Source organism: Streptomyces sp. NPDC051987 (genome assembly GCF_040680735.1).
GTDB lineage: Bacteria > Actinomycetota > Actinomycetes > Streptomycetales > Streptomycetaceae > Streptomyces.
Window position 1 is genome coordinate 55,960 of record NZ_JBFAXI010000021.1, and the last position, 53,873, is coordinate 109,832.

A 53,873-nucleotide genomic window follows, 5' to 3' on the forward strand; every position below is an offset into this window, starting at 1 on the left:
CCGCCGTCGATCCGGGCGTTGTGCCAGGTGTACGTGTCGGCGGCGACCGGGGCCACCGCGGTCCGATGGGCGGCGAGCGCGGGCGGGGTGCCCGCGAGCAGTCCGGCCGCGAGGGCCAGGACGGCGGTGAGGACACGGGTTCTTCGCACGGGGGTCCCTTCCGGGTATGGAGATGGAGAGGTGGGTGTAAGCGCTTTCTGGAGAGTGTGAGAGCCGCCGGGCCGTCCCCCGTGCGGGTGAGGACGACCCGGCAGGCGCGCCCCGGCAGGGGCGCGGAGAACTGCGCGACCGGCCACGGCGAACCCGCGGCCGGCCACCGCAGTCGGTCACCGCACCTACTCCAGCAACTCCGCGTACGACCCCATGGCCAACGCGATGTCGGCCTGGGCCCAGAACCGGTGATACGTGAAGACGGGCGCGGCCCCGCCCGCCAGATAGCTCTGGATCTTCGACCACGCGGGATCTGCCTGGTAGAAGCTCCGCAGCGACGCGAACGTCGACGACGAGTTGATCGCGTCCCCGTTCGGCATCTTCCCGCTCCACCCGCTCGGCACGGACACGCCGTCGTCGAAGCGGTTGTAGTCGGCCCGCGTCTCCGGCACCGCGATCCCCAGGCTGTCCTGGTAGTTGTTCCACATGCCGTCGAGCAGCGCCTTGGCCGTCGACTTCGCCGTCGCGTCACCCGACCTGGCGGCGTAGTACGTCAGCGTCTTGGCGTACGCGGCGGCGACACCCACGTCGTTCGTGTAGTCGGAGACCGTGACGTGCAGTCCGCTGTTGGACCCCGGATTCGCCGCGTTCCAGGTGTCGGGCTGCCCCGACCACTGGAGCGTCGACGGGATCAGGTAGGTGCCGTCCGGGTTGATCGTGGTCTTGGACAGCGCCCACGCCACCCACTTGTCGAGGATCGCCTTGGCGCTCGCGTTGCCGGTCTGCTGGTAGTACTCGGCGACCCGCTCCATCGACCAGGCCTGGAAACCGAACCACTGGTTGGACGGCGGGTCGTGGTACACCGGCTCCCAGTCGTAGTACATGCCGTAGAACGTCGACGTGCCGGACGGCGGGCTCGCGTACCGTCCCTGCCAGCTGTTCGTCGCACCACCGGCGATGGCTCCCTCGGACGACTGCAGCCAGCGGTAGAACTCCAGCTGCCGGGTGAGCGAGGTGCCCCAGTCCGAGGCCCCGGTCGCCGACTTGGGCTTCAGGTCGGCGTAGGAGCTCAGCGCGTAGGCCGCCAGCGGGTTCTGGTAGCCCCCGTGCACATGGCTCGACCCGATCCGCCATGCCCAGCCCGCGCTGGTGTCGGTCGCGCCGCCCCAGGCGTAGTACCAGGAGAGCAGGTAGTCCGAGGCGTCCTTGCCGGTGCCGGCCGGGCAGGTCGTCGGACCCACACAGTTGCCGATCTTCTTGAAGTACTTGTCGTACATGGCGTAGCGCAGATAGTCGCCCATCTTCGCCGCCTTGCTCACGGTGGCGGAGACGTCGGCGCCCTTGCCCTGCTGCTTGGCCCACACGTCCGCCCAGTACGCGGCCTGCACCGCACGCGCGTCGGCGTCCGGGGCGTCCGTGTACTTCCACTGCTTCGCGTAGGACGAGTCGCCGGTGAACAGGTCCAGGTAGCCGTTCTTCCCGCCGTACTTGAAGGCGTCGCAGGTCGGCTGCGGAACCGTCTCCCACACCGACTCCTGCGGACCGCGCTGGAAGGTGTTGATGTACGACGGCCCCTTCGCCGTCGGGCCGCCCTCACAGGTACCGCCCGGCGTGTCGCCGTAGCCGTAGACGTTGTCGACGTCCTCCAGCCAGTGCATGCCGTAGATGTCGTCCGTGCCGTACGCGCTCTTCAGCTCGGCGGCGATGGGGTCCGAGCCCACCGACACCGAGGTGTCCAGCTTCGCCGGGTACTGGTCGGGAGTGTCCAGCTCCGGGGCGTAGGTGGCCGGTTTGGACGCGTTGTAGAAGGAATTCGTCGGCTGGTCGGCGTGGGTGGGGATCATGTACTTCTCCATGAGCGCCCACGCGCCGTTGAACCTGGACCAGTCACCGGTGACCTTGCCGTACATGGCCTGCAGCCAGAGCAGGTAGCTGTACGCCTCCGACGTGGTCTCGTGGCCCTGGTCGGGGGCCTCGACGATCAGCGTCTCGACCGAGTGGTAGGGGATGCCGTCGGGGGAGAAGTAACCGTTCGCCGGGTTGGTGATCTTCCCGTACAGGTCCAGGAAACGCGCGTCGTACGCCTTCGACGCGGCCAGCTCCGTCACGGTGACCGTCGCGCCGGTGTACCCCGTCGCCGAGGCGGTGAAGGTCGCGGTGCCGGTGCCGGCGTTGTCCGCCGCCACGGTCACGTTCTGCGCGGTGTTCCAGTTGGACGGCGTGAACGTGAGCGACGATCCGGCGCTCACCGACAGCCCGGTGTTGCCGGCCGTGCGGGCCACGGACACCGTCACGTTGGCGCTCGGCTGCTTCGACAGGCTCACCCCGAACCGGCCCGTCGCGCCCTGCTGGACACCCAGCTGGGTCGGCGAGGCCACCACCGCGGGGCCCGAGGCGACCGTGATGCCCACCGGTGCCGAGGAGGCGGACGCGCCCAGGCTGTCGTACGCCTTCGCCACCAGCGAATGACTGCCCACGCTCAGACTGGAGACCGAGAGCGCGTACGGCGCCGAGGTGTCGGTGCCCAGCAGGGTGGTGTCGTCGTAGAACTCCACCTTGCTGACCGTCGCGCCGTCGGCCGCCGCCGCGGTCGCCGCCAGCGGAACCGCGTCGCCCTGCGTGTAGACCGCGCCCGACGCCGGGCTGGTCAGCACGGTGATGGGCGGCTGGTGGGCGCCGGTGCAGGTCGTACCGTTGATCGCGAAGCCGGTGGGCGCCGCGTTGCTGCCGGTGTACGAGAACTGGGCACCGGTCGAGACCGCCGCGCCGGCCGCGATCGTGCCGTTGTACGACGCGTTCTGCACGGTGACCGAGGCACCGGACTGGGACCAGGTGCCGTTCCAGCCGTTCACCAGCTTCTGGTTGCCGCTGTAGGCGTAGGTCAGCGTCCAGCCGTTGATCGCGTCGGTGCCGCGGTTGGTGAGGGTGAGGTCGGCGGTGAAGCCGGAGCCCCAGTCGTTGGTCTTGTAGTCCACGCTGCACTGGACGGTCGCCGCCTGAGCGGGAGTCGTGCCCGTGGCGAGCATGGACAGGGGCAGGGCGAGGGCAGCGACGACGGCGGTCCACAACCGCCGTACGGCTCTGCGTCCCCGCCCGGGGTGCAGGGCAGGTCCGGGGCGCATGTGCTGGTTCCTCCTTGCGCTTGCGGCTCGGGATGAAGTCAAGGCTTGAACCAGTGGGAGCGCTCCCATAGTGGAGACGTGGCATGGTGCGGTCAAGGCTGTCGAAGAGTCGAAATGATTCGACGGCCAGGCCTGAGGAAAAGTCAGGCGACTCCCCTGGCCCTCGACCGCAGTTGGCGCTACCTTCCTTCGCACCAGTGGGAGCGATTCCGTTCAGTCGGCGCGTCCGTCCTGACGTGCCCGAGCTGCAAGGAGTCGCTCATGCGACACCCCCCGCGTTCAGTTCTTTTAGCCGTCACCGGTGCGGTCGCCCTCGTCGGCGCCGCACTGGTGCCGGTGGTGTCGGCGTCCGGCGCCACACCCGCGTGCACGGTCGAGTACGCGGTCACCAGCCAGTGGGACACCGGCTTCCAGGGCTCCGTGACCATCACCAACCACATGGCCGCCCTGAGCAGTTGGAGCATGTCCTTCGACTTCGCGGGCGGTCAGAAGGTCACCCAGGGCTGGAACGCCAAGTGGTCCCAGTCCGGGACGACGGTCACCGCGGCCAACGAGAGCTGGAACGGCTCCCTCGCCACCGGCGCCGGCGTCACCGCCGGGTTCCTCGGCTCCTGGTCGGGGAGCAACCCGGTACCGACGGCGTTCAGGCTCAACGGCACGACCTGCAATGTCGACGCGCAGCCCACACCCACGCCCACCCCGACGCCGACCGAGCCGCCCACCGGCGGGGCGGCACCGGCCCTGCACGTCTCCGGCACCAGGCTCGTGGACGCCGGCGGCACGGCTCACCGCCTCCTCGGCGTGAACCGCTCCGGCGGCGAGTTCATGTGCGTGCAGGGCTACGGCATCTGGGACGGCCCGGTGGACGACGCGGCCGTCAAGGCGATCGCCGACTGGAAGGCCGACGCCGTCCGCATCCCGCTCAACGAGGAGTGCTGGCTCGGCCTGTCCGACGTCAAACCCGAGTACGCGGGGGCCAACTACATCAACGCCGTGAAGGAGCTGGTCGCCCGCGTCGAGTCGTACGGCCTGACGCCGGTCCTCGACCTGCACTGGTCCTACGGCCAGTACACCGGCAACTCGGCCGGCTGCTCCGACGTGCACGCCACCTGCCAGAAGCCGATGCCGGACGCGCAGTACTCCCCGTCGTTCTGGGCCTCGGTGGCCGGCACCTTCAAGGACGACCCGGCGGCCGTCTTCGACCTGTTCAACGAGCCCTACCCGGACCGGGCGACGCCGACGACCACCCAGGCCTGGCAGTGCTGGCGGGACGGCGGCACCTGCCCGGGGATCGGCTACCAGGTTGCCGGAATGCAGGCCCTGGTGGACAGCGTCCGGGGCGCCGGTGCGCGGAACGTCATCATGATCGGCGGGCTCGCCTACGCCAACGACCTCAGTCAGTGGCTGACGTACCGGCCCACCGACCCGGCCGGCAACCTCGTCGCCGCCTACCACGGCTACAACTTCAACTCCTGTGCCAGTGAGAGCTGCTGGAACTCCACCCTCGCCCCGGTCGCGGCCCAGGTCCCGCTGGTCGCCGGGGAGATCGGCGAGAACACCTGCTCGCACGCCTTCGTCGACCAGGCCATGAAGTGGTTCGACGACCGCGGGCTGTCCTACCTGGGCTGGACCTGGAACACCTGGGACTGCTCCTCCGGTCCCTCCCTGATCTCCGACTACAGCGGTACGCCCACGGCGTACGGCGTCGGACTGCGCGACCACCTGCGGGCCGTCAACCCATAGGGAACACCCGCCGAGGAAGCGCGCCCACGGAAGAAGCACGTCCACGGAAGAAGCACGTCCACCGAAGGACACATCCACCGAAGAAGCACATCCACCGAACAAGAAGGAACCCGCACTCATGAGTCGTACCAGAACAGCGGTGTTAGCCGCCCTGGCGCTCGTCGCCGGGGTGTCCGGGCCGGCGCTCGCCGTGGCCCCGGCCGCCCACGCGGCGGTCTCCGCGATTCCCTGCACCGTCGACTACAAGATCCAGAACGACTGGGGCACCGGCTTCACCGCCGCTGTCACCGTCACCAACAACTCGGCGGCGAAGTCGAGTTGGTCGGTGAAGTGGTCGTACGCGGGCAACCAGCAGGTGAGCAGCTACTGGAACGCCAAGCTCACCCAGAGCGGCACCGCCGTGACCGCCGGCAACGAGACCTACAACGGCTCCCTGGCGACCGGCGGTTCGGTCAGCTTCGGGTTCAACGGGTCCTACAGCGGCACCAACGCGGTCCCCACCTCCTTCACCCTCGACGGCGTCACCTGCAACGTCGACGACGGCACCGGCAGCGGTGGCGGTGGCGGCGGCGGGGGCAACGGCGGTGGCTCAGGAACCCGCGTCGACAACCCGTACTCCGGCGCCAAGGTCTACGTGAACCCGGAGTGGTCGGCGAAGGCCGCCGCCGAACCGGGCGGCACCCGCGTCTCCAACCAGCCCACCGGCGTCTGGCTCGACCGCATCGCCGCGATCAACGGCGTGAACGGCGGCATGGGTCTGCGCGACCACCTGGACGCGGCGCTGGCCCAGAAGGGCAGCGGCCAGGAAGTCGTCCAACTGGTCATCTACGACCTGCCCGGACGCGACTGCGCCGCCCTCGCCTCGAACGGCGAACTCGGCCCGACGGAGATCGACAAGTACAAGACGCAGTTCATCGACCCGATCGCGGCGATCCTCTCCGACAGCAAGTACGCCTCGCTGCGGATCGTCACCACCATCGAGCTCGACTCGCTGCCCAACCTGGTCACCAACACCGGCAGCCGGGCCACCGCCACGGCCAACTGCAACACCATGCTCGCCAACGGCAACTACGTGAAGGGCGTCGGCTACGCGCTCGCCAAGCTCGGCGCGATCCCCAACGTCTACAACTACCTGGACGCCGGGCACCACGGCTGGCTCGGCTGGGACGACAACTTCGCCCCGGCGGCCAACGTGTTCAAGCAGGCGGCCACCAGCGAGGGCGCGACCGTCGACGACGTCCAGGGCTTCATCACCAACACGGCCAACTACAGCGCCCTGAAGGAGAACAACTTCACCATCAACGACTCGGTGAACGGCACCTCCGTCCGCCAGTCCAAGTGGGTCGACTGGAACCGCTACGTCGACGAGCTGTCCTTCGCCCAGGCCTTCCGCACCGAACTGGTCTCGGTCGGCTTCAACTCGAACATCGGCATGCTGATCGACACCTCCCGCAACGGCTGGGGCGGCAGCGCGCGGCCGGCCGGCCCCGGCCCGACGACCAGCGTGGACGCGTACGTCGACGGTGGCCGCTACGACCGCCGGATCAACATCGGCAACTGGTGCAACCAGGCAGGTGCGGGCCTCGGCGAGCGCCCGCAGGCAAGCCCGGCGGCCGGGATCGACGCCTACGTCTGGATGAAGCCTCCGGGGGAGTCGGACGGCTCCAGCTCCGCCATCCCGAACGACGAGGGCAAGGGCTTCGACCGGATGTGCGACCCGACGTACACGGGCAACGCCCGCAACAACAACAACATGTCCGGCGCTCTGCCGAACGCGCCGCTGTCCGGGCACTGGTTCTCGGCGGAGTTCCAGCAGCTGATGGCGAACGCGTATCCGCCGTTGCCGTGACGGCCGGATGAGGCGAGATCGACGACTGCGGGCCGTGCGTGGCCGGTCGCGCGGTTCCTCCGCCGGCCTTCGGGGGTGCCCCAGCGCCCCTACAGGGCGAGGGACAGGCCCTGGCGGATGGCGGTCTCCACCGGTGAGTAGTCACCGTCCAGCCGCTCCAGCTCGTAGGGGGCGGCCGGCATCAGGGGCGGCTGGGCCATGAAGCGGGGGCGCGTGCCGTGGTGCGGCTGGGCCGCGTGGACCAGGAAGGGGTGGCACAGGTAGACGTCGCCGGGGCGGCCGGTGGCGTACGTGAGAGGGCGGTGCGCGGAGGCCTCGACCAGCCGCGGGGCGATCTTCAGACCGGACACGCCGTCCTCTCCGTACGGTTCGAGCAGCGGCGGCACGTCGAGGTGCGAGCCGACGCGGATCCGGGTCGGCGCGTCCGCCTCCGTCACCTCGGAGAACAGGAAGAGCATCAGCAGGGCCCGGTCCCGCGAGCGAAGATTGGTGAAGTACCAGCTCTCGCCGTCCGGGAGATAGCTCCCCTCCATGTGCCAGCCCGCGTCGTCCGGTTCCTCGGCGTGCGGGAACCGCAGCGGGAAGCTTCCCAGCGAGTACCGTGGCACCCACCGGCCCTCGCCCACCAGCAGGTCGAACGCCCGGTGCAGAACAGGGGAGTTGGCCGCCGCCGCGAACGGGCCCTGGGCCATGTCGCCCACCCACACCACCGGGTCCTGCCAGGTGCCCGGGTCCGCCGGGTCGTACCCCGTCTCGCGCCACAGCAGCCGCGCGCAGTCCTCGGCGACGCGCGGCGGGAACGCGCCCTCGATCCTCACGAAACCGTCGGCCAGGAAACGGTCAACCAACTCGTCGTCCACCCCGGCATCGTGACCCGTCCGCCTTGCCGTGCGCATCCGGTTTTTTGCCGTCCCGGCAACATGGCTGGCCTTCGGACGGTGCGCCGTCACACCCTGGCGGCACCCGGACGAGAGGCTGATCCCATGGCGCATCACCACCCCCATACGGACACCCACCAGCACACCCACCAGCACACCCATTCCGACACCGACATCGACTGGGCCGCAATGGTCGGCCATCTGGAGTCGCAGGCGGAGCTCTTCGCGCCGCTGTACGAGAGCGCGCTGGGCTGGCTCGGGAAGGAGATGACCGAGCCGGGCCTGATCGTCGACGCCGGCAGCGGGCCGGGGGTGGTGTCGTGCCTGTTCGCCGAGGTGTTCCCGGGCGCGCGGGTGCTGGCCGTGGACAGCAGCGAACCGCTCCTCGACCGGGCCAGGGCCCGTGCCGAGCGGCAGGGCGTGGCCGACCGGTTCGACGTGCTGGCCGGTGAACTCCCCGATGTACTGGACAGGTTGGACTATCCGGCGGACCTGCTGTGGGCCGGGCACAGCCTGCACCACCTCGGTGACCAGCGGGCCGCGCTCACCGCGTTCGGCGAGCGGCTGGCCCCCGGCGGGACCCTGGCCGTCCTCGAAGGCGGCCTGCCCAGCCGGTTCCTGCCCCGCGACATCGGCATCGGCCGCCCCGGACTCCAGGCCCGGCTGGACGCGCTGCAGGAGGAGTGGTTCGCGCGGATGCGCGCCGAACTGCCCGGTTCGGTCGCCGAGGCCGAGGACTGGCCGACGCTGCTGTCCGCCGCCGGCCTCAAGTACGCCCGCACCCGCAGTTTCCTGCTCGACCTGCCCGCTCCGGCCTCCGGCCGGGCCCGCGACCACGCCGTCGAGATCTTCTCCCGCTTCCGCGACACCCTCACCGACGAGCTGCCCGCCGACGACCGCGCCACCCTGGACCGGCTCCTCGACCCGGCCGACCCGGCGAGCCTGCACCGCAGGTCCGACCTGTTCGTCCTCGGTGTCCGCACGGTGCACACGGCGGTGCGCCCCGCCTGACCGAGAACGGCCCGGTGCCGTTGCCGGTACCGGGCCGCCCGCCCTCCCCGGGCCGGTGGCGGCGCGCAGGGCGCCTTGATCAGTTGTTGGCGAGGAACTGCTTGGCCAGCTGGTCGCCGAGGGTCACCGCCGCGCTGTGGCTCTCGATCGGGGACACCTTGGAGTTCTTGAACAGGATGTAGGTCACGCCGGAGTCGGCGCCGCCGGTCGCCGGGTCGGGGTCGATGCCGAGTGCCTTGGCGGTGGCGTACGAGGCCTCACCGATGATCTTCGTGGGGCCGGTGTCGCCGACCACCGCGTACTCGACCTTGTTGTTGTAGATGACGGCGACCACTCCGCCGCCCTTGATGCCGGCGCTGGAGTAGTTCCAGATGCTGCTGGAGCTGGGGACCACGATGTACGGCAGCGACTCGGCCTTCAGCGGCTTGCCGTCGGACTGGTGGAAGGCGGTGTCGTCCTGGTACCAGGGATCGCGGTTCTCGTTGCAGTTGGTGGTGCGCTGCCCGTCGCAGTCGATGTCCATGTCGGCCTTCCAGAAGACCGCGCCGTTCTTGCCGCAGACGGGAATCGTGGCCGACGTCTCGTCGTCGGTCTTGTACTTGCCGCTGGAGATCTGGGAACAGGACTTCACCTTGGCGAGCAGGTCCGCCGCGCTGACCGAGCCCTCCTGGGCGGACTTCGGGACGGCGCCGGACGCGCTCGCGGGAAGCACTCCGGCGGCGAGCAGAGCGGCCCCGGAGGCCGCGGCAAGGGTCAGTGATCGCATGCGCATGTGGGGGGTCCCCCTCTGTTAGGAAAGTTTCCTGACCGGGTGTCGTACAAGGTGGACCCGGCTGCATGTCCGCGTCAACCCCTGGAGGTCAACTCGGTGACTTCTTGCGCATTGCGGTGATATGGGGGCCGGGGAACACTGGTGGGGCAGGACATTCCGGATATTTGCGCAGGAGCCGTGCGGGGGTTGAGCGGTGGCTCCGGTGGCTCCTGGGAGGCGAGGGGTCATGTTCGTACGCACGGTCTACGTGACCGGCGATCCGGCGAAGATCGAGGCGGCCATCCGGGCGCTGAACAGCGAGGGGCGCGAACTGCTCGAAGAACGCCCGGAGTACCGCGGTGCCGGCGTCTTCGTCGACCGCGAGCTCGGCAAACTGCTCGCGGTGAGCTGGTGGGGCTCCGAGGCGGCCCGGCGCAACAGCGACCAGGTGATGTGCGAGCGGCGCGGCCCGATGCTGGAGCCGTTCGCGGGCACCGTCGCCGTCGAGAACTACGAGGTGGCCGTCTTCCACTGGGTGCGGCCGCCGCGGACGGGCGGCGGTATGCGCTCCACCCGGGTGGAGTTCGACCCTGCCGACACGGACCTGTTCGCCGAGACCTTCCGCTCCTCGGCGGTACCCCGGCTCGACGCGCTGCCCGGGTTCGCCCGGTGCTCCGTCTTCGTCGACCGGCAGCGGGGCCGCGGCATGGTCAACTCGCTCTTCGTCGACCGCGCCTCGATGGTCGCCTCGCGCGCCGGACAGGCGGCGGCCCGGCGCGCCGACGCGGCCAAGGCGCAGGTCACCGTGGTCGGCCTGGAAGAGTTCGAGGTCGTCCACGCGGACGTGCGGCCCCACTGAACCGCCCTGCGCCGTCCGGAGCCGGGAACGCGAACGGCCGTCCCACCGTGACCACGGCGGAACGGCCGGAGTGGACCGGGCGTCGCCCGGACCGAGCCGCGGGCCCCGCTCAGCCCATGTCGAAGGTCGCCGGGTCCGGGCCGATGCGCCGCTCCTCGTTGAGCGCGCTGATCGCCGCGAGGTCCTCGGTGTCCAGGCTGAAGTCGAAGACCTCGATGTTCTCCCTGATCCGGGACGGCGTCACGGACTTGGGGATCACCACATTGCCCAGCTGGACGTGCCAGCGCAGCACGACCTGGGCCGGGGTGCGGTTGTGCTTCTGCGCGATCGCGACGATCGCCGGTACCTCCAGCAGCCCCTTGCCCTGGCCGAGCGGTGACCAGGCCTCGGTGGCGATGCCCTGCTCCTCGTGGAACTCCCGTGCCGCGTGCTGCTGCAGGTGAGGGTGCAGCTCGATCTGGTTGACCGCCGGGATCACCGAGGTCTCCGCGATCAGCCGCTCCAGGTGCTCCGGGAGGAAGTTGGAGACGCCGATCGCCTTGACGCGGCCGTCGGCGTACAGCTTCTCGAACGCCTTGTACGTGTCGATGTACTTGCCCCGGGCCGGCAGCGGCCAGTGGATGAGGTACAGGTCCAGGTAGTCCAGACCCAGCTTCGCCAGCGACGCGTCGAAGGCGCGCAGCGTGGCGTCGTACCCCTGGTCGGCGTTCCAGAGCTTGGTGGTGACGAAGATGTCCTCACGCGCCAGGCCGGACGCGGCGATCGCCTTGCCGGTGCCCGCTTCGTTGCCGTAGATCGCCGCTGTGTCGATGCTGCGGTACCCGGCCTCCAGCGCCACGGCGACGACCTGCTCGGCCTCGTCGTCCGGCACCTGCCACACGCCGAAGCCCAGCTGGGGCATCGCCACGCCGTTGTTGAGGATTTTCGGGGGGACCTTGCTGCTCACGAGCTCTCGATCCTTAGGTTGTCGACAGGTGGTCTTCCCATCGTCAACGATCACCGGCCCGGATGCATTCCTGACCGCGGAATCCGCCGGAACTGACCGATGAGTCAGCCACGACGGACGCAGATTGGCCGGAAATGCATCCGACCTTATCGGTCCGGACCATTGACCTCGGCCGGTTTCTGCGGAGACTCTGGTGCGCATCGTCGGACGTATCACTGAACCCGGTGCAGGAATGTGAACGGTTCTCTGGGTTTCCCGGCGGATCCCTGGGGAGTGAGAGGCCACTCTCTGCGCTCGGAAACCCCCTGACCTCAGGAAAGCAGGTACCCACCCCATGAACGAGACGACCTCCGAGGACCGGCAGCCGGACCCTGTCGCACAGCAGACATCGGATGAAAAGGTCTGGCGAAGCCCTGGTTACCAGGTCGTGGAGACAGCCCTGGAAGTGACCGGCTACGCCCTCGGCGACCGCTGATCCGCCCGGCCGTCCCGCCATGACCGTCACCTCCGTCCATGCCGGGACGGCCGCCGATCCCTGGCCGGCCCCGGAGTTCACCGAACGGCTGCGGGCCGTCACCGCAGACCGCTACCACGACCGGCACCCCTTCAACCAGCGCATGCACCGCGGTGAGTTGACCCCGGCCGAACTGCGCCGCTGGATCACCAACCGCTTCCACTACCAGCGGCACATCCCCGTCAAGGACGCCCTGGTCCTGGCCAAGCTCGACCGGCCGGAACTGCGCCGTCCCTGGCTGCGCCGCATCCGCGACCACGACGGCACCGCCGACGGCGAGGGCGGCATCGAGCGCTGGCTGCGCCTCGGCGAGGCGGCCGGCATCCCCCGCGACCACCTCTGGGACGGCTCCCGGGTGCTGCCCGGGGTGCGCTTCGCGGTCGAGGGGTACGTCACCTTCTGCCGCCTGCGCCCGGCGCTGGACGCGGTCGCCGCCTCCCTCACCGAACTGTCCGCGCCCGGCCTGATGCGCACCCGCATCGCCGCCTTCGAACGCCACTACCCCTGGATCGACCCGGCCGGCCTCGCCTACTTCCGCACCCGCGTCGACCAGGGCGCCCGGGACGGCGCGGAGGCCCTCGCCCTGGTCCTGGACTGGGCCCGCACCCGCGAGGCCCAGCAGCGCGCCGTCGCCGCCCTCGCCTACAAGTGCGAGGTGCTGTGGGCGCTGCTCGACGCGGTGGACCGGGGGGACACCGGCGGCTGGGGCGACGACACCTCGGACGGAGGCCGGCCATGACCTGGCGGCCCGTGCTCGCCCGCACGGTCGTGCTGCGCCACGACCGGGTGCGCGGCACCGATCTGCTGTTGCTGCCCGAGCGCGTGGTCGTGCTGCGCGGCCGGGCGGGCGGCGTGCTCCGGCTGTGCGACGGCAGCCGAGCGGTGACCGAGATCGTCGCCGAACTCGCCGAAGCGTTCCCCGGCGCCCCGGTCGCGGCCGAGGTCCCGGAGTTCCTGACGGCCTTGCGGAAGGAGGGCTGGCTGCGATGACGACCGCGCAGCCGGGTGGACCGGCGCTGCCCTGGGCGCTGCTCGCCGAACTCACCCACGCCTGTCCGCTGCGCTGCGGCTACTGCTCCAATCCTGTCCGACTGACTGGTCGGTCAGCTGAGTTGTCGTCCGCACAGTGGGCTGAGGTGTTCCGGCAGGCCGGTGACCTGGGCGTCGTCCAGACCCATCTGTCCGGCGGCGAGCCACTGCTCAGACGCGATCTGCCCGAGCTGGTCGCCGCCGCCGACTCCGCCGGACTGCACACCCAGCTCGTCACCAGCGGGCTAGGGCTGAGCGAGCGCCGGCTGGCCGGGCTGGTCGGCGCCGGGCTGCGCGGTGTGCAGCTGTCCGTGCAGCACGCGGAGCCGACGGCGGCCGAACGCATCGCCGGCGTCCGTTCGTTCGCGGCCAAGGAACGCGCGGCCCGGCTGATCCGGGCCTCGGGTCTGCCCTTCGGGCTCAACGTCGTCCTGCACCGGGGCAACCTGGACGCCGTCGAGGACCTGATCGCGCTCGGCGTGGACTGGGGCGCGGACCGGATCGAGCTGGCCAACACCCAGTACCACGGCTGGGCGGCCCGCAACCGTGCCGCCCTGCTGCCGCTGCCCGGACAGGTCGAGCGGGCCCGCGAGGCGGTCCTGCGCCTGCGCCGGCGCCTGGACGAACCGGAGCTGGTGTGGGTCGCCCCCGATCTGCTCACCGGCACGGCGAAACCCTGCATGGGCGGCTGGGGCCGGATCTCGCTCACTGTCACGCCCGACGGCACCGTCCTGCCCTGCCCGGCCGCGGCCACCCTGCCCGGCCTGGACCCGCCCAACGTCAGGGACCGCCCGCTCGACTGGATCTGGCGGGAGTCCAAGGCCTTCAACGCCTACCGGGGCGAGTCCTGGATGCGTGAGCCCTGCCGCGGCTGTGCGCTGCGCACCACCGACTTCGGTGGCTGCCGCTGCCAGGCGTACGCGCTCACCGGAGACGCCCGCAACACCGACCCGGCCTGCCGCCACGCCCCCGACCACCACCGCGTACCCCTGCGGCGGACCTCCGCAGCCGCCGTCCCCAGAGAAGCCCTGAGCGAAGGAGGACCATGAAACGCCTGCGAGCCGCCCTCGCGGCAGTCGCACTCACCACCGCCACCCTGGCCGCGCTCCCCGCGGCCGTCCCCCCGCCCGCCGCCGCGGCCGTCCCCACGCCCGCCCGTGCCAGGGCCGCCACCGACTGGTCGACGGCGGTCGTCGACTCCACCATGGCCCGCTACACCCCGGCCACCATCGGCGGCTGGTCCTACCCGGTCGGCCTCTATCTCTACGGCCAGTACCTCACCTACCGGCGCACCCACGACGCCCGGTACCTCACCTACATCAAGAACTACGTCGACCGGTTCGTGAAGAGCGACGGCTCCATCGACCAGTCCTTCAACAGCCTGGACAGCATGCAGGCGGGCCGGCTCCTGGTGATCCTGCACCACGAGACGGGCCAGGACCGCTACCGCAAGGCGGCCAAGAAGATCCGCGACCGCCTGAACACCTACCCGCGCACGAGCGACGGCGGCTTCTGGCACGCCGACACCAGCAGCCGCGCCCACCAACTCTGGTCGGACGGCGTCTACATGGTGAACCCGTTCCTCGTCGAGTACGGCAAGGAGTTCGGCGACAGCGCCTACACCGACGACGAGGCGGCGAAGCAGCTGTACGTCTACGGCAGTCATCTGCAGGTCGCGAACGGACTGCTCAAGCACGCCTACGACGAGTCGAAGACCGCGAGCTGGGCCGATCCGCAGACCGGTCTCGCCCCCGAGCACTGGTGCCGTGCCGTCGGCTGGTACGCCATGGCGATCGTCAATGTCCTGGACGCCATCCCGGCGAACCAGGCCCGGCGGCCCCAACTGCTGACCATCTTCCGCAAGCTGGCCGCCGGTCTGGAGAAGTACCAGGACCCGGCGACCGGGCGCTGGTTCCAGGTGATGGACAAGGGCGACCGGTCCGACGACTGGACCGAGACCTCCTGCTCCAGCATGTTCACCTACGCCCTCTCCCGCGGCGTCCAGCAGGGCTACCTCGACCCGCACTACGCCGCCGTCGCGCACCGCGGCTACCAGGGCGTGCTGGCGAAGCTCTCGGTCGGCTCCGACGGCCGTACCGACCTCGCCGACATCTCCATCGGCACCAACGTCGGCGACTACGCGTACTACATCGCACGTGACCGGGCCACCAACGACTTCCACGGTCTGGGCGCCTTCCTGATCATGAACGAACAACTGCGAGGTGATTAGTGTCATGAGCACGTCCAGAAGGGCACTGCTGGGCGCGGCGGCCGCGGGCGCGGCCGGAGCGGCGCTGGGCCTGCCCGCCACCGCCCACGCCGCGTCCTGGCAACAGAAGTGGGCCCCCTCCGCGAGCAGCGACGGTCTCGGCGCCTTCGAGACGGTCGAGGACGACCGCGCCGACTCGCACCCCGCCGGGCATCCGCACATCTTCGCCACCGGCAGCGACTGGCGCTTCAACATGCACATGGTGGACCGGGACACCTCGACCGACCGGCAGCGCCAGGAGGTCACGGGTCTGCGCACGAGTTCCAGCAGCTACCTCAAGTGGAACGAGGGCCAGACCTGGCGGATCACCTACTCGATGTACATCCCGAGCTCGCTGAAGGCGACCACCACCTTCACCCACATCATGCAGATGAAGCAGCCCGGCAGCGGCACGTCCCCGATCGTCACGCAGTCGCTGCGCCGGGTGAACGGCAAGCAGACCATCGAACTGAACCTCGCCACCGACGGGATCATCGTCGGCCGCACCGACCTCGACCCGCTGCACGACACGTGGACCGACGTCGACTTCCAGATCAAGGTCGGCAACGGCTCGGCGGGCTCGGTCCGCTGGATCCTCAAGTCCAAAGGCTCGACGGTGATCGACAAGTCGAAGACCGGCGTCGACACCTTCCTCGCCGACCGGGTGCGCCCGAAGTGGGGCATCTACCGCTCGCTCGGTGACACCTCCGGCTCCCTGCAGGACACCTACCTCCTGCTCACCGACCTCCGTGGCTACCAACTGGTGTGAGGAGACGCCACATGCAACCCCCCACCGGCCCAGGCCGCCGAGCGGCGGCCGTCGTCCTCTTCGTGGTGGCCGTGGTCCTCGGCCTCACCCATCCCGCGGCTCTCGCCGCCCCGCACACCGCCGCCCGCGCCGCCGCCGTGTACGACGTGCGCGACTACGGCGCCAAGGGCGACGGCTCCACCAACGACAGCCCGGCCATCGACAAGGCCATCACGGCAGCGAACGCGGCCGGCGGCGGCACCGTCCGCTTCACGGCCGGCACCTACAAGTCCAAGAACACCCTCCACATGAAGAGCCATGTGACGCTCCAGCTCGACAAGGGCGCCACCCTCCAGGGCTCCAGCGCGGACACCTACGACAAGGCCGAGTCCAACCCGTACGACGCCTACCAGGACTACGGCCACAGCCACTTCCACGACGCGATGATCTACGGCGACAAGCTCACCGACATCGGCTTCGTCGGGCAGGGCGTCATCGACGGCGCGGGCAACCTGATCACCGGCAACCCGAAGACCGGTGAGGCCGACAAGATCATCTCCCTGACCCGGTGCGACGGGCTCAGGATCGGTGACGGCCTCACGCTGCGCCGGGGCGGTCACTTCGCGGCCCTCGTCAACGGCTGCACCGACGTGACCTCCGACCACCTGACGATCGACACCGCGAGCGACCGCGACGGCTGGAACGTCATCTCCACCACCAACGCGACGATCACCAACGCCACCATCCACGCCAACGACGACGCGCTGGTCTTCAAGAGCGACTACGCGCTCGGCGCCAAGCTGCCCAACGGGCACGTGCGGGTGAGCGATTCGCTGCTCGGTGCCAAGTGCTGCAACGCCCTGATGTTCGGCTCGGAGACCTGCGGCGACTTCTCGGACTACCAGTTCGAGAACATCCGCATCGACGGAGCCGACAAGTCCGGCCTCGGCATGGTCTCCATGGACGGCTCGAAGATCTCCGACGTCCACTACCGCGACATCACGATGACGAACGTGCACTCGCCGATCATGGAGAAGATCGGCACCCGCAAACGCTGCGGCAACAGCCCGGGTGTCGGGTCGATCAGCAATGTCACGTACGACAACATCACCGCCACCGGCAACAGCCCCTCCTTCAGCCCGACCCTGTGGGGCGAGTCCGGTCACCGCATCAGCGGCGTCACCTTCGACAACGTCAACATCACGGTCCCCGGCGGCAACGGCACCATGTCCACGGGCGTGCCGAGCAACGACCCCACCGACTACAACCCCAAGGCCATCGGCACCCGGCCCGCCTACGGCTGGTACCTGCACAACGCCGACAACGTCCAGTTCACCGACAGCTCGGTCAGGTTCGCCTCGAACGACGGCCGGCCCGCGTTCCTCGCCAACGCGGCCAGCGGCATCCGGCTCACCCGGTTCACCGCGCAGAAGGGCAGCGACTCGCCCTTCGACGTGGGCTTCCAGGACGTCACCGGCGGCTGCCTGACGGACAGCCACAACACCTCGGGCGGTGCGCTCCGCGTCTTTGGCAGCCAGGACTGCTCCGGTGCGGCCGTGAAGCCGCTCGACCTGGAGAACCCCCGCCAGGACTTCCTCCGCGCCTCCGTCGGCGGCCTGTTCCTGCACTGGGGCCTGCGCACCGCACCGGCCCACACCAGCTGCACCGCCTGGGAGAACGACGTCACGAACGGGGGCTGGACCCCCGACTACTGGGTGAAGGAGGCCCAGAAGCTGCACACGCAGTACCTGGTCCTCGCCACCTTCCACAGCCGCCTCGGCTACGCCCGCCCCTGGCCGTCCAAGATCCCCGGCTCCTGCTCCACCAAGCGGGACTTCCTCGGCGAGCTGATCACGGCCGCCAAGGCCAAGGGCATGAAGGTCATCCTCTACATGACCAACGACCCCCAGTGGCACGACGAGGGCGGCCACGAGTGGCTCGACTCGGCCGCGTACTCCGCCTACAAGGGCAAGAACGTCGACCTGACCACCAACGACGGCTTCGGGCAGTTCAGTTACGACAACTTCTTCGAGGTCATGGACCGCTACCCCGACCTCGGCGGCTTCTGGATCGACAACGACAACTCCTACTGGGAGAGCCACAACCTCTACCAGCAGATCTACGACAAGCGCCCGAACTACACGCTCAGCAACAACAACGAAGACACGCCGATCATGGACATGATCAGCAATGAGCAGAAGACGGGCATGACGCCGTCCTACGACTACCCGCAGGCCGTCTACACCGCCCAGCCCCGCCTGACCGAGGCCGACTTCAAGCTGCCCTCGACCGGCGCCTGGTGGTACGACGGCTCCGACCCGTCCGTCGACAAGACGCTGACCCTCGGCCGCCTGGTCACCAACGTCGGCTCCTCGGTGAAGGCACTGATGGCCGAGACCGCCCAGGTCAACGGGAAGTTCCCGTCGAACCAGGCCGCCTTCAACAACTTCGCCGACTCCTACCTCGACCCCATCTGGGAGTCGTTGCACGGCACCGAGGGCGGCGGCTACATGTACGGCGGCCTCAAGCCCGGCGCCTGGAACGACGGCGCGTACGGGGTGACGACCATCGCCAAGGACGACGCTAACCGGCAGTACATCCACGTCCTGACCCCGCCCAGCACCAGCACCCTGCGCGTGCGGGACAACGGCTACCGCATCGCCTCCGTCACCGACCTCCGCACCGGAGCGGCGGTTTCGTGGTCGCAGTCCGGCGGCGTGCTCACCCTGAACGGGCTCGGCAACTGGGACCCGTACGACACGGTCTTCAAGGTCACGACGGCCGGCCGCCAGGGCATCCTCACCGGCGTCAAGGTCAGCGCGAGCGCCTCCGCGAGCGGGCACGCCGCGTCGGCCGCCGGTGACGGCGACTACCTCACCTACTGGGACAACAACAAGACCCTGCCGGTGAACCTCACCTTCGACCTCGGCTCGGCCAAGAAGGTGCAGTACATCGGGCTCAACCAGCGCGAGGACTCCGTGGCCTACGCCCGCTCGGACACCGAGCAGTCCGCGCGGATCAAGGACTACAAGGTGTTCGTGAGCAACGACGGCACCACCTGGGGGAGCGCGGTCAAGACCGGCCAGCTGCCCAGTCGCCGGGGCATCCAGGGCATCGACCTGACCGCGGCCAACGCCCGCTACGTCCGGCTCGAGGTCGACACCACCTGGGCCGCCTCCAGCGACTCCACCCGCTACAAGCGACTGCGCCTCGACGAGGCGTGGATCGGCACGTCGTACGCCACACCCGCGAACGGGGGACAGCCATGATCCGGCTCAGATCGCTCACGGCCGCGGCGGCGGCCCTGCTCGTCGCCGCGGCGGTGCCGCTCGTGGGCACCGCCCACCCGGCGGCCGCCTCCGACAACGGCCAGTCCGCCCGCCCCGCCATGGGCTGGTCCAGCTGGAGCTTCGTGCGCCGCTGGCCGACCGAGGCGAAGATCGAGGCACAGGCCGACGCACTGGTCTCCAGCGGCCTGAAGAACCACGGCTTCGTCTACGTCAACCTCGACGACTTCTGGCAGAAGTGCGACTCGAACGGCTTCACCGTGGACGGCTACGGCCGCTGGGCCGTCGACACCGGCAAGTTCCCGGACGGCATCAAAGGGGTGGCCGACTACGTCCACTCCAAGGGCCTGAAGTTCGGCTTCTACGTCACCCCCGGCATCGCCAAGAACGCCGTCACCAAGAACACGCCGATCGAGGGCACCTCGTACCACGCGAAGGACATCGCGGACACGTCCACGACCGAGAAGAACTACAACTGCAAGAACATGTACGCCATCGACTACTCCAAGCCGGGCGCGCAGGACTTCGTCAACTCCTGGGCCAAGCAGTTCGCGTCCTGGGGGGTCGACTACCTGAAGATCGACGGGGTGGGCAGCGCCGACATCCCCGACGTCCAGGCCTGGGACAAGGCGCTGCGGGCCAGCGGACGGCCCATCACCTTCGCGTTGTCCAACAACCTGCCCATCGCCGACGCGGCCACCTGGAAGCAACTGGCCAACAGCTGGCGCACCCAGGGTGACGTCGAGTGCTACTGCGGGCCCGGGAGCAACGGCAGCGGCTACCCGCTGACCGACTGGTCCCACGTCTCCAAGCGCTTCGACTCGGCCGCCTCCTGGCAGCAGTACGCCGGCCCCGGCGGCTGGAACGACCTGGACTCACTGGAGATCGGCAACGGCGACCAGGTGGGCCTCACGGCGGACCAGCGCCGCTCGCACTTCACGCTCTGGTCGATGGCGGCGGCCCCGCTGCTGCTCGGCACCGACCTCACGCAACTGGACCCCGTCGACAAGGCGATGCTGACCAACGACCGGCTGATCGCCGTCGACCAGGACGGCGTCGCCGCGAAGCGGATCGTGAACAGCGGTGTCCACCAGGTCTGGAGCAAGAAGGAGAGCGACGGGAGTCACGTCGTGGCCCTGTTCAACACCGGGACCTCGGGCAACGCGACGGTCAGCGTGAACTGGTCGCAGGTCGGCTTCAGCGGCTCGGGCGACGTGACCGACCTCTGGTCCGGATCCCACAAGGGCGTGATCGCCGACTCCTACAGCGCGACCCTGCGGCCGGGCGAGACCAGGCTCATCCGGGTCAAGCCCGTCACCTCCCTGAAGACGGCGGCCGCTGCACCGGGATTCGCCGTGGCCCCGTACGAGTACCTCGGCTGGGGCAGCCCGCAGAACCCGACCTCCGTGATGTCCGCGACCGGCGTCAAGTGGTTCACGCTCGCCTTCATCCTCTCCGACGGCACCTGCAACCCGAAGTGGGACGGCTCCCGCCCGCTGACCGGAGGCAGTGACCAGTCCACGATCAACGCGATCAGAGCCGCGGGCGGTGACGTGGTCGTCTCCGTCGGCGGCTGGAGCGGGAACAAGCTGGGTGAGAAGTGCTCCAGCGCCTCCGCGCTCGCCGGCGCCTACCAGAAGGTGATCAACGCCTACAAGCTGAAGGCGCTCGACATCGACATCGAGAACACCGAGTGGTCCAACGCGACCGTACGGCAGCGGGTGGTCGACGCGCTGAAGACGGTGAAGGCGAACAACTCCGGTCTGAAGACCGTCATCACCTTCGGCACCACCTCCTCCGGCCCCGACTCCACCGGCACCGACATGATCAAGCGGGCCGCCAACTCCGGTCTGGCCAACGACGTCTGGTGCATCATGCCGTTCGACTTCGGCGGCGGCACCAGCAACATGGGCAGCCTCACCACCAAGGCGATGGAAGGCCTCAAGGCACAGGTGAAGTCGGCGTACGGCTACAGCGACGCCACCGCCTACACGCACATCGGTCTGTCGTCGATGAACGGCAAGACCGACGACTCCGGTGAGCAGGTCCGGGTCGCCGACTTCAGGACGATGCTCGCCTATGCCCAGCAGCACCACATCGGGCGGCTCACCTACTGGGCCGTCAACCGCGACCGGGCCTGCGGCTCGGGCACCGACGGCGACGCCTGCAGCGGCGTGACGCAGCAGCCGTACGACTACCTCAAGGTCTTCACCCAGTACACGGGCTGAGGGGAACATCCGTGAACATCAGAAGAGTTCTGCCGTACGGCGTCGCGGCGGCCCTGGCGCTGCCGCTCGCCGGTCTCGGCCAGGGCACCCCCCGGGCCGCCACCGACTACCAGGCCGAGGACGCGACGATCTCCCAGGGCACCGTCGCCACCAACCACACCGGGTACACCGGCACCGGCTTCGTCGACTACACCAACGTCAAGGGCTCCTACGTGGAGTTCACGGTGAGCGCGGCCTCCGCCGGCACCTCCGCCCTCACCCTGCGCTACGCCAACGGGACCTCCGCCGGCCGGCCGATGGACATCTCCGTGAACGGCACGGTCGTCGCCTCCGGTGTCTCCTTCCCGGCCACCGCCGACTGGAACACCTGGGTCACCAAGACCGTCACGGTCCCGCTGACCGCGGGCACCGACAAGATCCGGGCCACCGCCACCACGGCCAACGGCGGCCCCAACCTCGACCGGGTCAGTCTCGACGCGGCCGCCGACACCCAGGCCCCGACCCGCCCGGGACAGCCCAGCTGCTCCGACATCGGCGAGGACGCGCTCACCCTGGCCTGGGGCGCGGCCACGGACAACGTGGGCGTGAGCGCGTACGACATCTACGAGCACGGCAACAAGATCAGCGAGGCAACCGGGAGTTCGACCTCCAAGGCGCTGACCGGGCTCACCCCGAACACCGACTACAACCTCACGGTGATCGCCCGCGACGCGGCCGGCAACACCTCGCCGGCCAGCCCGGTCGTCGACTGCACCACCAGGCCCAGCTCCGACACCACCCCGCCGAGCAAGCCGGGCACGCTCTCCGCGAGCAACGTCACCGCGAACAGCGCCGACCTCACGTGGGGCGCCTCGACCGACGACAAGGCGGTCGTCGCCTACGACGTACGCAGCGACACCACCGTCTACGACACGGTCACCAGCGGCACGTCGACCACGCTCACCGGGCTCGCCTGCAACAGCCCCTACAGCCTCGACGTCGTCGCCCGGGACGCGGCCGGCAATGTCTCCGCGGCAAGCAACACCGTCACCTTCACCACGAAGGCGTGCGCGACCGACGGCGGTGTCCCGTCCTCGATCGCGACGCTCTCCAGCGGCTGGACCATCCCCTGGGGCACCTACTGGATGCCCGACGGCAAGACCGCGCTGGTCACCGAACGGGACGACTTCCGGGTCTGGAAGGTGGCCAAGGACGGCACGAAGACGCAGGTCGGCACCGTCCCGAACGTCGTCACCACCAACGGCGAGGGCGGCCTGCTCGGCGTCGCCGTCGACCCCAAGTGGGACACCAACCACTACGTCTACTTCATGCACACCGCGGACGAGGGCAACCGGGTCGTGCGCATGACCTACGACGGCACCAAGCTCAGCGGCTACAAGATCCTGCTCCAGGGCATCAAGAAGAACCGCTACCACAACGGCGGACGGCTCCTCTTCGGCCCCGACGGCTACCTGTACGTCTCCACCGGAGAGGCCCAGACGCCCGACCTGGCCCAGGACAAGAACTCCCTCAACGGCAAGATCCTGCGCATGACGACCGACGGCAAGCCGGCCCCCGGCAACCCGTTCGGCAACTACGTCTACAGCCTCGGCCACCGCAACCCGCAGGGCCTCGCCTTCGACCGCAACGGCCGGTTGTGGGAGGCGGAGTTCGGCAACAGCTCCAAGGACGAGCTGAACCTGATCAAGCCGGGCGCCAACTACGGCTGGCCGACCTGCGAGGGCACCTGCAGCGTCTCCGGGATGACCAACCCCAAGGCCACCTGGAACGTCTCCGAGGCGTCCCCGAGCGGCATCGCCATCGTCCGCAACGTCGTCTACATGGCGTCCCTGCGCGGCGAACGGCTCTGGCGCATCCCGATCAACGGCGACACCGAGAACGTCGGCACCCCGACGGCGTACTACGTGGGAACGTACGGCCGGCTGCGCACCGTGACCAAGGTGCCGGGCGCCGACCAGCTGTGGCTGTCCACCACCAACTGCGACAACAACGGCAACGAGCCGGACGGATCCGACAAGATCTTCCGGGTCAGCATCAGTTGACAGGGTGTCAGGCCCGGTACAGGGCCTCGACCTCGTTGGCGTAGGCGTTCTCGATCGCCTTGCGCTTCAGCTTCAACGACGGGGTCAGCAAGCCGTGTTCCTCGGTGAACGGCTGGGCGAGGATACGGAACGTACGGATCGACTCGGCCTGCGAGACCAGGGTGTTGGCGGCCACCACCGCGCGCCGCACCTCGGTCTCCAGGTCGGCGTCCCGTACCAGCTGGGCCGCGGACATCTGGGGCTTGCCGCGCATCGCCAGCCAGTGCTCGACCGCCTCGGCGTCGAGGGTGACCAGGGCGGCGATGTACGGGCGGTCGTTGCCCACGACGATGCACTGGTTGACCAGCGGATGGTCCCGGACCCGCTCCTCCAGGACACCGGGGGAGACGCTCTTGCCGCCGGAGGTCACCAGGATCTCCTTCTTGCGGCCGGTGATGGTGAGATAGCCGTCCTCGTCGAGGGAGCCCAGGTCACCGGTGGCCAGCCAGCCGTCGTGCAGCGTGGCGTCGGTGGCCTTCTGGTTGTTCAGGTAGCCCTGGAAGACGTTGCTGCCGCGCAGCCAGATCTCACCGTCGTCCGCGATGTGCACGGTGGCACCGGGGATCGCCTGGCCGACCGTGCCGTACCGGGTGCGCTCGGGCGGGTTGATGGTCGCGGCCGCCGTCGACTCGGTGAGGCCGTAGCCCTCGTAGATCTGCACGCCCGCCCCGGCGAAGAACAGGCCGAGCCTGCGGTCCATGGCCGAGCCACCGGACACGGCGTTGCGGATCCGGCCGCCCAGCGCGGCGCGCACCTTGGAGTAGACGAGCTTGTCGAAGAGCTGGTGCTGCATGCGCAGCGCCGCCGACGGACCGGGCCCGGTGCCCCACGCCTTCGCCTCCACCGCGTCCGCGTACTTCACCGCGAGTTCGACCGCCTTCTCGAAGGGGCCGCCCCTGCCCTCCTTCTCCGCCTTCCGCCGCGCCGCGTTGAACACCTTCTCGAAGATGTACGGCACGGCCACCACGAAGGTCGGCCTGAACGCGGCCAGATCGGGCAGCAGCGCGGCCGCGCTCAGCTGCGGCTGGTGGCCGAAGCGGACGCCGTGCCGGACCGCGGCCACCTCCACCAGCCGGCCGAGGACGTGCGACAGCGGCAGGAACAGCAGCGTCGAGACCTCCTCGTTCTTCTTCGAGTGGAACACCGGCTGCCAGCGCCCGACGACCGTGTCCGCCTCGTACATGAAGTTCCCGTGCGAGATCACACAGCCCTTGGGACGGCCCGTGGTGCCCGAGGTGTAGATGATCGTGGCGACCGAGTCGGGGGTGACCGCCTCCCGGTGCCGGTGCACCACCTCGTCGTCGAGGTGCGCGCCCGCGTCGTACAGCTCCTGCACCGCGCCCTCGTCCAGCTGCCACAGCCGGCGCAACTGGGGCAGCCGGTCGATGACGGTGGCGATCGTCATCGCGTGGTCCTCGTGCTCCACGATCGCCGCCGTGCACTCGGCGTCGTACAGCATCCAGAAGCACTGCTCCGCCGACGAGGTCGGATAGACCGGCACCACCTGGGCGCCGATCGTCCACAGCGCGAAGTCGAACAGCGTCCACTCGTAGCGGGTGCGGGACATGATGGCGACCCGGTCGCCGAACCGGATGCCCTGGGAGAGGAGGCCCTTGGCGAGGGCGAGGACCTCGTCGCGGAACTCGGCCGAGGTCACCTCACGCCACTGGCCGAGTTCGTCCTTGCGGCCCAGCGCGACGTGCAGCGGGTCCGTCCGGGCATGCTCGAACACACAGTCGGCCAGGCCGCCGACCGGCGGTGCCGACGCCAACGGCGGGTTGGTGAACTCGCGCAAACCCCGCTCCCCGCTCCTCGCTCCACAGTGACGGCAGTAGTGACACTCCGCACGGCGCCGTGAAAGCTACCCCACCGGAAGACCGTTCGGGAGGGGGTGCGAAAACGAGCATTGTTCTCGTATGGCCGCGTTCTCGTGCGGAAAATACGCCCACATGGGGAAGGGGCGGACAGAATCCCTACGGTTCCGTAAGTTCCGGCTCCGCAATCTCCACGGAATCTGTACGACCCGATTACGGCCCCCGGCCGGTTACCCGCCGGTCGGGCCCGGAGCGCCACCGCCCCCTCTGAGGACTGCGCCGGCGTGGCCGATTTCGTCACAGGGTGCCCCCGTAGGGCGGCGGCCGGTCGTCGACTCAGCCCCGCCCCGCCGTGGGGCGCAGGCGCTCGCCCCCCTTCAGGATCGCCGCCGCCAGGGCGTCCGCCGCCGACTGGGCCGGTGTCCGTCTCGGGCCGTGCGCCAGCACGAAGTCGACCTTGCCGAGTTCCGGCAGGCCCGCGCGGTCGGGGACGCGGAACAGGCCCGGGGGGATCAGGCCCCGCGAGTGGGCCATCACGCCGAGGCCCGCTCGCGCCGCGGCGATCAGGCCGTTGAGGCTGCCGCTCGTGCAGACGATGCGCCAGTCGCGGCCCTGCTGCTCCAGCGCCTCCAGGGCCAGGGCACGGGTGATGCCGGGTGGCGGGTAGACGATCAGCGGGACCGGACGGGCCGGGTCCAGGCGGAGCCGCTCCGCGCCGATCCACACCAGGTCGTCGTGCCAGACCAGCTCGCCGAACGGGTCCTCGGCCCGCCGCTTGGCCAGCACCAGGTCCAGTTTCCCGGCGGCCAGCTGCTCGTGCAGGGTCCCCGAGAGCTCCACCGTCAGTTCGAGGTCGACCTCGGGGTGGTCGTGGCGGAAGCCCTCCAGGATCTCCGGCAGCCGGGTGAGGACGAAGTCCTCCGACGCGCCGAAGCGCAGCCGGCCGCCCACTCGGGTGCCGGTGAAGAAGGCCGCCGCCTGCTCGTGCACCTCCAGGATCCGGCGCGCGAACCCGAGCATCGCCTCGCCGTCCTCGGTCAGCTCCACGGAGTGCGTGTCCCGGGAGAACAGTCGGCGGCCTGCCGCGTCCTCCAGCCGGCGCACGTGCTGGCTCACCGTGGACTGGCGCAGCCCGAGCCGCCGGGCGGCCTGGGTGAAGCTGAGCGTCTGGGCCACCGCCAGGAAGGTGCGCAGATGCGAAGGGTCGTACACTCGGACATGTTATCGCGAAACGCAATGGCAGTCAGAGTGGTATACCGGATTCCCGATCACTGTGCGGGGGTGGACGATGAACAGGGGGGGCCTCGCGGCCCCGGCGAGAACCCGGCGGTGTCCGCCGGCCCGACAGCTGACCGACCCTCGAGTGGAGCACCGTGAAACGCCTGAGCCGGCCCCGCTGGATGCCGATCGACCCGTACGTCCTGCTGTTGCTGGGGACGGTGGGTCTCGCCGCGCTGCTCCCGGCCCGGGGCACGGCCGCCGACGTGGCCTCCGGAGCCTCCACGGCCGCGATCGCCTTCCTCTTCTTCCTCTACGGCGCCCGCCTGTCCACCCGCGAGGCCGTCGACGGACTGCGCCACTGGCGGCTCCATCTCACGGTCCTGGTCTGCACCTTCGTGATCTTCCCGGTGCTCGGGCTGGCCGCCCGCGGCCTGGTGCCGGTCCTGCTCACCCATCCGCTCTACCAGGGCTTCCTCTTCCTGACCCTGGTGCCCTCCACCATCCAGTCGTCGATCGCCTTCACCTCCATCGCCCGCGGCAACGTGCCCGCCGCGATCTGCGCCGGCTCCTTCTCCTCGCTCGTCGGCATCGTCCTCACCCCGCTGCTCGCCGCCGCGCTGCTCGGCAACAGCGGCGGCGGGTTCTCCGCCGACTCGATCGTGAAGATCGTGCTCCAGCTGCTGGTGCCGTTCGTCGCCGGGCAGCTGCTGCGCCCCTGGATCGGGACGTTCGTCGCCCGGCACAAGAAGGTTCTCGGTCTGGTCGACCGCGGCTCCATCCTGCTCGTCGTCTACACCGCGTTCAGCGAGGGCATGGTCCGGGGCATCTGGCACCAGGTCAGCGCGGTCCGACTGGCCGGGCTGCTCGCCGTGGAGGCCGCCCTGCTCGCCGTGATGCTCCTGCTGACCTGGTACGGCGCCAGGGCGCTCGGCTTCGGCCGCGCGGACCGCATCGCCATCCAGTTCGCCGGGTCGAAGAAGTCCCTCGCCTCCGGGCTGCCCATGGCCAGCGTCCTGTTCGGCGCCCACGCCTCGCTCGCCGTGTTGCCGCTGATGCTCTTCCACCAGATGCAGCTCATGGTGTGCGCGGTCGTCGCCAAGCGCCGCGCCCGCGACCCCGAGGCCCCGGAGGAGGCCGTGCCCCCCGCCGCCCCGGCGGGCCAGTCACGGCCCGCGGTGAGCACCGGGCCGCTCCGCCGCTGAGCCACCCCCGCGGCCGGCTGCCGAACGCGACCGGTTCACGCGCCTGTTGATCCGGATTTCCGGTACGGACGGCTCATGAAGGCTAACGTTCCGTCATGACCACACCCCTGGCGCTCGACCCGGCGCGCACCGCTCTCGTCCTCGTCGATCTGATGGACCGCATCGTCGCGCTGCCCCTGGAACCCCGCAAAGGCACCGACGTCCTGCACACCGCCGAGGAACTGGCTCGCGCCTTCCGCGCGGCCGGCGCGCCCGTGGTGCTGATCCGCGTCGAACGGCCCTCCCTGGCCGAGCAGCCGCCGGGCAGCGGACTCGTCGCCGGGCTCAGGAAGGAAGGGGACGTGGAGATCGTCAAGCGGACCATCGGCGGCTTCCACGGCACGGAGCTCGACGCCCGCCTGCGTGGGCTCGGCGTCACCCGGCTGGTCTTCGGCGGCATCGCCACCAACCTCGGCGTCGAGTCCACCGCCCGCGCCGCCGCCGACCTCGGCTACGACCTGGTCTTCGTCGAGGACGCCATGGCCGCCCTCACCGGACCCGAGCACGAGGCGTCCGTCCGCCTGGACTTCCCGCGCCTCGGCACCGTCGTGACCGCAGCCGACGTACGCCTCGTCCGCGCCTGACCGCTCGGGCCGGCGTCCCGCCATCGCGTTCACGGACGCCGCGGCGGCCGTCGGGAAACCCGGCCGGGACGGTGCCGGACCGAGGCGGGGCCCCTGTGGCGCAGGGGGCGCTCCCCGCCGGTCGGGGCCCGGCGCCTGGCCGCGGCGGACCGGTCAGCCGGGTCAGCTCCGGGGGGTGGCCGCGGCCCGCAGGGCGATGCGGTCCTCGCCCGCGTACACGTTCATGGTGCTGCCCCGCAGGAAGCCGACCAGGGTCAGCCCGGTCTCCACCGCCAGGTCCACCGCCAGCGAGGACGGCGCGGAGACCGCCGCGAGCACCGGGATGCCCGCCATCACGGCCTTCTGCGCCAGCTCGAAGGAGGCCCGCCCGGAGACGAGGAGGAGGGCGCGCGACAGCGGCAGGTCGCCGTTCTGCAGGGCCCGGCCTACCAGCTTGTCCACCGCGTTGTGCCGCCCCACGTCCTCACGGATGTCCAGCAGCTCGCCGCCCTCCGTGAACAGGGCCGCCGCGTGCAGCCCCCCGGTCCGGTCGAACACACGCTGTGCCGCCCGCAGCCGGTCGGGGAGGCTCGCCAGCAACTCGGGGGAGACGCGGACCGGGGGAGTGTCGGCTATCGGCCAGCGAGCCGTCGTACGCACCGCGTCGAGGCTCGCCTTGCCGCACAGCCCGCAGGACGAGGAGGTGTAGACGTTCCGCTCCAGGGTGAAGTCGGGGAGCGTGACGCCCGGCGTGGTCCGCACGTCGACCACGTTGTAGGTGTTCGAGCCGTCCGCCGTGGCGCCCGCGCAGTAGACGATGTTCTGCAGGTCACCCGCGGCCGCCAGCACTCCCTCGCTCACCAGGAACCCGGCCGCCAGCGCGAAGTCGTCGCCGGGGGTGCGCATGGTGACGGCGAGGGGCTTGCCGCCCAGCCTGATCTCCAGCGGTTCCTCGGCGACGAGCGTGTCCGGCCGGGCGGAGACCGCTCCGTCGCGGATGCGGATGACCTTGCGTCGTTCCGTGACTCGTCCCATGTCCTGATCAGCCCCGGTTCTGTACGTGCTGGCGGCCGAAACGGCCCTTGAGGCAGAGGGTGCCCCTTGACCGTCCCATTGTCCTGCACGGCGAGGTCCTGCACGGCGAGCCCGCGGGTGCGGCGCCCGCCGGCCGCGGTCCGGCCGGCGACCGTTCGGCGCAGGGTGGATACCGCTCACCGCACACGATCAGGCCGTCGGGTTCTCAACCACCGTGGACGGCCCTACCGTTCCGGATTCATGAGCAGCCCCCCTGTAGCACCGCCGGGCTGGAGCCGCTGGCTCGTCCCGCCCGCCGCCCTCTCCGTCCACCTCTCCATCGGCCAGGCCTACGCCTGGAGCGTGTTCAAGCCGCCGCTCGAGTCCGCGCTGAACCTGAGCGGCACCGAGAGCGCGCTGCCCTTCCAGCTCGCGATCGTGATGCTCGGCCTGTCGGCCGCGTTCGGCGGCACCCTCGTGGAGCGCAACGGACCGCGCTGGGCCATGACGGTGGCGCTGATCTGCTTCTCCGCCGGCTTCCTGATCTCCGCGCTCGGCGCCGAGACCGAACAGTTCTGGCTGATCGTCCTCGGCTACGGCTTCGTCGGCGGCATCGGCCTCGGCATCGGCTACATCTCGCCCGTCTCCACGCTGATCAAGTGGTTCCCGGACCGGCCCGGCATGGCCACCGGCATCGCCATCATGGGCTTCGGCGGCGGCGCGCTGATCGCCTCGCCCTGGTCCGCGCAGATGCTCTCCTCCTTCGGCGGTGACAACGATGGCATCGCCCTCGCCTTCCTGGTGCACGGGCTGTCGTACGCCGTCTTCATGACCCTCGGTGTGCTCCTGATCCGCGTCCCGCGCACCGAGAAGCCGGTCCAGGACGCGCCGAGCGCCTTCGAGGGGGTGCAGGTCTCCGCGAGCAGCGCGATCCGGACCCCGCAGTTCTGGTGCCTGTGGGTCGTCCTCTGCATGAACGTGACCGCCGGCATCGGCATCCTGGAGAAGGCCGCCCCGATGATCACGGACTTCTTCGCCGACAGCTCCACCCCGGTGTCGGCGTCCGCGGCGGCCGGGTTCGTCGCCCTGCTGTCCGCCGCCAACATGGCCGGCCGGATCGGCTGGTCGTCCACCTCCGACCTGATCGGCCGCAAGAACATCTACCGCGTCTACCTCGGGGTGGGCGCCCTGATGTACCTGCTCATCGCGCTCTTCGGAGACTCGTCGAAACCGCTGTTCGTCCTCTGCGCCCTGGTGATCCTCTCCTTCTACGGCGGCGGCTTCGCGACCGTCCCCGCCTACCTGAAGGACCTCTTCGGCACCTACCAGGTCGGCGCCATCCACGGCCGGCTGCTCACCGCCTGGTCCCTCGCCGGTGTGCTCGGCCCGCTGATCGTCAACTGGATCGCCGACCACCAGAAGGACGCCGGCAAGCACGGCTCCGACCTCTACACCCTGTCCTTCGGCATCATGATCGGCCTGCTCCTCGTCGGTTTCGTCGCCAACGAGTTCGTCCGGCCAGTGAACGCCCGCCACCACATCCCCGCCCCCAGGGAGGCCGTCGATGTCGAACGAGAGCAGCCGGCCTGAGCCGGACCGCCGCTGGCTGATCGCCGTCGCCTGGATCTGGGTGGGCGCGCCGTTCGCCTACGGGGTGTACGAACTGGTACAGAAGGCGACACGGCTGTTCAACGGGTGACCGCCGGGAACGGCCGGGCGTCCGAGGGGTCTGCAAGAAGCCGACAACCCGGGCGCCCGTTTCCTGTGGCCTCACGTGCCGTCGTACCCGTGAGTCACTGAACAGACTGGTGGACCCAGACCGAGGCAACGAGGGGGGCTCCACCACCCATGAACGGCTCGCGCATCGCCGCCGTCGGCCACTACCAGCCCGCGAGGGTCCTCACCAACGAGGACCTGGCCGCCATGGTCGACACCAGTGACGAGTGGATCCGCAGCCGGGTGGGCATCAGCACCCGGCACATCGCAGGACCCGACGAACCCGTCGACGAACTGGCCGCGCACGCCGCCGCCAAGGCCCTCGCCGCGGCCGGTCTCACCCCCGCGGACATCGACCTGGTCGTGGTCGCCACCTCCACCGCGATCGACCGCTCGCCGAACATGGCCGCGCGCGTCGCGGCCCGGCTCGGCATCCCGCAGCCCGCGGCGATGGACGTCAACGTCGTGTGCGCCGGTTTCACCCACGCGCTCGCCGTCGCCGACCACACCGTCCGGGCCGGCGCGGCCACCCGCGCCCTCGTCATCGGCGCCGACAAGATGTCCGAGGTGACGGACTGGACCGACCGGACGACGTGTGTCCTGGTCGGCGACGGCGCGGGCGCCGCCGTGGTCGAGGCGTCCGCACCCGGCGAGGAGCCCGGCATCGGACCGGTGCTCTGGGGCTCGGTCCCCGAGATGAGCCACGCGGTACGGATCGAGGGCACCCCGCCCCGGTTCGCACAGGAGGGGCAGAGCGTCTACCGCTGGGCCACCACCCAGTTGCCGCCCATCGCCCGGCGCGCCTGCGAGAAGGCCGGGATCGCCCCCGCCGACCTCGCGGCGGTCGTCCTGCACCAGGCGAACCTGCGGATCATCGAGCCGCTCGCGGCGAAGATCGGCGCGGTCAACGCGGTCGTCGCCCGTGACGTCACGGAGTCGGGGAACACCTCGGCCGCGAGCATCCCGCTCGCCCTGTCCAAGCTGGTCGAGCGGGGCCGGGTGTCCGGCGGCGACCCGGTCCTGCTGTTCGGGTTCGGCGGCAACCTGTCGTACGCCGGCCAGGTCGTGCGCTGCCCGTGAGGGGCGGTGCGTTCCGCGGTGCGACCGGGCCCGGTCGAGCGGGCGCGGTCCTGAACCGGCGCGGGTTCAGGGCAACGTGACGATGGCGATGCGGTCCGTCTGCGCGACGGCCAGCCGGGTGCCGTCGGGGTGCAGGGCAGCGACGGGGGTGGGGTCCTCGCGGCCGAAGCAGGCGGACTTCGCGGGTACGCCGACCTCGGGCCACTCCGCGACGATGCGCCCGGTGGCCGTGTCGAGCAGCCGCGGGTGGCCGGGGAACGCGATCACCTGATCGCCGCGGGGCAGGAGCAGGACGCCCGGTTCGGCATCGCCGGCGGGGCTGCGGTGGAGCCATCGTCCCGCGGAGACCGACCACACCCCCAGGTGGCACGGCGCAAGCCCGGCCGACTCCTCCTCGTCCCACTCCTCCCGCCCCGCCGCCAGCACCAGCCGGTCGGCGTCGAGCCAGCAGCCCGCCGTCACCTCCCCGCGCATGACCGCCGTCGCCGGCAGCAGACCCTTGCCGTCCAGGGTGCCGGGATCGGTGAGCGCGAGCGCCGTGTCGTAGACCAGAGCCGTGCCGAAGGGCTGCCAGAACCAGCCGACCGAGAGCAGGTACCGGCCGTCCGGGCTGAGGCTCAGCCGGGAGTGGAAGACGTCCTGCGGCTCGCGGTCGCCGGCGGTGAGCCGCTCGCCGCTCGCCGCGTCCTCGATCTGGAGCACGTTGTAGTCGTCGGGGCAGTGCACGACGACCTCGCGACCGTCGCCCAGGGTGCCGAGGCCGAGCGGGTAGTCGAAGCTCGGCGCGTGGTAGTAGCTGCGGTTCAGCTCCCGTACGACCCGTTCGCCTTCGAGCAGTACGGCCTTGGTGCCGCGTTCCTGCCAGACGGCGGAGTAGCGCCCCGAGGCCGAGACGGTACCGGCGTCGAACGGCAGGCTCCAGGTGAAGGGCGCTCTGCGCTCCACCCCGTCGCGCCCCCAGCGCCGACCGCCTCCGACCCAGGAGACCAGGTCGTCGCCCTGCCACGCCAGCGATCTCGGCGCCGACCGCACCGGTATCGACTCCACCGTCATCTGTGCCCCCCTCGCCGGAGAGCCTCGGGCAGGTTCTCCGGGCGGAAATCTACGGGACGGCGTCAGCGGGTGTGCGCGGCAGGCCGAGTGGCGGGCTGGAAGCGGAACGAGAGCGCCTCCAGCAGGCGTTTGCGCTGGGTCTTCTGGACGGCGGCGATGCGCCAACGGCCGTCCGCCTCGCGGGTCACCGTGTAGGTGGCCAGCTTGCCCAGGCGCTTCGGCCGGCCCTTGCGCACCTCACCGCGGGTGACGACGACGGCGGTGTCCGGCCCGTGGAAGCGCAGGTCGACGACCTCGATGGTCAGCGTGGTGCCCTTCAGGAAACCGTCGAACAGGGCCTGGTGGGCGCGGCCGATCTCGGCGCCGCCACGGTAGAGGGTGCCGGCGTAGGTGACATCGGTGGCATCCGCGGTGAACTGCTCGCCGTAGGCGGTGCCGTCGCCGCGGTTCCAGGCGGCCGCGCCGCGCTCCAGGAGGGCGTGGATCTCGGCGGTGTCGGTCTCCCGGACGGTGTCGCCGACGGACATGGGGATCCCCCTTCGTGGTAACTTCTTCGGAGAAGTTACTTCATTGAAGATTTCTCTTCTTTGAGGAAGAGATTAGGGAGAGGGGGATCCCATGTCAACGCCGGTGACGCCCGCCGGTGGCAGCGAGGTCTACCGGCGCTACCTGAGCGCCGTGATGTTCCACGGCCACGCGAGCGCGCGGGCCTGCGGACTCGGCGCCACCGATCTGTACGCGCTGAACATCCTTCAGCTGGCCGGGGCCATGACCCCCGGCGAGCTGGCCGCTCGCACGGGGCTGACCACCGGCCCCACCACGCGGCTGATCGACCGCCTGGAGCAGGCGGGGTACGTGCGCCGGGTGCCCGACCCCGGCGACCGGCGCAAGGTCATCGTCGAACCGGTCGGCGAGCCCGCCGCCCTGGACCGGGTCGTCGCCCCGGCACGGCAGCGGATCGGCGAGATCCTGGCCGGCTATTCACCGGACCAGCTCGACGTCCTCTTCGACTACTTCACCCGCGCCGCCGAGGCGTACCGGGAGGCGGCCGGGCAGGTGCGCGACTGACCCGCGCCCGCCGTCCGGCGAACGCCGCCTTCCTGTGAACGCCGCCTTCCGCAGGGCGGCCGGGTCCCGGACCCCGCTCCGGGACCCGCTGCCGGACGGATTCCGCCGCGCCGTCCGTGCGCCGCCGTCCGCGCCGTAACGGGCCGGGTGCGCACGGTGAGGCGGCGTCCACCTGCGGGTATGCCGACGGAAACGCAGGTGAAAGGCACTCCGAAAGCTTGGTATTGTTGTCCCTGTCGCCGCGGGGAACACCCCCGGTCAGGCGGCAGACACCTGGTCCGGGTGGCGGAATGGCAGACGCGCTAGCTTGAGGTGCTAGTGCCCTTTATCGGGCGTGGGGGTTCAAGTCCCCCCTCGGACACTCGCTATAGCAATACGCGGACGACGGCCTCGACCTAACGGTCGGGGCCTTACCTGCGTGTTCGTAACTGATCGTGATCTCGAGGGCTTCGTAGAGCGGCCTCTTCTTCGCTGGGTCGTCGAGGGCGCGATCGCGCTGCTGCACTGGTTCCGCCGCCTGCGCATCCGCTGGGAACGCCGCGACGACATCCACCAAGGCCTTCATCGCCTTCGGTGGCGCCGTCATCTGCTGGCGACGACTCGAGAGCTCATCTTGATCCGAGTCCCTACCGCACTTCAAATTAGGAAAGTTTCCTAATAGTCTTCGCACCACAAGACGCGCCCTCCTCGGTGTGCCTGTTTCGGGCCGGGAGGGCCCTGAGGGGACTTCGCGTCCCGGAAGCGGATCCTGAAGTGTTTTCACGCACCCACAAACGCGTCGCTGCACTTGCGGCCTGCGCGGCGACGGTCACCGGACTCGCTGTGGTCGGCACAACGCCAGCTGCCGCCGGAACCAACGGGCAGCAGATCGCCTGGTACGTTCCGCTGAACAGCGAGTACGCCAACGGAACCCTGGTCGTCTACGGATACAACCAGAACGGCACCTGGACCAACCAGACCGTCCACCTCGGCGCAGGAGGCACCAACACCTACGACCCCGGCTGGTGGTGGCGCAGCGCCTACGGAGGAGCCTCCGACGCAGTCCGCATGTTCTACTACACCAGTCACGGCGGCAGCTACCTGGAACAAGACGTCACCATCCCCACCAGCTGCAATGTCACCTACTTCCCCATCAACGTGCCGCGCAACAGCTCAGGCGCGGGCGGCGGCCCCGGACAAGTCAGCTGCTGACCCACGGGTGCGATCTTCGCCAAGACGCAACTGAGCCCCACCCCGGTCGAATTGGGGTGGGGCTCAGGCGCTGGTCGGGTGTGGGCGAGGGGGCGTCACCTGGGGGAGGTGTAGCGGTGGTGTGAGCAGGTGCAGCGGGGTATCAGAAGGATTCCCCGGCCGTGTGGGAGCGGGATGTCCCGGGTCTGGTGGCAGTCATGGTGCAGCCACGAGTAACCCGGCTGGTGGGCCAGCGCGCACTCCGCGGACATGGTCGAGGTGTCTTCGGTCTGGGCGGTCACGGGAACATGCCGCCGCTGCTGAACGAGTTCATGGCGCGGGTCCGCTCGGCCATGGCCCGCAAGCGTTCCTCGTCGGTGGCGCGCCGGACGTGGGCAGGGTCGGCGTCCCACTCTCGCCCACCGGCCACGGGGCGCAGCTGGACGTACGGCCCTTCCCGGCCCATGACGTACCCGAGCCGGTCTCGGACGGTGTCGATGACCAGGGTGCCGGCTGATGGTTCGACCTCAGCGGCGGTCACTCGCCAGGCTCCTTCTCCAGGGCCCTCGCGAGGCGGACGGCGACGTCCGCGCGCACTCGCCCCAGCTCGACCAGCTGAAGTCCGGGCGACGCCGGGTCCACCCTCAACGACGGGAAGACGACCCCCGCGCCGTCCAGGGCCGCTCTGAGTGCCTCCACCGCCGCCTGCGTCTCGGTGATGTCCTGTGTCTTCTTCGGTGCCATGCACCGGACGCTAGGAACCGGCCACCGCTGATAGCTATGGGAGTTGCGCGAAGTTGCTTGACGACTTCCCCAGGTTGCGGAAGGTTGCTGATAAAGGCCGACGGAACCCGGGTTGGAAGTGCTCGGGCTCAGAGAAGCTTGGAAGATCAGTCCTCTGACGAAAGGAACTGATCATGGCGCGTCGACTGCGCTTCAACGGCACGGGAAGCGGCGTCAACGGGTGCCCCGCTGTGCATGAAGATCTCGACTCGGGTGAGGTCATCGTGCACGGCCCGGCGCTTACCGACCCTGCGGACATCGGCCAGCTGCGGCACCTGCACGAGGGTGAGGTGCCCATCGTGGTGCCGCGTGAACTGCTCGTCGACTTCGGCCCGAAGGAGGTCAACCGGGTGCCGGACATCATCGGCCTGGACGAGTTCGACCAGCTCTTCACCCAGTTCAAGCACACGGCCTGGCGGTTGGAGACACGGCGCCGGTACGCCTCCGACGAATTTACTGACACTTACGCCCAGTTCTCCCGTGGCGAGCCCGTGAACTGGGACGGAGTCGACGCCGAATGGTGCGCCGAACGCCGCGAGCAGACTGCGTTGGGTAAGCGGTTCGAGCGCGCCCGTGTGGTCGACAGCCCGCCGACTCAGGGTCAGCTGTACCTCCTGGACAACGCCCGCCGCAATAGTGCCGTCGGTGAGCGGATCTTCAACCTGTGGCGCGCGGACGCCGACCGGCTCGGCCTGCCTGTCGAGGACTTCTGGATCTTCGACTCCCGGCTGGTCGCCCTCCTCAACTTCGACGACGCCGACAACCTGATCAGTGTCGAGCTGATCACCGAGCCCGCAGCGGTACTGCGGTACGCCCAGGCGAGGGACGCCGCCATGCACCTCGCCGTCCCGTACGACCAGTTCGCGGCGCAGCTGACCGCGAAGGAGTAAGGCAGGTTGCTGACCGGTGAGCACGGACTACCAGCAGGCGCGCGAGGCGCTCGGCGTGCGGCTGCGCGAACTCAGGTTCTCGTGCCCGGGCGGCCGTCTCACCGGTCAGCAGCTCGCCGAGGTGTACGGCTGGAACAAGTCCAAGGTCAGCAAGCTGGAGAACGGCAGGCAGACCCCCACGACCGACGACCTTCGGAAGTGGGCCGAAGCGTGCGGCCGGCCCGAGGCATACGACGAGCTGCTGGCCAGGCTCCGGGGGTTCGAGTCGCACATCCGCTCCTGGCGGCGGCAGCTGGCTTCCGGGCACAAGCCGGTCCAGGACACCCACCTCGGTGCGCACGCCGACGCCTCGGTGTTCCGGGGCTGGGAGTCCTCCATGATCTTCGGCATCCTGCAGACGCCGGACTATGCCCGATCGATCTTCACCCGGTACGCGGAGCTTCAGCGGTCGCCGCGCGACACCGAGGAGGCCGTCCGCTCCCGCATGAAACGGCAGGAAGCCCTGTACGACTCCTCGAAGCGGTTCCACCTCATCCTGTGGGAGGCCGCCCTCCACGCCCTGATCTGCCCGCCCTCGGTGCTGAACGCCCAGCTGGACCGCCTCTCGGGGGCCATCGGCCTGGACACGGTCGAGATGGGCATCGTCCCCTTGTCCGCGTCCCTCAAGATCCCTCCGGCCACCGCCTTCTGGATCTACGACGACCGCCAGGTGATCGTGGAGAACTGGCACGCCGAACTCTGGATCGATGACGTAGCCAGCGTCGACACCTACCTCCGGACCTGGCGCACCCTGCGCGAGTCCGCCGTCTACGGCTCCGACGCCCACAACGTCATCAGTTCGGCTAGGCGCGCCCTCAACCCTCGTTGACGTCCGAGGCGCCCCTCTTGTCGTCACCCGGCGTTACTCTGAACGGAGTTGATGGAGCGCCAGGTGGTGCGATCGGGGGGCCGAGGAATGGCGACGACGACAGGCGACGGGGACGACGCCCCCGAGAAGAATGACGGCGTACCCCAGGATCAAATGTCTTTTTGGCCTGATCCGTCGGTAGATGATCTGGTGGTACAACTCTCGCCTGCGGCCCGTGGGTTTGCTAAGAGAGTTCTTCAGGAACGTCGACAACGTTTCGAAGGACCCTTGTCAGACCATCGATTGGTACAGACCGCGGGTGAGGTCAACAACGTCTTCATCCAGCACTCCGCAGGTGTTCAAATCAGTGGTGACCTCGCGAGCATCCGTCCCGGCAGCCTTGCCGCGCAGCGGCAGAAGTTCCACTTCGAGTTCCTGAAGCATGCTCTGAAGCAGGCCGAGTGGACGTTCCGGCTGAGCGTGTACTTCATGACCGGCGGCGCGGTGGTGATCCTTGTGGGGGCCGTCCTGGCGTTGATGCACGCGGGGAGCCCCAATCACGGCTATGTGCCGCTCGTGACCGGCCTGACAGGTGCGTTGATCACCACCGGCGGAGGAGCGCTGGCCCTGCATTCGAAGCGAGCCATGACCAACCTGACGAAGGCGGCCGAACGCATCGAGGACAAGATCGATGCGGACCACCAGCTTGAAACCGCGACGACCTTCATCGACCGCGTCAGTGACCCGGAGGTCAAGGACCGGCTCAATGCAGCTGCCGCCCTGAAGGCCCTTAACATGCAGGCCAATCAGGCGATGGTCAATCGCCTCCTCCCCGACGAGCAGCCCAGGGAGATCGAGCCGGGCGAGACCGACCGCTGACGGCGAAGTCCGGGGGTGCCGGCTGCACCTCCGGGACTTCCGCACGTTCACAACACCTTGAGGGCTTTCAGCACTGCCAGGCACAGCAGGAGGCAGCTTGCGAAGGCGCCCCCGCCGTACAAAACGGCCTGCCCCGCAGGAGTGTCAGGCGAGTGGCTGACGAAGCCCGCCACCATGGCGACGATGACGGAGAACAGGGCGCAGACGACGATTACCAGCACCCTGACACCGAGAGAGGTTCGCGACCTGAGTTGCCTTTCCGGCGGTTCAGGCCTTGGCACGTAGCTCTCAGCCTGACCGCCACGTGTGTGTACGTGAGGTCTTGCTGAGGCCGTGCCGACGTTCTTGGCTCTCAAGTGGCGCCTTGCCGGGGCTCCGTGACGGCCGAACGCCCCGACCGGCCGCCGGAGACCCCACGGAGGACCGCGACGGGGCTACTGCCGGCCGGGGGCTGTCCGCACGGTGGCGGGTCAGCTCCTGGACACGCGCCGGCACCTACGCCTCGTGCCGGCCCCGCTGCCGGCAGAACGCACTGTCGGTGGCAGCCCTGGCCGCCGGCCTCCGACAGGAGGTGTTCACCCCGCTCACCTGGCGGCACGGCTCGCGAGGAGAGTTATGCTCCCGCTTCGCCGCCGTGCGCGTACGCCCGGCCGGCAAAGCATTCGAACGCCCCGTCAGGGCCGCAGCATCGGCCGAACAGGGCTCGTGGGACGGTGCCTTGCCTGACTGCTGGCTGCTTGTCGAATGGCCCGCCGAGGCCGAGGCGCCGACCGATTACTGGCTCTCCGACCTGCCCGCCGACACCCCGATCACCGACCTGGTCCGTCTGGCCAAGGTCCGCCGGCGCATCGAGCACGACTACCGCGAGCTCAAGCACGGCCTGGGCCTGGATCACTGCGAGGGCCGGTCCTGGCCTGGCTGGCACCACCACGTCACCCTCGTGACCGCTGCGTCGCTCGGCTATGCGTTACCGGTAAGGAAGGCGCCAGGATCGTGGTAACACCGTTCACGGACAGGTTCGCGTATCTCGCTGTGCTGGCCGGGCGGCGTTTCCTTGCCCAGCCCACCTGACTGTACGGGGACACGGCTCGGTGAGCGGTGTCTACCGCCAGAAAACCGATCCTGAACTGGGGCTTTGTGTCTCTCGAACGGTCGGTCGCCCATGGACACCGACGTCCCGGCTCCCGGCAGCCTTGTCGGCCGCGGGAGCCGATGGTCACACGGCCATGCCTTCCTGGAGCCAGCGGGAGACCCGGTAGGGCAGCCACCAGGCCAGATCACCGACTCGCAGGACGAGGTGTTCGGCCGTGAACTCCTCCAGTACGTCGGCGGGTACGTCGGCGTGGTGAACTCCGGGGTCGAGAAGGCTGATGGCGTCCTGGTAGCGGGGTTCGTCGGCGGTGAAGCGGCGCAGGTCTCCCCAGCGACGGTCGCGGATCTGCACGAATCCCGGACCTTGGCGCCAGACGAGCTTGCACAGGTAGTGGCGGGTTCGCCAGGCGTGCAGGGCCTCCTGGGCGTCCGCGAGACCGGTGATCGTGCGTGGCGGGTGCAGATGGGACAGCACCTTCCACTGGTGTGCGGAATGCTCCGGTGACAGACAAAGGTCCCAGTCGACGGAGACGGCGTGTGCGGTCAGGTCGCGGACCAGGCGCAGTCGGTCGATCGCCGGGCGGTGGGCCGTGGGATCGGCGGTGGAGAGGTCGACGGCTGTGTCCAGCTCGGCATGACGGACGCCCCCGGCAAAGAGGCGGTCGACGTTCTCGGCGTCCAAAGTCACCGGGACGGGCCCCAGGAACATGCCCGGCAGACGGCGGGCTTGCGGGTCGTGGTCGCGCCAGGCACGTATCGTCAGCTCCGGTGCGGTGGCTGTCATCTGTGGTCCTTCGTCACGGTCAGGAAATCAGGACAGGGCCGGCGTCGGCTCGGCCGGAGCGCCGGCTGGGGAGGCGGCGGGCAGACCGGCCTCGGGGCGCGCGTGGACGTGGCGCATGTAGTCCAGGCGCAGCAGGTCCTGGTTCACGGAGGCGGGGGCGATGTGGACGTACTGGCCCGCGTCGGTGAACACCACGCCGAGGGTGACCCACTTCTCCAGAAGAGCCTTGAGGTCCTCCGGTGTCCGCTCCGTGCCCCCTGCGGAAGCGGAGGCCGCCGCCGTCTTGCGGTGCAGCGCGGCAGCGGTGTGCGGTTGGTCCAGGAGCCGGAACACCGCGGTCTCGAACGGATCGGTGAGCTCCATGGTCCGCCAGTCGAACGAGCGCCGCCTGCTGACCAGCACGATGCGGTCACCGAGGTCGGTGTGGGTGAGGCGGGCGTCGGCATGGTGCTTCTGCCAGGCGGCGAGGCCGTCGTTGAGGCGGCCCACCGTCGGCTCCGTGATACCGCGCTGCGGGGCCTGGAAGACGTAGGCCAGGTCGTGCAGTTCCGCCTCGGGCAGGTCGTACGTGAACAGGTAGTGCTGCTCGGGCCGCAGCCCGGTGAAGCCCAGTTCGGGCCGGTTGAAGTACGGGCTGAAGCGTTCGATGGCGATCCGGGCGGACAGGTCGACCGGCGGGTCGAGGTGTTCCAGCGCGGGGAGTTGGCGGATGACGGGGTCGTAGTCGTCCGCCGTCTCACCGGGGAAGCCATGCAGGTAGTTCCATGACACCGCGAGCCCGGTCTCCGCCGCGTCGCGGAGCATGCGCACGTTCTGGCAGCCGCTGACTCCCTTGTCCATGAGGTCGAGGACCTGGCTGTTGAGGCTTTCGATGCCGGGCTGGACGTAGATGAGCCCCGCGTCCGCCAGGACCTGTAGTTGCGGGCGCCGCATGTTGGCCTTGATCTCGATGTGCATGCGCAGGTCGTATCCGCTGTCGATGATGCGGGGCAGGACCGTGGAGAGATAGCGCATGTCCAGGATGTTGTCCACCACGTACATGTCCAGCACCCGATGGCGCTCCGCCAGGTCCATGATTTCCTGGTAGAAGGTGTCGGGGCTCTTGCTGCGGAACTCCATGAACGAGCCGTTCAGACCGCAGAAGGTGCAGTGGTGCTTCTCCCCCCACCAGCAGCCGCGCGCGCCTTCGACGACCAGTTTCGGCTCCACCCATTCGTGTGCGACACAGGCGGCGAGACGCTCGAAGTAGCCGCTGTAGTCGGGGGGCAGGATGGCGGCGGGCGGCAACGGCCCGGTCGGCATCGGGTTGGCCATGTGCGCGGTGTCCGGTGTGCGGTGGCACAGCCCGGGGATCGATGCCGCGGCGGCCCGGTCGCCGCCCTGCAGCGCGGTCAGCAGCCGGGGGAAGGCGGCTTCGCCCTCGCCGCGGACCACGTAGTCGACGAAGGGGAAGTTGCGGTGGACGGCGGCCCCCTGTTCGCCATCGCAGTTGGCGCCGCCCATGACGGTCACGACGTGGGGGGCGAGGCGTTTGATCTGCCGTGCGGCGGCCAGTGCCGCGGCGTTCTGCTGGAAGGTGGACGTGAAGCCGACGACGTCGGGCCGGAGCTCCACGACCCGACGGGCCACATCCGCGACGAACTCGGGGACGGCGCGGTGCAGTTCCCGGGTCATGCGCATCCGTGACCGGCGCAGTTTGTCCGTCATCACGGCGACGAACTCCGAGTCCTTCCATTCCGGGTCGTCGTAGAGGGCGGAGGAGAAAACCCAGTCACCGCAGCCGAGGAAGTAGGAGGACAGCGCGTAGTAGTCGTAGTCCTCGGCGGTGAATTCCGTGCGGCTGGTGATCCAGTCGGTGAACTCCAGGTTGGCGTGCAGAACCTCACACGTCGCATCCGGGACGTGTTCGTCGACGCTTCGTTTGAGGATGCCGAGCGCCAGTGAGGGCAGATCGATGGGTGACCAGGGCATGTTGACGAGAAGAACGCGCACGGTGGCTCCTTGCGCACGAGCGGGCGGCGGGTATCGGGGAGGGAACCCGGCCGGCCCCCAGGGGGACCGGCCGGGCCATGGATCACTCCTCGTCGCTGCCGCCGTCGGCGTTGCGGATCGGGATGGTGATGGTGATGCCGACCTTGGGCTTGCGGTTCTCCTCGTCGTCTTCGAGCGGGTCGTTGTGGATGATGTCCTTCTGCATGGTTGTCCTCCTTCTCGGGTTCTCTCGAGTGGGCGGTGCCGTGCACGACCCGGTCCCGCTGTGTGCGTCAGCGGGACCGGGGTCCTCCCGGACGAGCCGGGGGACGTGAAGGGCCGGCGGGTGCCGGTGCGTGCAGGTGGCTGCGCAGGAAGGTCAGGGCGCGGCGCAGGACGGCGACGTGTGTCGCGCCGTCGTAACCGTCGTGTCCGGTGTCGAGCCACAACTGCTCGTGTTCGACGCCCGCGGCGGTCAGAGCGGTGAGGTAGCTGCGGATCTGCTCGGGCGGGCACTTGACGTCCTTGTGCGCGCCGACGACGAGCAGTGGTGCCGCCACGTCTGCCGCATAGGTCAAGGGCGAGCTGAAGGCGTAACGTTCCGGCACCTCTTCGGGGGTTCCGCCGAACCATCGGACGTCCAGGGCGCGCAGCGTGGGCGTGGTCATCCGGTGGGCGGTGACCCAGTCGGCGACGGGTTTGACCGCGATCCCTGCCTGCCACAGCTCCGGGCGGGAACCGAGGGCGAGCAGAACCAGGTACGCGCCCCAGGACACCCCCCACAGGGCGATCGCCCTGTCGTCGACGAGTCCCCGACGGACGAGATCGGCTCGTACGGCGGCCAGGTCCGCCACCTGGGTGTGGCCGACACTCCCCGCACCGGCCCCGAAGGCGCGCCGCCAGCGGGGGCCGTAGCCGGTGGAGCCGCGGTAGTTGACCCGTGCGACGGCGTAGCCGGAGGCCACCAGCGAGTGGACCACGCCGTCGTAGGCGTCCCTGTCGTGGTCGGCAGGCCCGCCGTGGACCAGGAACACGGCCGGCGGCAGAGCCGCGGAACCGGGGTCCGGACGGCCGGGCCGGCGCTCGCCGGAGGAAGAGGCAGGAGCCGAAGCGGAGTCGGTGCCGCAAGCGGAGTGCGGCAGACTGAGCAGCGTGTGGACGGGGCCGTCGGGTGTCGGGGTCCACAGGTCGGTGTGCCGGCCGGGTACGTGCGGCAGGGAGCCGGGCTGCGGCAGGGGGATACCGTCGGTCGCGTGGAGGACGGGCGGGTGGGCTGTGTCGGTCCACAGGTAATGCACCCCTCCGCCGGGCCGTGGCGCGGCATCGAGCAGGCTGCCGGCGGGCGTGGGGACGATGTGGCGCGTCCGGGTACGCAGGGACACCCGGTGCAGCAGCGAGCGGCCGTGGCGGTCCTGGCGTACCAGGACCTCACGGGTGTCGGGGTACCAGCGTGCGCTGATCTCCGTGTCGAAGCCGCACCAGTGGTGTGTGATCAGGCCGGTGCGCGGGCTCCAGGTCGCCAGCTGATAGCGGTCCTCGCTCTCGTGGACCAGCAGCAGTTCGGGCCGCCCGAGCCTCGGTGAGAAGCCGCGGCACCAGAACCTGCCCCGGGGGTCACCGGGCCGAGGGAGGGTGGAGACGACCCGTCCCGTGGCGGTCATGACGGTGATGGCCGCGTCACCGTCCAAGGCTCCCACCAGGGCCAGCAGGTCGCCTTCGGGGGTGATGCCGCCCAGGCGGCACGGCCCGGGTGTGGTGAGAACCTCGCGCGGATCCCGCCCGCGTCGCCCCACCAGCACGCTCGTCGTCCCGCGCAAGGTCGCGACCGCCGCGGCGACTGTACCGTCGGCCGTCACCGCCAGACCGCGCGGCAGCCCGGCCGGTGCCCCCGGCAGGCCGGGCAGTCGGCAGCCTCCCTCGAACGGCTGGTACCACCAGTGCCCTCGTCCGTCCGTGTCCTCCTCGAACCACCACACGTATGCGTCGGCGTCGATGGCGCAGTGCATCGTGCCCCCGGGCCGGTCGGTGACCTGCCGGGTCCTGCGGGCGCCCGCATCCCAGGTGAACACCTCGCAGCGGCCGCCGGCGTCCGCCGTGAGCACCATGCGACGCGGGTCGCGCGCGCACACCTCCGGGAGGGCGCTGAGGAAGACCTTGAAGGAGTCACTCACTGCTGCCTCCCGTCCAGGACGCCGCCATGGCCCGCCGCCGCACCCGAGCGGAGCACCCCGTGGGCTCTTGCCTGGGTGTACACGGCCAGGGCGACGAAGAGCACGGTGCACAGCAGCGCGGGCGTCCAGGTGTTCCAGGTGGTCACCAGTACCGCTGCCGCGGCCGGGGCACCGGCCGCGGCCAGCGCGGACACCGAGTCGAGCACGCTCGCAGCGCGCGACTGCACGTCCGGCGGTGTGCAGGCCACGGCGGCACTGGACAGTACGACAGTGATCAGCGGCACCAGCACGGACAGCCCGGCGAACGCCACCCCCCAGCTCCACACGCTGTCGGCCCACAGCAGGGACCCGCACGGCACGGGCAGCAGCCAGGCGACCGACGTCAGCACGCGTGCCGGACCGAGCCGTCGCACCACCGGGGCCGCCACCAGGGAACCCAGCAACCCGGCCGCCCCGGATGCCGTGAGGACCAGACCGATCGTGGCGCTGTGCGCACCGCCACCCAACTGGAACAGCGCGGTGTAGAACAGCAGGGTCAGCGTGCCGCCGGCCGTCGACGTCCACACCACGGCCAGGCGCAGCACCGGGGAGCCGGCAACCGTGGCCAGGCCGGCTTTCGCGGCGCCGGGCCATGCACGCCACGACCCGCGCCACGGTGGTCGAGGGCCGGCTTCCGGTGCGCCCGGGGCGGTGACGGGCAGGTCGAGGGGGGTACGAACGGCCCGTATGCCCAGGGTTGCTGCCGCGTAGGAGAGGGCGTCGGCCAAGAAGGGCAACGGCCGGGCGAGTTGGAACAGGGCCCCGCCCAGCGCCGGACCGAGGATGAGCGAGACTTGATCGCCCACCTGAATTCCGGCGGCCGCGCGGGGCAGTTCGTCGACGGTGGCCAGGTGGACCAGGGCCCCGCGCGACGCGGCCTCGTAGACTATGGAGCACAGCCGCTCCAGCAGAGCAAGCGCGATCACCACCCATAACGCGGGGCGGCCCAGACAGGTCAGCGCCAGCACCCCCGTGCCCAGGGCCGCGAATCCAGCCGAACCGGTCATGACGCGGCGCCGTTGTCCCTGGTCGGCCGGCACGGCGACGAGCGGTCCGAGAACCACTCCGGCGAGCGCGGCAGCGCTGGCGAACGCGCCCGCGGTGCCCGGGGAGTGGCCCAGATCCAGGAGCAACAGCGGAAGAACCAGTCCGGACGCCTGGCTGCCGAGTCCGTCGACCGCGTTGACCCACCACAGGATCCGTAAGTCACCGCGCCTCGGGCTGGGGCGAGGGGAAGGCGGCTCAAAGGGCGTGCCGTCCGCCGCGGCTGCCGGTGGTCCGGCCGAGGGGCGGTCCGTGTGTTCCCCGCGTGACCGCCGGAGGGCGGGGCCGGACTTGTCCTTGGGCGGGACGGGTCCGTCGGGGGGTTGCCGAATCGGAGACACGTCGACGTTCCCCACCCCCCGTACGCCCGGACAGCGGCGCTCGGCCGCCCTTTGTGTCGAATATGTGCGTGAAGCGTGAAAGTGAGCGGGAGCCTAGCCACTGCGGAACACTTGCGACAAGAGCCGGACAACGCGCAGTCACTGGCCCATACCCCGGGCATATGGCTGACAGCCGACTGTTCACAAAGGGCGGAACCGTGCATGCGCATCAGGCACCTCGGCCGGCGGGTCAGCGCGCCGGCAGGAAACGATCTGCTTCACGCCCGCACACCGACGGCGCGGTGCACCAGATGTTCCATAACGGCCGGTAAAGGGTGTCCACGACACAGGACCACGCCTTATGTGCCGTTTCCCGTGCCGTGATCACGGGTGCGGACCTCGGCCGGGGCAGCCGTTGCGCAACCGAACGCAGGTGACGGCAACCGCGGTGACGGATGCGGTGCGAAGGCCGCCCTCACGCGAAACGTGCCGCACTCCGGTCTCCCGATGCGCCAGAGGCGGCTGCACGCATCGGCCGACAACTCACCCCATCCACCGGCAACGCCCGGATCCTGTCCACGTGACGATCGCGGGGCGAGCGACGGGTGCGGCCAGAGATCGGTGATCAAGGCCGTGACCGGTCCAGATGTTCCATCGGCACCCGCAATGCCGTTGCGGGAAGCGGGACGCGCCCGAAGCGGTCCATGGTCGCGGGGCGCGCCTGGCCGGCAGTCGGCAGCCGGCAGCCGGCAGTCGGGCAGGTCGGCGGGAACGGCTGCAGAGCCCGCGGTACGCGTCCGGAGCGATGCGGCACGTGCTGTCGAAAATTTCGAAGGTGCCGACGACTCAGTGGCGGCCGGCGGTCGGGGGCCGGGCTGTGCTGCTGCGCTCGACCAGGCTGGTGGCCAGGTCGACGCGCAGCGCGGACGGTGGGTTGCCACGGGCGAGGTCGATCACCATGCGCGCGGCGACCTCGGCCATCTCGGTCAGCGGCTGGCGGACGGTGGTCAGGGGCGGGCCGACCCAGCGGGCGACGGGCAGGTCGTCGAAGCCGACGACGCTGAGGTCCTCCGGGATGCGCAGGCCCAATTCCCGTGCGGCCTCGTACACGCCGAGCGCCTGCAGGTCGTTGCCGGTGAAGATCGCGGTGGGCCGGTCCTTGAGGCGCAGCAGTTCCAGGCCCGCCCAGTAGCCGGTCTCGTGGTAGAAGTTGCCCTCGCGGACCAGTGCGGGATCGAAGGCGACGCCGCCCGTCTCCAGCGCGGCCCGATAGCCGTCGATCCGGGCGCGGCTGCACATCATCCGCCGTGGTCCGGCGATCATGCCGATGCGCCGGTGGCCCAGGTCGAGCAGGTGGCGGGTGGCGGCGAGGCCGCCGTTCCAGTTGGTCGTACCGACCGCCGGCACGTCCTGACCGGGGTCCCCGGCCGGGTCCATCACCACGAACGGGATGTCACGACTGGTCAGCTGCGCCTGCTGGGCCTCGTCGAGCCCCGACAGCACCAGGACCACGCCGGTGGGACGGCGGGCGAGCACCCCGTCCATCCAGGACTGCCCGAGGCTGAGCCGGCCCGAGGATTCCGACAGGACGACGCTCATCCCCTCTTCCCGGACGACGTTCTCGACCCCGCGGATGACCTCCATCGCCCAGGCGCTCTCGAGCTCGTGGAACACCAGCTCCAGCAAGGGGCTCGACGGGGCGCTGTTGCTGCGTCGCCGCTGGTAGCCGTACTGGTGCAGCAGCTCCTCCACCCGCTCCCGGGTGGCGGGGGCGACGTCCGCACGTCCGTTGACGACTTTCGAAACAGTCGGCGTGGACACCCCCGCCTCGCGCGCGATTTTGGCGAGTGTCGCCGCTCTGGTCACGAGCTCCTCCTGTGCTGCCCCGGTGTGCGAAGTACGTAGTCATCGGGGCTCTAGGAGACGGATATTAGCTGGTCAGGGCTCCAGTCGGTACGGCCGAATCGAGATCTGCCAAACCCTTGACGGAGATCGGCGTTACGCCTAGGTTTCCCGCAGCATTCGGAAATCCCTTCGAAATTTCGACGGAGCGGCAATCCCATGGGTTCTCTTCGCGTGACCGTTCGCAACGCTGCGACCCGGAACAGACTCGCCGCGGCAGCGGCAACGACCGCGCTGATGGTCGGTCTGACCACCGCGTGCGGGTCCAGCGGCGGCTCCAACTCCGGGGCGATCCACGTCCTTGTCTACGGGGACTCCGCGAACAAGGTCGAAAAGCAGATCGTCGACACGTTCAACAAGACCTCGAAGGTCAAGGTGGTCCTGGACACCATCCCCGGCGCCGACTACCAGTCCAAGCTCAACACGATCATCAACACCCCGCAGGCCCCGGACATCTTCTTCAACTGGGGCGGCGGCAGCATCGCGCCCTTCGCCAAGAAGAACCTCCTGCTCCCCCTGGACGACATGATCGCCAAGGACCCGGGGCTCAAGTCCAACTTCCTCCCCTCGGTGTTCAACACCGCGGTGATCGACGGCAAGTCCTACGGCGTCCCGATGCGCGGAACCCAGCCCGTGCTGCTCTTCAACAACAAGAAGGTCCTGGCGAACGCCGGCCTGAGCGTCCCGCAGACCTGGGACGACCTGATCAACGACGTCAAGGTGCTCAAGGGCAAGGGCGTGACCCCGATCGCGCTCGGCGGCGGCGACCAGTGGCCCACCCTCATGTGGTTCGAGTACGTCTTCGACCGGGTCGCCGGGCCGGACCTGTTCCAGAAGGCGCTCGCCGGAGACAAGAGCGCGTGGGCCACGCCGGAGAGCCACAAGGCTCTGGACATGCTGAAGCAGCTGGTCGACACCGGCGCGTTCGGCAGCAACTTCGACTCGGTGAAGTTCACCGACGGCGGGTCCCCGGCGCTGCTGGCCAAGGGCAAGGCCGCCTTCGAGCTGATGGGCTCCTGGGAGTACTCCACCCAGCAGTCCAACAACCCCGACTTCGCCAAGAACGGCCTCGGCTACAGCGCCTTCCCGACCGTCAGCGGCGGCAAGGGCGACCCGAAGGACCTGGTCGGCAACACCAACAACTTCTACTCCGTCCTGAAGAAGACCAAGCACCCCGACACCGTGGCGTCCTTCCTCAAGCTCATGTACTCCGACGAGTTCGTGAAGGCCCAGCTCGGCATCGGCAACCTGCCGACCACCACCAACACCGCCAAGTTCCTGTCCACCTCGGCCAGCCCGGACTACTCGAAGTTCCAGTTCGACCTGGTCAAGGCGGCCCCGTCGTTCCAGCTGTCCTGGGACCAGGCCTACCCGCAGTCGGAGGCCACGCCGCTCCACACGGCCATTCAGAAGTTCTTCGACGGCAAGACCGACGCCAACGGCTTCATCCAGGCGATGCAGTCGCTGTCCACCTCCTGAGTAGGACCGATGAGCTCCCTTTCTCTCGCAGCCGTGTCCGGCCGCCGTCTCAAGGCGCGCCGGGCGGGTGTCGGGGTGACCCGCCCGGGCTTCGTCTGGGCGGTACCCGCGACCGTCTTCTTCCTCCTCTTCGCGATCCTCCCGCTGGTGCTGGTCGCGGTGCTGTCCTTCACCAGCTGGGACGGCATCACCTCCCCGCACTTCAACGGCCTGGCGAACTGGACCAAGCTGATCCACGACCCGGTGATGGCCCAGAGCGTCTGGCTCACCCTCGTGCTCACCGTGCTCGGGGTCGTGACGCAGACGCCCATCAGCATCCTGCTGGGCGTCTGGGCGGCCGGACCCCAGCGCAACCGGGCCGTGCTGTCCGCGGTCTTCTTCGTCCCCCTGCTGCTCTCGGCGACCGCGGTCTCGGTGGTGTGGCGCGCCCTGCTCGATCCCAACTTCGGCATCCCGGGCCAGCTTCCCTGGCTGTTCGGCAACGGCAACCTGCTCGGCAGCCAGGCCGGTTCGATCGCGGTGCTGACCTTCGTCGGAATGTGGCAGTTCACCCCCCTGCACGCGCTGCTCTACCAGGGCGGCGCCCGCGCGATTCCGCAGGTGCTCTACCAGGCCGCGGCGATCGACGGGGCCGGCACCGTGCGGCAGTTCTTCCACATCACCCTGCCGCAACTGCGCAACACCATGATCACCTCGATGATCCTCATGGTCGTCGGCGGGCTGACCACCTTCGACACGGTGCTGATCCTCACCCAGGGCGGCCCCGGCACGGACACCACGGTCAGCGCCTACTACATGTACGAGCAGGGCTTCAAGGAGTACGACTTCGGCGCCGGCTCGGCCATCGCGCTGGTCCTGGTCGTGGTCGCCACCCTCATCTCGCTGGCCGTGGTCCGGCTCTCCGGCTACGACAAGATGCGCAGCACGGCGGAGGGGATCTGATGCGGCAGCGCCCCAACTACCTTGCCGGACTGGGCTCCCTGATATGGCTCGCTCTGATCGGCCTGCCGCTCTACGTGCTGCTGACCGCGACCCTGCGCACCACCTCCAACTACTCCACCCAGGGCCCGCTGAGCTTTCCGTCGCAGCTGACCCTGAGCAACTACTTCAACGCGTTCTCCAACGGCTTCGGCCAGGACTTCCTCAACACCCTGATCGTCACCGTCAGCGTCGTCGGCATCGTGCTGGTGGTGGTGCCGCCGCTCGCCTACGCCATCGTGCGCGCCCAGGGCCGGACCATCACCGTCGTGTTCCGGGTCTTCCTGCTGGGACTCGCGGTCCCCGCGCAGGCGGTGATCGTGCCCATGTTCTACGTGATCAGCCAGGCCGGACTCTATGACCACCTGATCGGCGTCATCCTGCCCACCGCCGCGTTCTCGCTGCCGGTGTGCACCCTGGTGCTGACCGGGGCGATGCGCGACATCACCCCCGACCTGTACGAAGCCATGGCGATGGACGGAGCTTCCCCGTGGCGGGTCTTCGGGCAACTCGTCCTGCCGCTGTCGAAGGGCGGACTCTCCTCCATCGTCGTCTTCTCGGCCCTCCAGGCCTGGAACGGCTTCCTCTTCCCGCTGATCCTCACCCAGTCGGACTCGACCAAGGTGATCACCCTCGGTCTGTACAACTTCCAGACCGAACACGGCGTCGACGTCCCCGGACTGCTCAGCGCCGTGGTGCTGTCCATGCTCCCCATCTTCATCGTCTACCTGTTCGCCCGCCGCGCCCTGGTCCAGGGGCTCATGGGGGTCGGAGGAAAGTGACCGGCAACGTGAACCCCAGCGTCGAGCTCGCCACCCCTGCGTGGCGGGACGTCTCGCTCTCCCCCGCGACCAGGGCCGACGCCCTGATCGCGGCGATGACCCTGCGGGAGAAGACAGCACAGCTGGTCGGCGTCTGGGTGGGCGCCTCCGACGAGGGCGGCGAGGTCGCCCCGCACCAGCACGAGATGGAGGAGCCGCCGGACCTGGACGAGCTGCTGCCGCACGGTCTGGGCCAGCTGACCCGGCCCTTCGGCACCGTTCCGGTGGACGCCGCCGTCGGTGCGCTCTCGCTCGCCCGCTCCCAGCAGCGCATCGTCGCCGCCAACCGCTTCGGCATACCCGCGATCGCCCACGAGGAGTGCCTGGCCGGGTTCGCGGCCTGGGGGGCGACCGCCTACCCGGTCCCGCTGTCCTGGGGAGCGACCTTCAACCCCGAGCTGGTGCGCACCATGGCCACCGCCATCGGGACCGACATGCGCGCCGTCGGCGTCCACCAGGGCCTCGCCCCCGTGCTCGACGTGGTGCGCGACGCCCGCTGGGGCCGCGTCGAGGAGACCATCGGCGAGGACCCGTACCTGGTCGGCACCATCGCCACCGCCTACGTGCAGGGCCTGGAGTCCGCCGGGATCGTCGCCACCCTCAAGCACTTCGCCGGCTACTCCGCCTCGCGGGCCGGCCGCAACCTCGCACCGGTCTCCATGGGCGCCCGCGAGCGCGCCGACGTCATCCTTCCCCCGTTCGAGATGGCGCTGCGCGAGGGCCGGCCGCGGTCGGTCATGCACGCCTACACCGACACCGACGGCATCCCCTCGGCCGCCGACCAGGAACTGCTCACCGGTCTGCTCCGGGACACCTGGGGCTTCGAAGGCACGGTGGTGGCGGACTACTTCGGCATCGCCTTCCTCAAGCTCCTGCACGGCGTCGCCGGAAGCTGGGACGAGGCCGCCGGGCTTGCCCTCGCCAGCGGCGTCGACGTCGAGCTGCCGACCGTCAGGACATTCGGACAGCCGCTGCTCGACGCGGTCGAGGCCGGCACCGTCCCTGAGGAGCTGATCGATCGCGCCCTGCGCCGGGTCCTGATCCAGAAGGCACAGCTCGGCCTGCTCGACCCCGACTGGAACCCGGTCCCGCAGGCGATCTCCGGAGCGGAGCCGGCCGTACCCGAGGCGCTGCGCGGCAGCGTCGACCTGGACCCCCCGGCCAACCGGAAGCTGGCGCGCGAGCTGGCGGAGCAGGCCGTCGTGCTGCTGCGCAACGACGGCACGCTCCCGCTCGGCCGCCCCCGCCGGATCGCGCTGATCGGCCCCAACGCCGACACCCCGACGGCCGTGCTGGGCTGCTACTCCTTCCCCGTGCACGTCGGCTCGCAACACCCCGGGGTCCCGGCCGGCATCGCGCTGCCCACGCTGCGCGAGACCCTGGCGGCCGAGTTCCCCGACGCAGAGATCTTCTCCGCGCCCGGTGCGACGGTCGACGGCGACAGCACGGCCGGCTTCGCCGAGGCGGTCGCGGCCGCCCGCGTTGCCGACGTCGTGGTGCTCGCTCTCGGCGACCGCGCCGGCCTGTTCGGCCGCGGCACCAGTGGCGAGGGCTGCGACGCCGAATCGGTCCAGCTGCCCGGCGTGCAGCAGCAGCTGCTCGACACCCTGCTGGACGCCGGCACGCCCGTGGTGCTCGTCATGCTGGCGGGCCGCCCGTACGCACTGGGCCGCGCCGACACGGAGGCGGCGGCGATCGTGCAGTCCTTCTTTCCCGGGGAGGCGGGCACCGAAGCGATCGCCGGCGTGCTGAGCGGGCGGGTGAACCCCTCCGGACGGCTGCCCGTGAGTGTGCCGCGGCACAAGGGTGTTCAGCCCTCCACCTACCTGGCCGCCCGGCTGGCCCAGGACAGCGACGTGTCCAGCACCAGTACCGGCGCGGCCTACGGGTTCGGGCACGGGCTCGGCTACACCACGTTCGAGTGGTCCGCGCTCGACGTCGGCGTCGCGGAGACCGGCACCGACGGCAGCTTCCGGATCGCCTTCGAGGTCCGCAACACCGGCGACCGCTCCGGCTGCGAGGTGGTGCAGTTCTACCTGCACGACCCGGTGGCCTCCGTGGTCCAGCCGATGCAGCGCCTCGTCGGCTACCGGCGCCTCCCGCTCGAAGCCGGGGAAGTCTGCCGGGTCCTCCTGGACCTTCCCGCTGACCTGGCCTCCTTCACCGGCCGCGCGGGCCGCCGCATCGTCGAACCCGGCGAGCTGGAACTGCGGATCTCCGCCAGCAGCACCGACCACCGCATCACGGTCCCGCTGCGCCTGACCGGCCAGGTCCGGGAGGTCGACCACACCCGCAGGCTGCACCCCGTCGTCACCGTCGAGTCCCGCTGACGCAACGAGAGCCCCGCGTGGACACCCACCTGCCCGAGGAGGCCCGCTCGTACGGGGGCATGGGCCAACCTGCTCCGGGCGCATCTCGGGGTGGACACGCGCGGGCCGGGCTCGGGCTGGAGCCGGGCCGCGACCACCGGGCCGGCCGGGGCGGGGCGG

46 protein-coding genes, 1 tRNA gene and 2 pseudogenes (1 of these 49 running past the window's edge) are annotated in these 53,873 nt (G+C 69.8%); 30 read left to right on the forward strand and 19 right to left on the reverse strand.

Features of this window, described 5'->3' with window-relative positions; translation table 11 throughout:
• Together AB0M11_RS14330 and AB0M11_RS14335 are read right to left on the reverse strand one after the other, a co-directional pair.
• Positions 1–149, reverse strand: the beginning of a protein-coding gene (locus AB0M11_RS14330; protein WP_365704997.1) for a cellulose binding domain-containing protein. The gene continues 2,518 nt to the left of window position 1, outside the view; only the first 149 of its 2,667 coding nucleotides appear in the window; the start codon lies at positions 147–149; its stop codon lies beyond the left edge, outside the window.
• A 186-nt stretch (positions 150–335) separates the two neighbouring features.
• On the reverse strand, positions 336–3,254 hold the full coding sequence (locus tag AB0M11_RS14335) for a glycoside hydrolase family 48 protein (protein WP_365705089.1): 2,919 nt from the start codon (positions 3,252–3,254) through the stop codon (positions 336–338).
• Between the two features lie 279 nt (positions 3,255–3,533).
• Here AB0M11_RS14335 and AB0M11_RS14340 point away from each other — a divergent pair, with 279 nt between their 5' ends.
• Complete coding sequence (locus AB0M11_RS14340) at positions 3,534–5,015, forward strand: cellulose binding domain-containing protein (RefSeq protein ID WP_365705000.1); 1,482 nt, start codon at positions 3,534–3,536, stop codon at positions 5,013–5,015.
• Between the two features lie 118 nt (positions 5,016–5,133).
• Complete coding sequence (locus AB0M11_RS14345) at positions 5,134–6,864, forward strand: glycoside hydrolase family 6 protein (protein ID WP_365705002.1); 1,731 nt, start codon at positions 5,134–5,136, stop codon at positions 6,862–6,864.
• 89 nt (positions 6,865–6,953) lie between these two features.
• Here AB0M11_RS14345 and AB0M11_RS14350 read toward each other — a convergent pair whose 3' ends face one another.
• The gene (locus AB0M11_RS14350) at positions 6,954–7,760 is read right to left on the reverse strand and encodes a phytanoyl-CoA dioxygenase family protein (RefSeq protein ID WP_365705004.1); all 807 of its coding nucleotides are present in this window, start codon (positions 7,758–7,760) and stop codon (positions 6,954–6,956) included.
• An 87-nt stretch (positions 7,761–7,847) separates the two neighbouring features.
• Here AB0M11_RS14350 and AB0M11_RS14355 point away from each other — a divergent pair, with 87 nt between their 5' ends.
• Positions 7,848–8,753 (forward strand): class I SAM-dependent methyltransferase, encoded by a 906-nt coding sequence (locus AB0M11_RS14355; protein WP_365705006.1) that lies wholly within the window; start codon positions 7,848–7,850, stop codon positions 8,751–8,753.
• Between the two features lie 79 nt (positions 8,754–8,832).
• Here the strand turns inward: AB0M11_RS14355 and AB0M11_RS14360 are convergent, their stop codons facing one another.
• Positions 8,833–9,525: a glycoside hydrolase family 75 protein gene (locus AB0M11_RS14360; protein WP_365705008.1), complete on the reverse strand. Its 693-nt coding sequence runs from the start codon at positions 9,523–9,525 to the stop codon at positions 8,833–8,835.
• A gap of 226 nt (positions 9,526–9,751) precedes the next feature.
• Between AB0M11_RS14360 and AB0M11_RS14365 the strand changes: the two genes are divergently transcribed.
• Positions 9,752–10,363 carry a hypothetical protein gene (locus AB0M11_RS14365; RefSeq protein WP_365705010.1) on the forward strand — a complete coding sequence of 204 codons (612 nt, stop codon included), beginning with the start codon at positions 9,752–9,754 and terminating at the stop codon, positions 10,361–10,363.
• 109 nt (positions 10,364–10,472) lie between these two features.
• Here the strand turns inward: AB0M11_RS14365 and AB0M11_RS14370 are convergent, their stop codons facing one another.
• Positions 10,473–11,309 carry an aldo/keto reductase gene (locus tag AB0M11_RS14370; RefSeq protein ID WP_365705012.1) on the reverse strand — a complete coding sequence of 279 codons (837 nt, stop codon included), beginning with the start codon at positions 11,307–11,309 and terminating at the stop codon, positions 10,473–10,475.
• Positions 11,310–11,643: 334 nt separating this feature from the next.
• Here AB0M11_RS14370 and AB0M11_RS14375 point away from each other — a divergent pair, with 334 nt between their 5' ends.
• From AB0M11_RS14375 to AB0M11_RS14415, 9 genes are read left to right on the forward strand one after another with little or no spacing between them, the layout of a single operon-like run.
• Positions 11,644–11,784: a pyrroloquinoline quinone precursor peptide PqqA gene (locus AB0M11_RS14375; protein WP_365705014.1), complete on the forward strand. Its 141-nt coding sequence runs from the start codon at positions 11,644–11,646 to the stop codon at positions 11,782–11,784.
• Positions 11,785–11,803: 19 nt separating this feature from the next.
• A complete protein-coding gene (gene pqqC, locus AB0M11_RS14380) occupies positions 11,804–12,562 on the forward strand; it encodes a pyrroloquinoline-quinone synthase PqqC (protein WP_365705016.1) in 759 nt (252 codons plus the stop codon).
• Positions 12,559–12,813 carry a pyrroloquinoline quinone biosynthesis peptide chaperone PqqD gene (gene pqqD / locus AB0M11_RS14385; RefSeq protein WP_365705018.1) on the forward strand — a complete coding sequence of 85 codons (255 nt, stop codon included), beginning with the start codon at positions 12,559–12,561 and terminating at the stop codon, positions 12,811–12,813. The genes pqqC and pqqD overlap by 4 nt, the downstream gene beginning before the upstream one ends.
• A complete protein-coding gene (gene pqqE, locus AB0M11_RS14390; RefSeq protein WP_365705020.1) occupies positions 12,810–13,901 on the forward strand; it encodes a pyrroloquinoline quinone biosynthesis protein PqqE in 1,092 nt (363 codons plus the stop codon). The genes pqqD and pqqE overlap by 4 nt, the downstream gene beginning before the upstream one ends.
• Positions 13,898–15,082 carry a glycoside hydrolase family 88 protein gene (locus tag AB0M11_RS14395; RefSeq protein ID WP_365705022.1) on the forward strand — a complete coding sequence of 395 codons (1,185 nt, stop codon included), beginning with the start codon at positions 13,898–13,900 and terminating at the stop codon, positions 15,080–15,082. The genes pqqE and AB0M11_RS14395 overlap by 4 nt, the downstream gene beginning before the upstream one ends.
• Positions 15,083–15,086: 4 nt before the next feature.
• A complete protein-coding gene (locus tag AB0M11_RS14400; RefSeq protein WP_365705024.1) occupies positions 15,087–15,869 on the forward strand; it encodes a heparin lyase I family protein in 783 nt (260 codons plus the stop codon).
• Positions 15,870–15,880: 11 nt separating this feature from the next.
• Positions 15,881–19,117 carry a glycosyl hydrolase family 28 protein gene (locus tag AB0M11_RS14405; RefSeq protein WP_365705026.1) on the forward strand — a complete coding sequence of 1,079 codons (3,237 nt, stop codon included), beginning with the start codon at positions 15,881–15,883 and terminating at the stop codon, positions 19,115–19,117.
• Positions 19,114–21,363: an alpha-galactosidase gene (locus AB0M11_RS14410; RefSeq protein ID WP_365705028.1), complete on the forward strand. Its 2,250-nt coding sequence runs from the start codon at positions 19,114–19,116 to the stop codon at positions 21,361–21,363. Before AB0M11_RS14405 ends, AB0M11_RS14410 begins: the two co-directional genes overlap by 4 nt.
• An 11-nt stretch (positions 21,364–21,374) precedes the next feature.
• Positions 21,375–23,405 carry a PQQ-dependent sugar dehydrogenase gene (locus AB0M11_RS14415; protein ID WP_365705030.1) on the forward strand — a complete coding sequence of 677 codons (2,031 nt, stop codon included), beginning with the start codon at positions 21,375–21,377 and terminating at the stop codon, positions 23,403–23,405.
• A 7-nt stretch (positions 23,406–23,412) separates the two neighbouring features.
• On the opposite strand, the gene AB0M11_RS14420 is transcribed toward AB0M11_RS14415, so the two are convergent.
• Complete coding sequence (locus tag AB0M11_RS14420; RefSeq protein ID WP_365705032.1) at positions 23,413–25,239, reverse strand: AMP-binding protein; 1,827 nt, start codon at positions 25,237–25,239, stop codon at positions 23,413–23,415.
• A gap of 355 nt (positions 25,240–25,594) precedes the next feature.
• Entirely contained in the window at positions 25,595–26,470 is an 876-nt protein-coding gene (locus AB0M11_RS14425; protein ID WP_365705034.1) for a LysR substrate-binding domain-containing protein, read from the reverse strand.
• Between the two features lie 161 nt (positions 26,471–26,631).
• Between AB0M11_RS14425 and AB0M11_RS14430 the strand changes: the two genes are divergently transcribed.
• Complete coding sequence (locus AB0M11_RS14430; RefSeq protein ID WP_365705036.1) at positions 26,632–27,681, forward strand: bile acid:sodium symporter family protein; 1,050 nt, start codon at positions 26,632–26,634, stop codon at positions 27,679–27,681.
• Positions 27,682–27,776: 95 nt separating this feature from the next.
• Positions 27,777–28,304, forward strand: a complete 528-nt coding sequence (locus tag AB0M11_RS14435; protein ID WP_365705038.1) for an isochorismatase family protein — start codon at positions 27,777–27,779, stop codon at positions 28,302–28,304.
• A gap of 162 nt (positions 28,305–28,466) precedes the next feature.
• On the opposite strand, the gene fdhD is transcribed toward AB0M11_RS14435, so the two are convergent.
• Positions 28,467–29,318, reverse strand: a complete 852-nt coding sequence (gene fdhD / locus AB0M11_RS14440) for a formate dehydrogenase accessory sulfurtransferase FdhD (protein WP_365705041.1) — start codon at positions 29,316–29,318, stop codon at positions 28,467–28,469.
• A 240-nt stretch (positions 29,319–29,558) separates the two neighbouring features.
• Here fdhD and AB0M11_RS14445 point away from each other — a divergent pair, with 240 nt between their 5' ends.
• The 3 genes from AB0M11_RS14445 (at position 29,559) to AB0M11_RS14455 (ending at position 32,093) form a co-directional block, all read left to right on the forward strand.
• Entirely contained in the window at positions 29,559–30,887 is a 1,329-nt protein-coding gene (locus tag AB0M11_RS14445; protein WP_365705043.1) for an OFA family MFS transporter, read from the forward strand.
• Entirely contained in the window at positions 30,862–30,996 is a 135-nt protein-coding gene (locus AB0M11_RS14450) for a hypothetical protein (RefSeq protein ID WP_365705045.1), read from the forward strand. The genes AB0M11_RS14445 and AB0M11_RS14450 overlap by 26 nt, the downstream gene beginning before the upstream one ends.
• A gap of 149 nt (positions 30,997–31,145) precedes the next feature.
• On the forward strand, positions 31,146–32,093 hold the full coding sequence (locus tag AB0M11_RS14455; RefSeq protein WP_365705047.1) for a beta-ketoacyl-ACP synthase III: 948 nt from the start codon (positions 31,146–31,148) through the stop codon (positions 32,091–32,093).
• A 66-nt stretch (positions 32,094–32,159) separates the two neighbouring features.
• On the opposite strand, the gene AB0M11_RS14460 is transcribed toward AB0M11_RS14455, so the two are convergent.
• Both AB0M11_RS14460 and AB0M11_RS14465 read right to left on the reverse strand, forming a co-directional pair.
• Complete coding sequence (locus AB0M11_RS14460; protein WP_365705049.1) at positions 32,160–33,146, reverse strand: hypothetical protein; 987 nt, start codon at positions 33,144–33,146, stop codon at positions 32,160–32,162.
• Positions 33,147–33,208: 62 nt separating this feature from the next.
• On the reverse strand, positions 33,209–33,673 hold the full coding sequence (locus tag AB0M11_RS14465) for an SgcJ/EcaC family oxidoreductase (RefSeq protein ID WP_365705052.1): 465 nt from the start codon (positions 33,671–33,673) through the stop codon (positions 33,209–33,211).
• A 91-nt stretch (positions 33,674–33,764) separates the two neighbouring features.
• Here AB0M11_RS14465 and AB0M11_RS14470 point away from each other — a divergent pair, with 91 nt between their 5' ends.
• The 4 genes and pseudogenes from AB0M11_RS14470 (at position 33,765) to AB0M11_RS14485 (ending at position 35,405) form a co-directional block, all read left to right on the forward strand.
• The gene (locus AB0M11_RS14470; RefSeq protein WP_365705054.1) at positions 33,765–34,214 is read left to right on the forward strand and encodes a MarR family transcriptional regulator; all 450 of its coding nucleotides are present in this window, start codon (positions 33,765–33,767) and stop codon (positions 34,212–34,214) included.
• A 276-nt stretch (positions 34,215–34,490) separates the two neighbouring features.
• Positions 34,491–34,575, forward strand: a tRNA-Leu gene (locus AB0M11_RS14475).
• A gap of 108 nt (positions 34,576–34,683) precedes the next feature.
• Positions 34,684–34,831 (forward strand): annotated as a pseudogene (locus tag AB0M11_RS14480) (IS5/IS1182 family transposase); the annotation flags it as partial.
• 205 nt (positions 34,832–35,036) lie between these two features.
• The gene (locus AB0M11_RS14485; RefSeq protein WP_365705056.1) at positions 35,037–35,405 is read left to right on the forward strand and encodes a hypothetical protein; all 369 of its coding nucleotides are present in this window, start codon (positions 35,037–35,039) and stop codon (positions 35,403–35,405) included.
• 277 nt (positions 35,406–35,682) lie between these two features.
• Here AB0M11_RS14485 and AB0M11_RS14490 read toward each other — a convergent pair whose 3' ends face one another.
• Together AB0M11_RS14490 and AB0M11_RS14495 are read right to left on the reverse strand one after the other, a co-directional pair.
• Positions 35,683–35,925 (reverse strand): hypothetical protein, encoded by a 243-nt coding sequence (locus tag AB0M11_RS14490; RefSeq protein WP_365705095.1) that lies wholly within the window; start codon positions 35,923–35,925, stop codon positions 35,683–35,685.
• Positions 35,922–36,128 carry a hypothetical protein gene (locus AB0M11_RS14495; protein WP_365705058.1) on the reverse strand — a complete coding sequence of 69 codons (207 nt, stop codon included), beginning with the start codon at positions 36,126–36,128 and terminating at the stop codon, positions 35,922–35,924. Before AB0M11_RS14495 ends, AB0M11_RS14490 begins: the two co-directional genes overlap by 4 nt.
• 173 nt (positions 36,129–36,301) lie before the next feature.
• On the opposite strand from AB0M11_RS14495, the gene AB0M11_RS14500 reads away from it, so the two are divergent.
• From AB0M11_RS14500 to AB0M11_RS14510, 3 genes are all read left to right on the forward strand, one after another.
• Positions 36,302–37,057 carry a DUF6879 family protein gene (locus AB0M11_RS14500; RefSeq protein WP_365705061.1) on the forward strand — a complete coding sequence of 252 codons (756 nt, stop codon included), beginning with the start codon at positions 36,302–36,304 and terminating at the stop codon, positions 37,055–37,057.
• 16 nt (positions 37,058–37,073) lie between these two features.
• Positions 37,074–37,925, forward strand: coding sequence for a helix-turn-helix transcriptional regulator (locus AB0M11_RS14505; RefSeq protein ID WP_365705063.1), 852 nt, complete (start codon positions 37,074–37,076; stop codon positions 37,923–37,925).
• 87 nt (positions 37,926–38,012) lie between these two features.
• On the forward strand, positions 38,013–38,783 hold the full coding sequence (locus AB0M11_RS14510) for a hypothetical protein (protein ID WP_365705065.1): 771 nt from the start codon (positions 38,013–38,015) through the stop codon (positions 38,781–38,783).
• Between the two features lie 47 nt (positions 38,784–38,830).
• Here the strand turns inward: AB0M11_RS14510 and AB0M11_RS14515 are convergent, their stop codons facing one another.
• On the reverse strand, positions 38,831–39,004 hold the full coding sequence (locus tag AB0M11_RS14515) for a hypothetical protein (protein WP_365705067.1): 174 nt from the start codon (positions 39,002–39,004) through the stop codon (positions 38,831–38,833).
• 314 nt (positions 39,005–39,318) lie between these two features.
• Here AB0M11_RS14515 and AB0M11_RS14520 point away from each other — a divergent pair.
• Positions 39,319–39,783, forward strand: a pseudogene (locus AB0M11_RS14520) (IS701 family transposase); the annotation flags it as partial.
• 216 nt (positions 39,784–39,999) lie between these two features.
• Here the strand turns inward: AB0M11_RS14520 and AB0M11_RS14525 are convergent.
• The 6 genes from AB0M11_RS14525 to AB0M11_RS14550 form a co-directional block, all read right to left on the reverse strand.
• On the reverse strand, positions 40,000–40,659 hold the full coding sequence (locus tag AB0M11_RS14525) for a DUF5825 family protein (protein ID WP_365705069.1): 660 nt from the start codon (positions 40,657–40,659) through the stop codon (positions 40,000–40,002).
• A 27-nt stretch (positions 40,660–40,686) separates the two neighbouring features.
• Entirely contained in the window at positions 40,687–42,651 is a 1,965-nt protein-coding gene (locus tag AB0M11_RS14530) for a RiPP maturation radical SAM C-methyltransferase (protein ID WP_365705071.1), read from the reverse strand.
• 82 nt (positions 42,652–42,733) lie between these two features.
• Entirely contained in the window at positions 42,734–42,856 is a 123-nt protein-coding gene (locus AB0M11_RS14535; RefSeq protein ID WP_358981307.1) for a hypothetical protein, read from the reverse strand.
• 67 nt (positions 42,857–42,923) lie between these two features.
• Positions 42,924–44,801 (reverse strand): alpha/beta fold hydrolase, encoded by a 1,878-nt coding sequence (locus tag AB0M11_RS14540; RefSeq protein WP_365705073.1) that lies wholly within the window; start codon positions 44,799–44,801, stop codon positions 42,924–42,926.
• Positions 44,798–46,240: an MFS transporter gene (locus AB0M11_RS14545; RefSeq protein WP_365705075.1), complete on the reverse strand. Its 1,443-nt coding sequence runs from the start codon at positions 46,238–46,240 to the stop codon at positions 44,798–44,800. Before AB0M11_RS14545 ends, AB0M11_RS14540 begins: the two co-directional genes overlap by 4 nt.
• Before the next feature lie 810 nt (positions 46,241–47,050).
• Entirely contained in the window at positions 47,051–48,070 is a 1,020-nt protein-coding gene (locus AB0M11_RS14550; RefSeq protein ID WP_365705077.1) for a LacI family DNA-binding transcriptional regulator, read from the reverse strand.
• A gap of 273 nt (positions 48,071–48,343) precedes the next feature.
• Here AB0M11_RS14550 and AB0M11_RS14555 point away from each other — a divergent pair, with 273 nt between their 5' ends.
• The 4 genes from AB0M11_RS14555 (at position 48,344) to AB0M11_RS14570 (ending at position 53,714) form a co-directional block, all read left to right on the forward strand.
• Positions 48,344–49,585, forward strand: coding sequence for an extracellular solute-binding protein (locus AB0M11_RS14555; protein WP_365705091.1), 1,242 nt, complete (start codon positions 48,344–48,346; stop codon positions 49,583–49,585).
• 9 nt (positions 49,586–49,594) lie between these two features.
• Complete coding sequence (locus AB0M11_RS14560) at positions 49,595–50,527, forward strand: sugar ABC transporter permease (RefSeq protein WP_365705079.1); 933 nt, start codon at positions 49,595–49,597, stop codon at positions 50,525–50,527.
• The gene (locus tag AB0M11_RS14565) at positions 50,527–51,345 is read left to right on the forward strand and encodes a carbohydrate ABC transporter permease (RefSeq protein WP_365705081.1); all 819 of its coding nucleotides are present in this window, start codon (positions 50,527–50,529) and stop codon (positions 51,343–51,345) included. The genes AB0M11_RS14560 and AB0M11_RS14565 overlap by 1 nt, the downstream gene beginning before the upstream one ends.
• A 95-nt stretch (positions 51,346–51,440) precedes the next feature.
• On the forward strand, positions 51,441–53,714 hold the full coding sequence (locus AB0M11_RS14570; RefSeq protein ID WP_365705093.1) for a glycoside hydrolase family 3 N-terminal domain-containing protein: 2,274 nt from the start codon (positions 51,441–51,443) through the stop codon (positions 53,712–53,714).
• Positions 53,715–53,873: the final 159 nt, after the last annotated feature.

What these genes read in the sequence shown, in the direction of transcription:
- AB0M11_RS14340 (WP_365705000.1), top strand. Translation starts at nt 3,534, where the DNA reads ATGCGACACCCCCCGCGTTCAGTTCTTTTAGCCGTCACCGGTGCGGTC.
- AB0M11_RS14345 (WP_365705002.1), top strand. Translation starts at nt 5,134, where the DNA reads ATGAGTCGTACCAGAACAGCGGTGTTAGCCGCCCTGGCGCTCGTCGCC.
- AB0M11_RS14350 (WP_365705004.1), bottom strand. Translation starts at nt 7,760, where the DNA reads ATGCGCACGGCAAGGCGGACGGGTCACGATGCCGGGGTGGACGACGAG.
- AB0M11_RS14355 (WP_365705006.1), top strand. Translation starts at nt 7,848, where the DNA reads ATGGCGCATCACCACCCCCATACGGACACCCACCAGCACACCCACCAG.
- AB0M11_RS14360 (WP_365705008.1), bottom strand. Translation starts at nt 9,525, where the DNA reads ATGCGCATGCGATCACTGACCCTTGCCGCGGCCTCCGGGGCCGCTCTG.
- AB0M11_RS14365 (WP_365705010.1), top strand. Translation starts at nt 9,752, where the DNA reads ATGTTCGTACGCACGGTCTACGTGACCGGCGATCCGGCGAAGATCGAG.
- AB0M11_RS14375 (WP_365705014.1), top strand. Translation starts at nt 11,644, where the DNA reads ATGAACGAGACGACCTCCGAGGACCGGCAGCCGGACCCTGTCGCACAG.
- pqqC (WP_365705016.1), top strand. Translation starts at nt 11,804, where the DNA reads ATGACCGTCACCTCCGTCCATGCCGGGACGGCCGCCGATCCCTGGCCG.
- pqqD (WP_365705018.1), top strand. Translation starts at nt 12,559, where the DNA reads ATGACCTGGCGGCCCGTGCTCGCCCGCACGGTCGTGCTGCGCCACGAC.
- pqqE (WP_365705020.1), top strand. Translation starts at nt 12,810, where the DNA reads ATGACGACCGCGCAGCCGGGTGGACCGGCGCTGCCCTGGGCGCTGCTC.
- AB0M11_RS14395 (WP_365705022.1), top strand. Translation starts at nt 13,898, where the DNA reads ATGAAACGCCTGCGAGCCGCCCTCGCGGCAGTCGCACTCACCACCGCC.
- AB0M11_RS14400 (WP_365705024.1), top strand. Translation starts at nt 15,087, where the DNA reads ATGAGCACGTCCAGAAGGGCACTGCTGGGCGCGGCGGCCGCGGGCGCG.
- AB0M11_RS14405 (WP_365705026.1), top strand. Translation starts at nt 15,881, where the DNA reads ATGCAACCCCCCACCGGCCCAGGCCGCCGAGCGGCGGCCGTCGTCCTC.
- AB0M11_RS14410 (WP_365705028.1), top strand. Translation starts at nt 19,114, where the DNA reads ATGATCCGGCTCAGATCGCTCACGGCCGCGGCGGCGGCCCTGCTCGTC.
- AB0M11_RS14435 (WP_365705038.1), top strand. Translation starts at nt 27,777, where the DNA reads ATGACCACACCCCTGGCGCTCGACCCGGCGCGCACCGCTCTCGTCCTC.
- fdhD (WP_365705041.1), bottom strand. Translation starts at nt 29,318, where the DNA reads ATGGGACGAGTCACGGAACGACGCAAGGTCATCCGCATCCGCGACGGA.
- AB0M11_RS14445 (WP_365705043.1), top strand. Translation starts at nt 29,559, where the DNA reads ATGAGCAGCCCCCCTGTAGCACCGCCGGGCTGGAGCCGCTGGCTCGTC.
- AB0M11_RS14450 (WP_365705045.1), top strand. Translation starts at nt 30,862, where the DNA reads ATGTCGAACGAGAGCAGCCGGCCTGAGCCGGACCGCCGCTGGCTGATC.
- AB0M11_RS14455 (WP_365705047.1), top strand. Translation starts at nt 31,146, where the DNA reads ATGAACGGCTCGCGCATCGCCGCCGTCGGCCACTACCAGCCCGCGAGG.
- AB0M11_RS14460 (WP_365705049.1), bottom strand. Translation starts at nt 33,146, where the DNA reads ATGACGGTGGAGTCGATACCGGTGCGGTCGGCGCCGAGATCGCTGGCG.
- AB0M11_RS14465 (WP_365705052.1), bottom strand. Translation starts at nt 33,673, where the DNA reads ATGTCCGTCGGCGACACCGTCCGGGAGACCGACACCGCCGAGATCCAC.
- AB0M11_RS14470 (WP_365705054.1), top strand. Translation starts at nt 33,765, where the DNA reads ATGTCAACGCCGGTGACGCCCGCCGGTGGCAGCGAGGTCTACCGGCGC.
- AB0M11_RS14495 (WP_365705058.1), bottom strand. Translation starts at nt 36,128, where the DNA reads ATGGCACCGAAGAAGACACAGGACATCACCGAGACGCAGGCGGCGGTG.
- AB0M11_RS14500 (WP_365705061.1), top strand. Translation starts at nt 36,302, where the DNA reads ATGGCGCGTCGACTGCGCTTCAACGGCACGGGAAGCGGCGTCAACGGG.
- AB0M11_RS14510 (WP_365705065.1), top strand. Translation starts at nt 38,013, where the DNA reads ATGGCGACGACGACAGGCGACGGGGACGACGCCCCCGAGAAGAATGAC.
- AB0M11_RS14525 (WP_365705069.1), bottom strand. Translation starts at nt 40,659, where the DNA reads ATGACAGCCACCGCACCGGAGCTGACGATACGTGCCTGGCGCGACCAC.
- AB0M11_RS14535 (WP_358981307.1), bottom strand. Translation starts at nt 42,856, where the DNA reads ATGCAGAAGGACATCATCCACAACGACCCGCTCGAAGACGACGAGGAG.
- AB0M11_RS14555 (WP_365705091.1), top strand. Translation starts at nt 48,344, where the DNA reads ATGGTCGGTCTGACCACCGCGTGCGGGTCCAGCGGCGGCTCCAACTCC.
- AB0M11_RS14560 (WP_365705079.1), top strand. Translation starts at nt 49,595, where the DNA reads ATGAGCTCCCTTTCTCTCGCAGCCGTGTCCGGCCGCCGTCTCAAGGCG.
- AB0M11_RS14565 (WP_365705081.1), top strand. Translation starts at nt 50,527, where the DNA reads ATGCGGCAGCGCCCCAACTACCTTGCCGGACTGGGCTCCCTGATATGG.
- AB0M11_RS14570 (WP_365705093.1), top strand. Translation starts at nt 51,441, where the DNA reads ATGACCCTGCGGGAGAAGACAGCACAGCTGGTCGGCGTCTGGGTGGGC.